This window comes from Roseibium aggregatum (genome assembly GCF_014692675.1).
Lineage (GTDB): Bacteria > Pseudomonadota > Alphaproteobacteria > Rhizobiales > Stappiaceae > Roseibium > Roseibium aggregatum_C.
Map to the genome: position 1 here is coordinate 54,112 of NZ_JABFCZ010000006.1, position 55,603 is coordinate 109,714.

56 protein-coding genes and 1 pseudogene (1 of these 57 cut by a window edge) are annotated in these 55,603 nt (G+C 61.0%); 36 read left to right on the forward strand and 21 right to left on the reverse strand.

The window, feature by feature from the left end; translation table 11 throughout:
• Window positions 1-505 precede the first annotated feature (505 nt).
• Together HK439_RS27335 and HK439_RS27225 are read left to right on the forward strand one after the other, a co-directional pair.
• Window positions 506-898: pseudogene (locus tag HK439_RS27335) on the forward strand (nitrate- and nitrite sensing domain-containing protein); the annotation flags it as partial.
• 74 nt (window positions 899-972) lie between these two features.
• A complete protein-coding gene (locus HK439_RS27225; RefSeq protein WP_328804117.1) occupies window positions 973-2,502 on the forward strand; it encodes a methyl-accepting chemotaxis protein in 1,530 nt (509 codons plus the stop codon).
• A 73-nt stretch (window positions 2,503-2,575) separates the two neighbouring features.
• Here HK439_RS27225 and HK439_RS06335 read toward each other — a convergent pair whose 3' ends face one another.
• Window positions 2,576-3,466 carry a LysR family transcriptional regulator gene (locus tag HK439_RS06335; protein WP_209011601.1) on the reverse strand — a complete coding sequence of 297 codons (891 nt, stop codon included), beginning with the start codon at window positions 3,464-3,466 and terminating at the stop codon, window positions 2,576-2,578.
• Window positions 3,467-3,603: 137 nt separating this feature from the next.
• Between HK439_RS06335 and HK439_RS06340 the strand changes: the two genes are divergently transcribed.
• The 4 genes from HK439_RS06340 (at window position 3,604) to mgtE (ending at window position 7,456) form a co-directional block, all read left to right on the forward strand.
• Window positions 3,604-4,845, forward strand: a complete 1,242-nt coding sequence (locus tag HK439_RS06340; RefSeq protein WP_190290549.1) for an MFS transporter — start codon at window positions 3,604-3,606, stop codon at window positions 4,843-4,845.
• Window positions 4,846-4,984: 139 nt separating this feature from the next.
• Window positions 4,985-5,314: a hypothetical protein gene (locus tag HK439_RS06345; protein ID WP_190290550.1), complete on the forward strand. Its 330-nt coding sequence runs from the start codon at window positions 4,985-4,987 to the stop codon at window positions 5,312-5,314.
• A 6-nt stretch (window positions 5,315-5,320) separates the two neighbouring features.
• On the forward strand, window positions 5,321-5,899 hold the full coding sequence (locus HK439_RS06350) for a hypothetical protein (protein ID WP_190290551.1): 579 nt from the start codon (window positions 5,321-5,323) through the stop codon (window positions 5,897-5,899).
• A gap of 138 nt (window positions 5,900-6,037) precedes the next feature.
• Window positions 6,038-7,456 (forward strand): magnesium transporter, encoded by a 1,419-nt coding sequence (gene mgtE / locus HK439_RS06355; RefSeq protein WP_190290552.1) that lies wholly within the window; start codon window positions 6,038-6,040, stop codon window positions 7,454-7,456.
• Between the two features lie 13 nt (window positions 7,457-7,469).
• Here the strand turns inward: mgtE and HK439_RS06360 are convergent, their stop codons facing one another.
• Window positions 7,470-7,946, reverse strand: a complete 477-nt coding sequence (locus HK439_RS06360; protein ID WP_190290553.1) for a MarR family winged helix-turn-helix transcriptional regulator — start codon at window positions 7,944-7,946, stop codon at window positions 7,470-7,472.
• A 166-nt stretch (window positions 7,947-8,112) separates the two neighbouring features.
• On the opposite strand from HK439_RS06360, the gene HK439_RS06365 reads away from it, so the two are divergent.
• The 13 genes from HK439_RS06365 to HK439_RS06425 all read left to right on the forward strand — a co-directional run bounded on the left by HK439_RS06365 (window position 8,113) and on the right by HK439_RS06425 (window position 17,518).
• A complete protein-coding gene (locus tag HK439_RS06365; RefSeq protein WP_190290554.1) occupies window positions 8,113-8,538 on the forward strand; it encodes an organic hydroperoxide resistance protein in 426 nt (141 codons plus the stop codon).
• Between the two features lie 101 nt (window positions 8,539-8,639).
• Window positions 8,640-9,071, forward strand: a complete 432-nt coding sequence (locus tag HK439_RS06370) for a VOC family protein (RefSeq protein WP_190290555.1) — start codon at window positions 8,640-8,642, stop codon at window positions 9,069-9,071.
• A gap of 45 nt (window positions 9,072-9,116) precedes the next feature.
• Window positions 9,117-9,827: a GH25 family lysozyme gene (locus HK439_RS06375; RefSeq protein WP_190290556.1), complete on the forward strand. Its 711-nt coding sequence runs from the start codon at window positions 9,117-9,119 to the stop codon at window positions 9,825-9,827.
• A gap of 91 nt (window positions 9,828-9,918) precedes the next feature.
• Window positions 9,919-10,356 carry a MerR family transcriptional regulator gene (locus HK439_RS06380; protein WP_190290557.1) on the forward strand — a complete coding sequence of 146 codons (438 nt, stop codon included), beginning with the start codon at window positions 9,919-9,921 and terminating at the stop codon, window positions 10,354-10,356.
• Window positions 10,353-10,793, forward strand: a complete 441-nt coding sequence (locus HK439_RS06385) for an acyl-CoA thioesterase (RefSeq protein ID WP_190290558.1) — start codon at window positions 10,353-10,355, stop codon at window positions 10,791-10,793. The genes HK439_RS06380 and HK439_RS06385 overlap by 4 nt, the downstream gene beginning before the upstream one ends.
• Complete coding sequence (locus HK439_RS06390) at window positions 10,790-11,233, forward strand: PaaI family thioesterase (RefSeq protein ID WP_190290559.1); 444 nt, start codon at window positions 10,790-10,792, stop codon at window positions 11,231-11,233. The genes HK439_RS06385 and HK439_RS06390 overlap by 4 nt, the downstream gene beginning before the upstream one ends.
• Before the next feature lie 17 nt (window positions 11,234-11,250).
• Window positions 11,251-11,688 (forward strand): GNAT family N-acetyltransferase, encoded by a 438-nt coding sequence (locus HK439_RS06395; RefSeq protein WP_190290560.1) that lies wholly within the window; start codon window positions 11,251-11,253, stop codon window positions 11,686-11,688.
• Between the two features lie 37 nt (window positions 11,689-11,725).
• A complete protein-coding gene (locus tag HK439_RS06400) occupies window positions 11,726-12,898 on the forward strand; it encodes an isovaleryl-CoA dehydrogenase (RefSeq protein ID WP_190290561.1) in 1,173 nt (390 codons plus the stop codon).
• A gap of 114 nt (window positions 12,899-13,012) precedes the next feature.
• On the forward strand, window positions 13,013-13,894 hold the full coding sequence (locus HK439_RS06405) for a hypothetical protein (protein WP_190290562.1): 882 nt from the start codon (window positions 13,013-13,015) through the stop codon (window positions 13,892-13,894).
• Window positions 13,895-14,004: 110 nt separating this feature from the next.
• Window positions 14,005-14,430: an ACT domain-containing protein gene (locus HK439_RS06410; RefSeq protein ID WP_190290563.1), complete on the forward strand. Its 426-nt coding sequence runs from the start codon at window positions 14,005-14,007 to the stop codon at window positions 14,428-14,430.
• Window positions 14,431-14,537: 107 nt separating this feature from the next.
• The gene (locus tag HK439_RS06415) at window positions 14,538-15,764 is read left to right on the forward strand and encodes a GGDEF domain-containing protein (RefSeq protein WP_190290564.1); all 1,227 of its coding nucleotides are present in this window, start codon (window positions 14,538-14,540) and stop codon (window positions 15,762-15,764) included.
• 114 nt (window positions 15,765-15,878) lie between these two features.
• Window positions 15,879-16,748: an adenylate/guanylate cyclase domain-containing protein gene (locus HK439_RS06420; protein ID WP_190290565.1), complete on the forward strand. Its 870-nt coding sequence runs from the start codon at window positions 15,879-15,881 to the stop codon at window positions 16,746-16,748.
• A gap of 155 nt (window positions 16,749-16,903) precedes the next feature.
• A complete protein-coding gene (locus HK439_RS06425) occupies window positions 16,904-17,518 on the forward strand; it encodes an ATP-dependent Clp protease proteolytic subunit (protein ID WP_190290566.1) in 615 nt (204 codons plus the stop codon).
• Window positions 17,519-17,596: 78 nt separating this feature from the next.
• On the opposite strand, the gene HK439_RS06430 is transcribed toward HK439_RS06425, so the two are convergent.
• Window positions 17,597-17,998, reverse strand: coding sequence for a Clp protease ClpP (locus tag HK439_RS06430; protein WP_190290567.1), 402 nt, complete (start codon window positions 17,996-17,998; stop codon window positions 17,597-17,599).
• A gap of 188 nt (window positions 17,999-18,186) precedes the next feature.
• Window positions 18,187-18,798: a thiamine phosphate synthase gene (locus HK439_RS06435; RefSeq protein ID WP_209011602.1), complete on the reverse strand. Its 612-nt coding sequence runs from the start codon at window positions 18,796-18,798 to the stop codon at window positions 18,187-18,189.
• Between the two features lie 250 nt (window positions 18,799-19,048).
• Between HK439_RS06435 and HK439_RS06440 the strand changes: the two genes are divergently transcribed.
• Window positions 19,049-20,293, forward strand: coding sequence for an adenylate/guanylate cyclase domain-containing protein (locus HK439_RS06440; RefSeq protein WP_190290568.1), 1,245 nt, complete (start codon window positions 19,049-19,051; stop codon window positions 20,291-20,293).
• On the opposite strand, the gene HK439_RS06445 is transcribed toward HK439_RS06440, so the two are convergent.
• The gene (locus HK439_RS06445) at window positions 20,179-20,937 is read right to left on the reverse strand and encodes a DUF599 domain-containing protein (protein ID WP_209011603.1); all 759 of its coding nucleotides are present in this window, start codon (window positions 20,935-20,937) and stop codon (window positions 20,179-20,181) included. The two genes, HK439_RS06440 and HK439_RS06445, sit on opposite strands and share 115 nt — an antisense overlap.
• A 296-nt stretch (window positions 20,938-21,233) precedes the next feature.
• On the opposite strand from HK439_RS06445, the gene HK439_RS27085 reads away from it, so the two are divergent.
• From HK439_RS27085 to HK439_RS06465, 5 genes are all read left to right on the forward strand, one after another.
• Window positions 21,234-21,356 carry a hypothetical protein gene (locus HK439_RS27085; protein WP_268956872.1) on the forward strand — a complete coding sequence of 41 codons (123 nt, stop codon included), beginning with the start codon at window positions 21,234-21,236 and terminating at the stop codon, window positions 21,354-21,356.
• Window positions 21,357-21,542: 186 nt separating this feature from the next.
• Complete coding sequence (locus HK439_RS06450) at window positions 21,543-21,977, forward strand: DUF1489 family protein (RefSeq protein ID WP_190290569.1); 435 nt, start codon at window positions 21,543-21,545, stop codon at window positions 21,975-21,977.
• Between the two features lie 123 nt (window positions 21,978-22,100).
• Entirely contained in the window at window positions 22,101-23,390 is a 1,290-nt protein-coding gene (locus HK439_RS06455) for an MFS transporter (protein WP_190290570.1), read from the forward strand.
• Window positions 23,391-23,482: 92 nt separating this feature from the next.
• Entirely contained in the window at window positions 23,483-24,232 is a 750-nt protein-coding gene (locus HK439_RS06460) for a VWA domain-containing protein (RefSeq protein ID WP_190290571.1), read from the forward strand.
• 5 nt (window positions 24,233-24,237) lie between these two features.
• Window positions 24,238-24,945: a DnaJ domain-containing protein gene (locus HK439_RS06465; RefSeq protein WP_190290572.1), complete on the forward strand. Its 708-nt coding sequence runs from the start codon at window positions 24,238-24,240 to the stop codon at window positions 24,943-24,945.
• A 17-nt stretch (window positions 24,946-24,962) separates the two neighbouring features.
• Here the strand turns inward: HK439_RS06465 and HK439_RS06470 are convergent, their stop codons facing one another.
• Window positions 24,963-26,387, reverse strand: a complete 1,425-nt coding sequence (locus tag HK439_RS06470) for a D-alanyl-D-alanine carboxypeptidase (RefSeq protein ID WP_235987645.1) — start codon at window positions 26,385-26,387, stop codon at window positions 24,963-24,965.
• A 581-nt stretch (window positions 26,388-26,968) separates the two neighbouring features.
• Here HK439_RS06470 and HK439_RS06475 point away from each other — a divergent pair.
• From HK439_RS06475 to HK439_RS06495, 5 genes are all read left to right on the forward strand, one after another.
• Complete coding sequence (locus HK439_RS06475; RefSeq protein ID WP_190290573.1) at window positions 26,969-27,301, forward strand: phasin family protein; 333 nt, start codon at window positions 26,969-26,971, stop codon at window positions 27,299-27,301.
• Between the two features lie 553 nt (window positions 27,302-27,854).
• Window positions 27,855-28,187: an ATP-dependent Clp protease adapter ClpS gene (clpS, locus tag HK439_RS06480; RefSeq protein ID WP_190290574.1), complete on the forward strand. Its 333-nt coding sequence runs from the start codon at window positions 27,855-27,857 to the stop codon at window positions 28,185-28,187.
• A 12-nt stretch (window positions 28,188-28,199) separates the two neighbouring features.
• Window positions 28,200-30,644, forward strand: a complete 2,445-nt coding sequence (gene clpA, locus HK439_RS06485) for an ATP-dependent Clp protease ATP-binding subunit ClpA (protein WP_190290575.1) — start codon at window positions 28,200-28,202, stop codon at window positions 30,642-30,644.
• A gap of 187 nt (window positions 30,645-30,831) precedes the next feature.
• Window positions 30,832-31,590 (forward strand): AzlC family ABC transporter permease, encoded by a 759-nt coding sequence (locus tag HK439_RS06490; RefSeq protein WP_190290576.1) that lies wholly within the window; start codon window positions 30,832-30,834, stop codon window positions 31,588-31,590.
• Complete coding sequence (locus tag HK439_RS06495; RefSeq protein ID WP_190290577.1) at window positions 31,587-31,940, forward strand: AzlD domain-containing protein; 354 nt, start codon at window positions 31,587-31,589, stop codon at window positions 31,938-31,940. The genes HK439_RS06490 and HK439_RS06495 overlap by 4 nt, the downstream gene beginning before the upstream one ends.
• A gap of 133 nt (window positions 31,941-32,073) precedes the next feature.
• Here HK439_RS06495 and HK439_RS06500 read toward each other — a convergent pair whose 3' ends face one another.
• Window positions 32,074-33,120 carry a helix-turn-helix transcriptional regulator gene (locus HK439_RS06500; RefSeq protein ID WP_190290578.1) on the reverse strand — a complete coding sequence of 349 codons (1,047 nt, stop codon included), beginning with the start codon at window positions 33,118-33,120 and terminating at the stop codon, window positions 32,074-32,076.
• A gap of 101 nt (window positions 33,121-33,221) precedes the next feature.
• Here HK439_RS06500 and HK439_RS06505 point away from each other — a divergent pair, with 101 nt between their 5' ends.
• Window positions 33,222-33,866, forward strand: coding sequence for a glutathione S-transferase family protein (locus HK439_RS06505; protein WP_190290579.1), 645 nt, complete (start codon window positions 33,222-33,224; stop codon window positions 33,864-33,866).
• 169 nt (window positions 33,867-34,035) lie between these two features.
• On the opposite strand, the gene HK439_RS06510 is transcribed toward HK439_RS06505, so the two are convergent.
• The 5 genes from HK439_RS06510 to HK439_RS06530 form a co-directional block, all read right to left on the reverse strand.
• Window positions 34,036-34,464 (reverse strand): HIT family protein, encoded by a 429-nt coding sequence (locus HK439_RS06510; protein WP_190290580.1) that lies wholly within the window; start codon window positions 34,462-34,464, stop codon window positions 34,036-34,038.
• Between the two features lie 302 nt (window positions 34,465-34,766).
• Entirely contained in the window at window positions 34,767-36,281 is a 1,515-nt protein-coding gene (locus HK439_RS06515; RefSeq protein WP_190290581.1) for a S1 family peptidase, read from the reverse strand.
• Window positions 36,282-36,421: 140 nt separating this feature from the next.
• Entirely contained in the window at window positions 36,422-37,708 is a 1,287-nt protein-coding gene (locus HK439_RS06520; RefSeq protein ID WP_190290582.1) for a GNAT family N-acetyltransferase, read from the reverse strand.
• A gap of 125 nt (window positions 37,709-37,833) precedes the next feature.
• A complete protein-coding gene (locus HK439_RS06525; protein ID WP_190290583.1) occupies window positions 37,834-38,595 on the reverse strand; it encodes a glycerophosphodiester phosphodiesterase family protein in 762 nt (253 codons plus the stop codon).
• Window positions 38,596-38,617: 22 nt separating this feature from the next.
• The gene (locus HK439_RS06530; RefSeq protein ID WP_190290584.1) at window positions 38,618-39,082 is read right to left on the reverse strand and encodes a RidA family protein; all 465 of its coding nucleotides are present in this window, start codon (window positions 39,080-39,082) and stop codon (window positions 38,618-38,620) included.
• Between the two features lie 273 nt (window positions 39,083-39,355).
• Here HK439_RS06530 and HK439_RS06535 point away from each other — a divergent pair, with 273 nt between their 5' ends.
• The gene (locus HK439_RS06535; RefSeq protein ID WP_190290585.1) at window positions 39,356-40,210 is read left to right on the forward strand and encodes a cell envelope integrity EipB family protein; all 855 of its coding nucleotides are present in this window, start codon (window positions 39,356-39,358) and stop codon (window positions 40,208-40,210) included.
• A gap of 23 nt (window positions 40,211-40,233) precedes the next feature.
• Here HK439_RS06535 and HK439_RS06540 read toward each other — a convergent pair whose 3' ends face one another.
• Genes HK439_RS06540 through HK439_RS06550 form a run of 3 tightly spaced genes read right to left on the reverse strand, consistent with a single transcriptional unit; the run spans window position 40,234 to window position 42,553 of the window.
• A complete protein-coding gene (locus tag HK439_RS06540) occupies window positions 40,234-41,589 on the reverse strand; it encodes a DNA polymerase IV (protein WP_190290586.1) in 1,356 nt (451 codons plus the stop codon).
• Between the two features lie 24 nt (window positions 41,590-41,613).
• Complete coding sequence (locus HK439_RS06545) at window positions 41,614-42,285, reverse strand: hypothetical protein (RefSeq protein ID WP_190290587.1); 672 nt, start codon at window positions 42,283-42,285, stop codon at window positions 41,614-41,616.
• On the reverse strand, window positions 42,278-42,553 hold the full coding sequence (locus tag HK439_RS06550) for a DUF3572 domain-containing protein (protein ID WP_209011604.1): 276 nt from the start codon (window positions 42,551-42,553) through the stop codon (window positions 42,278-42,280). The genes HK439_RS06545 and HK439_RS06550 overlap by 8 nt, the downstream gene beginning before the upstream one ends.
• Before the next feature lie 174 nt (window positions 42,554-42,727).
• On the opposite strand from HK439_RS06550, the gene HK439_RS06555 reads away from it, so the two are divergent.
• From HK439_RS06555 to HK439_RS06565, 3 genes are all read left to right on the forward strand, one after another.
• Window positions 42,728-43,099 (forward strand): response regulator, encoded by a 372-nt coding sequence (locus HK439_RS06555; RefSeq protein ID WP_190290589.1) that lies wholly within the window; start codon window positions 42,728-42,730, stop codon window positions 43,097-43,099.
• A 614-nt stretch (window positions 43,100-43,713) separates the two neighbouring features.
• Window positions 43,714-45,429: a methyl-accepting chemotaxis protein gene (locus HK439_RS06560; protein WP_190290590.1), complete on the forward strand. Its 1,716-nt coding sequence runs from the start codon at window positions 43,714-43,716 to the stop codon at window positions 45,427-45,429.
• Window positions 45,430-45,710: 281 nt separating this feature from the next.
• Window positions 45,711-46,160, forward strand: a complete 450-nt coding sequence (locus tag HK439_RS06565) for a hypothetical protein (protein ID WP_190290591.1) — start codon at window positions 45,711-45,713, stop codon at window positions 46,158-46,160.
• Window positions 46,161-46,643: 483 nt separating this feature from the next.
• Here HK439_RS06565 and HK439_RS06570 read toward each other — a convergent pair whose 3' ends face one another.
• Window positions 46,644-47,426, reverse strand: coding sequence for a hypothetical protein (locus HK439_RS06570; protein ID WP_190290592.1), 783 nt, complete (start codon window positions 47,424-47,426; stop codon window positions 46,644-46,646).
• A 364-nt stretch (window positions 47,427-47,790) separates the two neighbouring features.
• On the opposite strand from HK439_RS06570, the gene HK439_RS06575 reads away from it, so the two are divergent.
• Window positions 47,791-49,083: an Hsp70 family protein gene (locus tag HK439_RS06575; RefSeq protein WP_190290593.1), complete on the forward strand. Its 1,293-nt coding sequence runs from the start codon at window positions 47,791-47,793 to the stop codon at window positions 49,081-49,083.
• 92 nt (window positions 49,084-49,175) lie between these two features.
• On the opposite strand, the gene rpmG is transcribed toward HK439_RS06575, so the two are convergent.
• From rpmG to topA, 5 genes are all read right to left on the reverse strand, one after another.
• Complete coding sequence (rpmG, locus tag HK439_RS06580; RefSeq protein WP_190290594.1) at window positions 49,176-49,343, reverse strand: 50S ribosomal protein L33; 168 nt, start codon at window positions 49,341-49,343, stop codon at window positions 49,176-49,178.
• A gap of 191 nt (window positions 49,344-49,534) precedes the next feature.
• On the reverse strand, window positions 49,535-50,293 hold the full coding sequence (locus tag HK439_RS06585) for an NUDIX hydrolase (RefSeq protein ID WP_190290595.1): 759 nt from the start codon (window positions 50,291-50,293) through the stop codon (window positions 49,535-49,537).
• The gene (locus HK439_RS06590; protein ID WP_190290596.1) at window positions 50,290-50,754 is read right to left on the reverse strand and encodes a DUF983 domain-containing protein; all 465 of its coding nucleotides are present in this window, start codon (window positions 50,752-50,754) and stop codon (window positions 50,290-50,292) included. Before HK439_RS06590 ends, HK439_RS06585 begins: the two co-directional genes overlap by 4 nt.
• On the reverse strand, window positions 50,751-53,006 hold the full coding sequence (gene rnr, locus HK439_RS06595) for a ribonuclease R (RefSeq protein ID WP_190290597.1): 2,256 nt from the start codon (window positions 53,004-53,006) through the stop codon (window positions 50,751-50,753). The genes HK439_RS06590 and rnr overlap by 4 nt, the downstream gene beginning before the upstream one ends.
• Before the next feature lie 62 nt (window positions 53,007-53,068).
• Window positions 53,069-55,603 carry the 3' portion of a type I DNA topoisomerase gene (gene topA / locus HK439_RS06600; RefSeq protein WP_190290598.1) on the reverse strand. 129 nt of this gene lie beyond the right edge of the window, so 2,535 of the gene's 2,664 nt are visible here — the last part of the coding sequence; the start codon falls outside the window, past its right edge; the stop codon is at window positions 53,069-53,071.

Sequence of the window (55,603 nt, forward strand, 5' to 3'; positions counted from 1 at the left end):
GGATCTTCCGGTGAAGCTCCCGCAAGGGCTTTTTGATTCCAGGCAGCCGGATTCGCGATCGCCACGCAATTGACCGGAATCATGCCTTGCCGGCACGGGCTTATGCCCCGAAGCCTGCCGCGTTTGATACGCGCGCGAATTCGCGAGTTGGGTCCTAAATCTTCCGCTAAGTAATTTTTCGCGGCAATGTTACTTTGAAAATCAAATATATCTTTGCGCCAAGCCAAGGCTCTTCGCGCCTGCAGCAATTGTTTTTCCCATATTTCAATATCAATTCTGCCTAAATAACGGGCGTAAACATATATATTGATTATATTAAATAATTTTTAAGTATAAAATACGCTTACTAATTAGGCAAAGTTACCAATTATTAGGCAATAGTAAGGGTATTTACGTATATCGCTCGATCCGAGCCGATCTTCAGAACCTTCCCGAGGCCGACATGCGGACTTTCTTGCTTAACCTTAAAATTCGAACCAGGATTGCACTCGTTTCTCTCCTGCCAATGCTCGGGCTTGCCTATTTCGCGGCGGCCAATCTTGTTGACCGGTATACGACCGCCTCCGAAGCCGAAGCCATTGCGGAGCTGTCCCGGACGGCGCCGGTGATCAGCGGGCTCGTCCATGAACTCCAGAAGGAGCGCGGCGCTTCGGCAGGCTTCATCGGATCCCATGGCGGAACAAACTTCGTGTCTGTCCTGAATGAGCAGAAGAAGCTGACCGATCAGGTGCGGCAACGCTATGAGTCGGTGGCGCTCATCAAGGAGTTGATCGGGGAAGGGGGGCTTTTCGGCGAGCACGCATCCGCGGCCCGCGACCGGCTGGCCAGGCTGGATGCTATCCGGTCGGACGTCCAAGGGCTGAAGCTTAATTCTTCGCAGATGGCCGCCTTTTATACCGACCTCATAACCGATCTCCTGAGCATGATCGAATCCATGAACGGAATTGCTGACGATGCCGGATCGTTCGCCAGATCGTCGCCTATTCCAGTTTGCTTCAAGGTAAGGAACGGGCCGGCATCGAACGCGCTGTCGGCGCCGGCGGCTTCTCGTCCGGTGCCTTCAACGCCGAGAGCTACCAGAAGTTCGTGCGCCTCGGCGCCATGCAGAATGTCTATTTTGCCGTTTTTGACCGCTACGCCGCCGAGGAAGAGAAGCAACTGCTCGACAATACGCTTGCCGGCGATGCGGCAAAGGCGGTCGGCAATTCCCGAAAGGTTGCCTATGGGAGCGCTTTCGGCGGATCTCTGGAAACCGTGTCCGGAGCCGACTGGTTCTCACAGGCGACCGCCAGGATCAACGCTCTCAAACAGGTCGAAGACCAGGTTGCGGCCAAGCTGACCGATCTTGCCGATTCGATTGCCGCCTCGGCCAATGGCAGCTTCTACTTTTCCCTGTCCGTTGCCCTTGCCGTCTTTGCCGTGGTCGTGGCGCTTGCCATCATGATCATCGGGTCCATCACCGGTCCGATCGCACGGATTGTCTCCACCATGAGCCGGCTTGCGGAGGGGCGGACCGACATCGACCTCAGCGGCGCTGAAAACAGAAGTGAAATCGGCGATATGGTCCGCGCGGTCATGGTGTTCAAGGATAACAAGATCAAGGCAGACGAGTTGGCCGTCCGGGAGGCCGAGGAAACCAAAAAGCGCGAAGAGCGCGCACGGTATATCGAGCAACTGACCAGGGACTTCGACGCCGACATTTCCGAATTGCTCAATGCCGTGGCGGGCGCCTCGACGGAAATGGAAAGCACCGCGCAATCGATGTCGAATATCGCAGACGACACCAACCATCGGGCAACGACGGTGGCTGGCGCGGCCGAAGAGGCTTCCGCCAATGTCCAGACCGTGGCGACGGCGACGGAGGAATTGTCCAGTTCCATTCAGGAAATCTCCCGGCAGGTCGCCCAGTCCTCGGATATTGCCGGTCGTGCCGTCGACCAGGCTACGAACACCGATCAACAGATCCAGGGGCTTTCGATAGCGTCGCAGCGGATCGGCGAAGTCATCAGCCTGATTTCCGATATTGCCGAACAGACCAATCTGCTCGCCCTGAATGCGACCATCGAGGCCGCGCGGGCGGGGGATGCCGGAAAGGGATTTGCCGTGGTCGCGGCCGAGGTCAAGGAATTGGCCAGCCAGACCGCCAAGGCCACGGAAGATATCAGTCAGCAGATCGGCAACATCCAGAACGAGACCGAGGGCGCGGTAACGGCGATCCAGTCGATCGGTACGACAATCTCGGAAATCAACGAGATTGCCTCCAGTATCGCTTCCGCGGTGGAAGAGCAGACGGCCGCTACACAGGAGATCGCCCGAAACGTGGAGCAGGCTGCCTCCGGTACGGATCAGGTGACAGCCAACATCCTGGAAGTTACGCGGGCTGCAAGCGAGACCGGAGCCGCGGCAACCCAGGTGACCGCAACGGCCGGTGAACTCAGCACCAAGTCCGAACTGCTCAAGGCCCAGGTGGAAAAATTCCTGACCGAGGTCAGGGCAGCGTAACCCGGCAACAAGAAGCAGCGCGCGCCGCCATGCGCTCTGCACCACATGGCATGGCAGCGCCAATCGTGATCGGCTAAGGGGCGGTGGCGCCAGACACGCCGCCGACCCGGGCGAGCGTTTCCTGCCGCAGGACCTTGCTCAGGTCATGGGCGAGGGGCGAGGCATTCGGCGCCAGCAAGAGCCGCACCTCGATCGCAGGCAGAACAGGAAGCTTCAGCGATCTGCCGACACAAGCGATGTCCTGCGGTCTGCCGTGGTCCGTGCGCACGCCGACGCCCAGGCCGGAGCGCAGGGCGGCCCAGATGCCCGGCAGGCTGGGGGTTGTCAGGGCAGCCCGCCAGCGCATTTCTCCCTGTTCGAGCGCAGAAAGGGCTGCCTGGCGGAACAGGCAGGGGTGGTTGAACAGCACCAGGGGGACAGGGCTTCCGGTCAACGTCTCCAGGAAGGCTTCGCAGGCGAGCCACTGCATGGGCATGTCGCAGAGAAGCTCGCCCTCGTCAGGGGCTCCGGACTTGAAGAAGGCGATGGCGACATCGAGACGGCCGGCGCGCACTTCTTCTGCAAGATTGTGGTTCTCGCCGGCACGGACTTCCACGTGGACATTCTCATGCGCACCGGCAAACGCCTTCAGTGTCGCCGGCATCACGTCGTCGAAGAAATCCTGCGGCAAGCCTAGGCGCACGGCTGCCGTCGTGGTGGTCGAGCCCAGGGCAAGCGCCGCCTCGTCGTTGAGGGCGACGATCCGTCGGGCATAGGCGACGAAGGCTTCGCCGGCTTCTGTCGGCACCAGTCCGCGGCCCTTGCGGACGAAGAGTGGGGTTCCCGCCTGCTGCTCCAGCTTCTTGAGCTGCATGCTGATGGCCGATTGCGAGCGGCCCAGCTGGATTGCCGCGCGGGCGAAGCTGCCTAGGTCGGTGCCGGCTACGACCGCGCGCAAGGCATCGATATCGAAGGTTGGGTTCACTTCAAGAATCCGGAAATCAAACTTCAAAATTATTCGATATTTTTAAGTATTACGCGCTGCTACCGTTCGGATCAAGCCGGGGCGGCCGTCTTCACGGGGAACCCGGGCCCTGAATGAAACCACCGGACAGGCGGAAAATGACAGCAGGAACAACAGCAGCGGAGAAAGTGAGCCGCGATACGGTCATCATCGTTACGGCCGGGGGGATTGTGCTTGCCCTGGCCTTCGGAGTAAGGGCGGTCTTCGGCGGCGTGGTGCAGCCATTGTCGGACGATCTGTTCGGCGGCCGGATCGAGATCTTTTCCCTGTCGATCGCGATCCAGAATCTGGTCTGGGGGCTCGCGCAACCGGGCTTCGGGATGATCGCGGACAGATACGGCGACCGGCCGGCCTTGTGGCTGGGCTTCGTCTGTTACGCCGCGGGCATGGGCGTCTGTGTTCTGGGAACCACGCCGCTCGCACAGCATCTTGGGGCGGGGGTGTTGGTCGGCATGGGCATTTCAGGCACGGCCTTTGGAACCGTGCTGGCGGTGGTCGGGCGTGTTGCCCCGCCGGACAAGCGCAGTTTTTATCTCGGCGTCGCATCGGCCATGGGATCGGCCGGCCAGGCGCTGCTGCCATTGCTGGTGTCCTGGCTGATTGCATGGTTCGACTGGCGGATGACGCTCGTCATCGTGACCGGGCTGCTCGCGCCGATGGCGCTGTGCATTCCCTTTCTGCGGACGGGCGGTCACGGCGTAAGCGAAGACGATCCGGTCGACCTTGGGCAGACCGTACGCCGGGCCTTCGGCCATACCAGCTTCACCTTGCTCAGCGCCGGGTTCTTCGTCTGCGGCTTCCATCTGGCTTTCATCACCGCGCATCTGCCGAATTTCGTGCAGAACTTCTGCACGGGCACCAACCTGTCGCCGGAGGAACTGCGCGGGCTGGGACTTCGTGCCCTTGCGCTGGCGGGCTTCGCCAATATTTTCGGGACGCTCTTTGCTTCGCGGCTCGGAGGACGGTTTCCCAAGCCCTATGTCCTTGCGGCGATCTATGCGCTTCGGGCGCTGGTCATCCTCGGCTTCATCTCCTTTCCCGTTACGCCGGCGTCGGTTCTGGTGTTCGGGTTCGTGATGGGCGGGCTCTGGCTTTCGACCGTTCCGTTGACCAGCGCGCTTGTGCTCGTGATGTTCGGTCCGCGCGCCATGGGTACGCTGTTCGGCTTCGTCTTTCTAAGCCACCAGCTCGGCAGTTTCGCAGGCGCCTGGCTGGGCGGCGTCTGGTTCGACCGCACCGGGAGCTACGACATGGTCTGGTACGTGGCCATCGTTCTGGGCATTGCCTCCGCCGTCATCCATCTCCTGGTTCAGGAACGCCCGGCGCCCGTGCCGGCGTGAGCGGTGTCCTGAGCGGCGGTTGGCCCTTTTTCCGGAAAATAGCCACCGGGACTTGCTCCTGACGGAAAGGCTTTGCAGGATCGTGCCCGCGTAACGCGCAAGGGCAATTGATTCACAAGCCGAGAGCAGGGAGCCGGCAATGCCATCCAGGCGTCCGACCAGGAAACCGCAACTCGCCGCCGCTGCTCTCGCCTTCCTTACCCTGACCGCGTTCATTTCCCCCGAGCAGGCGCGGAACATGCAGCGCAACCCGTCGACCTTCGGCACCATGCTGTGCCGCCAGTTCTGGTATCTGGAAAACAAGATCCTCGCGGAGGGCCGGGTGTGCCTGAAGTCGGACCGGGCGCGGCGGGCGTTCAAGAACGCAAAGCCTTGTATTTCCGGCGACGAAAACATTCTGCCTCGGCGGGTGCGCGACTATCTGGCGGAACTGCGCAAGGCGGCGGCGAAGAAGGGGTGTTTCCGGTGAGGGGAGGTGGAGATAGCCGCATTTGGGAGGGCAAACCTCGATTTGAAAAGCTTCGGAAGATTGCCACATGACCCGCCCCCTTCTTGGAAAATAAGTGGCATCGGGGATCTGATCGGTGCGCTTTGCGCGCTGGCCGACAGCGGGTATTGGAGCAAGTCCGATATCGCGTCCTGGGCCGACAGGATCATTGCAGCGATTGAAACGCCTCGATACTGGCTCGTCGATTTGAGTCTGCGTGCTTCCTCCGATGTGCCTGACAGCGATGTGGTGAAATTCGATCAAGTGGACTGGTTTGAAGCGAATTTTCCTGACGACCTCAACGATATGACCGCCGGACTTGTCCTGCTCAATTTTGATTGCGGCCGCCTATCGGAAGAAGAAAACAGGCACAAGGTTGGGGAACTCGCCGACGGGGGTTATGTGACCGGGATCGAAATCGAGGAAATGTGGGACATTCCGCTGGATGACGCGAGGCTGAACCTGCTCCGGCTCCTTGGTCGGGAGGTGCTGGCCTCCGTGGACGTGGACAGGGTGTCCTCCTGCCATAGTGAATTGGTCTCTCCGACCCGTCTTCAGCCTTTTTAAGAAGAATTTTCCGAAGCTTGTGGAGTTCCACCGGTTTTCCGGTGGCAAAGCTGCGCCGGCAAGGCTACTCCTGTGGCGAGGGCGGGCCTTTGACGGGACGGGTGCGCCGATGGCGCGGATTGGAGCGAGGAGGGAGCGATGACACAGGCCGATATGCTTGACGACCCGACTCCCCCCGAGGCGGAAGACCTCACTGTCCGCGACGAGGAAGGCCGTCTTCATCCGGACTTCATCGCCGCCGTGGAAGCGGCGATCGAGGCAGGTGACGGGCCGTCCCTGATCGAACTTGCCGGCAATCTGCACGAGGCGGATACAGGCGACCTGCTGGAAGCGCTGAACGAGGAAGAGCGTTTCGCCTATGTCCGGCTCCTGGGCGACGCCTTCGATTATACGGCGCTGACGGAAACGGACGAGGCAATCCGGCGCCAGCTGCTGGAAGTGCTGCCGCACCAGCAAATCGCCGAAGGCCTGGGCGATCTTGATTCCGATGACGCGGTCTACATCCTTGAGGATCTGGACGAGGAAGACCAGGCAGCGATCCTGGGCGAGCTTCCCTATGCGGACCGGGCGCAGCTGCAGAAGTCGCTGGACTATCCGGAAGAATCCGCCGGGCGGCGGATGCAGACCGAGTTCATCGCGGTCGCGCCCTTCTGGACCGTCGGCCAGACCATCGACTACATGCGCGAGGCGCGCGACCTGCCCGACAGCTTCTACGAGATCTATGTGGTCGATCCGGCGTTCCGTCTGCTGGGCGCCGTGGCGCTCGACAAGGTGCTGCGCACCGGGCGGGACGAGAAAGTCACCTCGATCATGACCGAAACCCGGCACTGGGTACTTGCGACGGACGACCAGGAAGAGGTCGCCCGCATGTTCGAGCGCTATAACCTGGTCTCCTGCGCCGTCGTCGACGACGCCGACCGGCTGGTGGGCGTGATGATGGTCGACGATATCGTCGACGTCATCCAGGAAGAGGCGGAAGAGGACCTGCGCGCCCTTGCCGGTGTGGGGGACGAAGAGATCTCCGACAGCGTGGTCACCATCGCCCGGTCGCGACTGACCTGGCTGGTGGTCAATCTGGCCACCGCAGTGCTTGCCTCCGTCGTGATTGCGCTGTTCGAGGATACGATCCACGCCATGGTCGCACTCGCCGTGCTGATGCCGATCGTCGCGTCCATGGGCGGCAATGCCGGCACCCAGACCATGACGGTCGCCGTTCGCGGTATCGCCACCCAGGAACTGAGTGCGCGCAACCTGTTGCGCGTGCTCAACCGTGAAGTGCTGGTGAGTTTCGTGAACGGGATTGCGCTGGCGGTGCTGATCGGCTTCACCGCCTATCTCTGGTTTTCCAGTCCCGGGCTCGGCATCGTCATCGGCGGCGCGATCGTCATCAACATGCTGTTTGCCGGCCTGTCCGGGCTGCTGATCCCGATTGCGCTCGACAAGATGAACGTGGACCCGGCGATTGCCTCCAGCGTGTTCGTGACCACCGTGACCGACGTGGTCGGCTTCTTCGCCTTCCTCGGGATTGCCGCCCTGTGGTTCAATCTGCCGCTGTAGGGGACGTTCGAATTCAGGCTGCCGCTTGCAGCAGGTTGTCGCGCAGGGCCGCGATCCGGGCCTGAAGATCCCTCAGCTCGTCCAGCGAGATGCCGGAGGCGGCAAGGATGCAGCTGGCGAAATCCGTTGTTTCCCGTTTCAGCTCCTTGCCCGAGCCGGTCAGCCGGATGCGCACCTGGCGCTCGTCCTTGTCGTCGCGCACACGGGTGACGAAACCAAGGCTTTCCAGGCGTTTCAGGAGCGGCGTTAGCGTGTTGGATTCCAGATGCAGCCGGGCGCCGATCTCGCCGACGAGCCGGCCGTCCTGTTCCCACAGGGCGACCATGGCGAGATATTGCGGATAGGTCAGGCCCAGCTTCTGCAAGAGCGGCTTGTAGACCCGGTGCATGGCGTGATTGGCCGAATACAGCGAAAAGCACAGGAACTGGCTCAAGGGGATGTCGCTGGTTTCGAGCCGCTGCGCCGGATCCTTGGAATGTGTGTCAGTCATTGAAAAGGGTTCCTTGTCGACTGCCTTTAAAATAATTCGCACGCGATATAATCGCAACCGCTTGATTTCTGAATTCGGTTGTCTATATAAATCGTATACGATATAATCGTGTGCGATATTAAACGAGCCTGCCGGCCAGCAGTGCAGGTCAGAAGGAGACGGGAAAATGACAGTGGACGTTAAATACACCGCCAAGGCCAAGGCAACGGGCGGACGCGACGGTGCGGCGGAAACCCTTGACGGCAGCTTCGCCGTCAAGCTGGCAACGCCCAAGGAACTGGGCGGCGCAGGCGGTCCGGGCAACAATCCGGAGCAGCTCTTTGCCGCAGGCTATTCTGCCTGTTTCATCGGTGCGCTCAAATTCGTCGCCGGTCAGGAAAAGCTCGCCATTCCGGCGGAGACCTACATTGTTTCCGAGGTCGGTATCGGTCCGCGGTCGGAAGGCGGGTTCGGCCTGACGGTTTCGCTCGGGATCTCCCTTCCGGGTCTGGACAGGGCGCAGGCGGAGGCCCTGGTCGCCAAGGCGCATCAGGTCTGCCCCTATTCCAACGCGACCCGCAACAACATCGACGTCAAGCTGAGCGTGATCTGAAGACGCAGCTGCAGGCGGCCTTCCGCAAGGGGCGTGCTTGATTGCATGCCCCTTTCGCTTTTAGGGTTCAGGCTCCAACACCATTACAAGGCCCGGACCCAATGACCGGCACACCACCCCGACTGGACGGCATCCTGGAGACGTCCGTTTATGTGGATGACATGGAGACCGCCCACGCGTTTTATTCCGGCGTGCTCGGCCTGAAGCGGATGGTCTCCGGAGATCGCCTTTATGCCTATGACGCCGGTCCGGCGCAGACGCTGCTCGTCTTCCACCGGGGGCACACGGGCGAGGATGTTCAGACGCCGGGCGGTGTCGTTCCCGGACACGATACCACCGGTCCGTCCCACTTCGCGTTCCGCACGAGCCGCGAGGCCCTGGACGACTGGCGGGCGTATCTTGGAACCTCCGACGTTGAGATCATCAGCGAGGTCAATTGGCCCGCCGGCGGACAAAGCCTTTACTTTCGCGATCCGGACGGCAATGTTCTGGAAATCGCGGCGCCGCCGCTTTGGCCGAATTTCGAGGCGTGATTTTCAGAACGTGATTAGGGCAAGGCATTGCCTTGCGGGGGCAGTATGAAATTCTTGCAGGCGGTATTGCGGGTGCTGTTCTACATCGCCGTGGGCGGTGTCATTTCAATCGCGGGAGCGGCGTTCTTCTTCATGCATTGGGAACCGAACCGGGAAAAACATCCGCTGCGCGGCATCGACGTGTCCCATCACCAGGGCGAGATCGACTGGCAGCAGGTGGCCGGCGACGATGTGGCCTTCGCCTATATCAAGGCAAGCGAAGGCGGGGATTTCCAGGACAAGGCCTTCGAGGCGAACTACAGGGGCGCGACCGGCGCCGGACTGCCCTGGGGCGCCTATCATTTCTTCAGCCTGTGCAAGACCGGCGCGGCCCAGGCGGCCAATTTCCTCAACACCCTGCCGGGCGACCTGCCGATGCTGGCGCCGGTGCTCGATCTGGAGTTCGAGGGAAACTGCGCCGATCGTCCGCCGCAGAAGGATGTGGTGCGCGAGATATCGCATTTCGTGACGCTGGTCGAACAGGCGACCGGGCAGTCGGTCATCCTCTATGTCCCCAAGCCTTTCTACGAAACCTATATGAAGGGCGAGGGCGTCAACCGGCGCCTCTGGGCGCGCTCGATCTGGCATTCTCCCGGCTATGTGAAGAAATGGAGCCTGTGGCAGTACCACAAGCGCGGCAAGGTCGCCGGCATTTCGGGCGATGTGGACCTGAATGTCCTGGCAAGTGACCTGCCGTTGGGCGGTTTGAAAAAATAGCCCGTAAGCTATTTATATTCTTAACATAATTACTACGTGTTGACTTTAACGTAAAAAGAGCTGAGTGTCCTTGGCGAAGCAGTGAGGACTCATGCAACGGCTCTATACGATTACGCAGCTTACCCAGGAATTCGAGGTGACGACCCGCACCTTGCGGTTCTATGAGGCGCAGGGTCTGCTCTCGCCGCAAAGACGCGGACGCCAGAGACTATATACGCCCGCCGACCGGACCCGGCTCAAGCTGATCCTGCGCGGCAAGCGGCTGGGCTTCTCTCTCGCCGAAATCAGCGAAATCATCCAGATGTACGGCAAGGCGCCGGGCGAGGCCGGCCAGCTTCGGGTGATGATGCAGAAGATCGAGGCCCGCCGCACGGAACTTCAGGAAAAGCGTCAGGATATCGAGCTCACCCTGAAGGAACTGGATGATGTGGAGGCCGGCTGCCGACAGCGGATGAGCGAACTCGGCATGAGCGAGGCCGATGTCCTGGCCGGGGAGACGGCAAGGGAAAAAACCGGGGTGAAGGCATGAGCAGTTCAACCGTAACCTACAAGGGCGTGGTCTATCCCCAGCATTGCGATCACATGGGCCACATGAACGTGGCCTGGTACGTTTCAAAATTCGACGAGGCCACCTGGAACTTCTTTGCCATGCTCGGGCTGACGCCTTCCTTCCTGAGGCAGTCCGGCCGCGGTATGGCCGCGGTCGAACAGCAGATTTCCTACAAGAGCGAGATGATGCCCGGCGACCTGATCGAGGTGCGCAGCCGGCTCATTGAACTGAAGAGCAAGGCCGTGCGTTTTGCCCATGACATGTTCAATGCCGAAACCGGGACGCTCACCGCCTCGACCGAACTGACGGCGGTGCATCTGGATACGCAGTTGCGCAAGGCCGTTGCCTTTACGCCCGAAATCGCCGCCTGCGCGGAAGCGGCGTTCGCAATCGGCGGGGAAGGGGCGGTCCAATGATCCTGGAACCGAGAGATCCGGAGTGGGAAGCGCGAGTCCGTTCAAGCTTTGCCAGGCAGCCGTTCATGTCCTATCTCGGCGCCGAGCTTGCCCATGTGTCGCCCGGTGCGGTGGATATCGAACTGGCCTTCAAACCGGAACTGACCCAGCAGCATGGGTTTTTCCACGCCGGCAGCACCTCGACCATTGCCGACAGCGCCGCCGGCTATGCCGCGTTGTCGCTCTATCCGGCGGGCACCGGCGTGCTCACGACTGAGTTCAAGGTCAACCTGCTCAATCCGGCGCGCCAGGAAAAGCTGGTGGCCCGGGGGCGGGTGCTGAAACCGGGAAAGACGCTGACCATCTGCCGGGCGGATGTCTACGGGCTCGACGATAGCGAGCAGGTGCACGTGGCGACCGGGCTCTTTTCCATGATCTGCCTGCAGGGCATGGATGATTAGGGACGGCTAGAGGCAAAATGAGCGAGATCCTGATCCGGCCGCTGAAGGCGGGAGACAGACCAGAATGGGACCGGCTGTGGCAGGCTTACCTGACGTTCTACGAACAGGAGCTTGCGCCGGAGGTGACCGAGACGCTGTTCCGGCGCCTCCTGGGAGAAGGCCGGCATTTCGGTCTGGTCGCGGAACAGGACGGCCGGCTTGTCGGGCTGGTCCACGCTTTGCCCCATGACAGCACCTGGGCGGTCGAGCCCACCTGTTATCTGGAAGACCTTTTCGTCGATGGCGCATGCCGTGGGAGTGGGATCGGCCGCAAGCTGATCGAGGCGGTCTACGCCGAAGCCGACAGGCTCGGCTGCTCTAAGGTCTACTGGCACACCCACGACCATAACGCCACCGCGCGCCAGCTTTACGACCGCATCGGTCATCTCACCCCTTTCGTCAAATATGTCCGCTGACCGGACTTGAGAAATCGGCTCCAGGGAGGAACCAGCCATGATCCGCAACGACTTTCCGTCCTTCAACTTCAACCTCGGCGAAACCGCAGACATGCTGCGCGACAGTGTGCGCTCCTATTCCCAGGACCGGATCGCGCCGCTCGCAGACCGAATCGACCGGGAGGACTGGTTCCCGAAGGAACTGTGGCCGGAAATGGGGGAACTCGGCCTGCACGGCATCACCGTGGAAGAGGAGTGGGGCGGCTCGGGCCTTGGCTACTTGGAACACTGTATCGCCATGGAGGAGGTCAGCCGGGCATCCGCATCCATCGGCCTTTCCTACGGCGCCCATTCCAACCTGTGCGTCAACCAGATGCGCCGCTGGGGCAATGACGACCAGAAGACCCGCTATCTGGGCAAGCTGATTTCCGGCGAGCACCTGGGCGCGCTCGCCATGTCCGAACCGGGCGCGGGCTCCGACGTGGTCTCCATGAAGCTCAAGGCGGAAAAGAAGGGCGACCGGTATGTCCTCAACGGCTCGAAAATGTGGATCACCAACGGCCCGCAGGCCGACACGCTGATCATTTATGCCAAGACCGATCCGGACGCGGGCCCGAAGGGCATCACCGCGTTCCTGGTCGAAAAGGGGTTCAAGGGCTTCTCCGTGGCCCAGAAGCTCGACAAGCTCGGCATGCGCGGTTCGGAAACCGGGGAACTGGTGTTCCAGGACTGCGAGGTGCCGGAGGAAAACGTGCTCGGCGAGGTCAGCCGGGGCGTCAACGTGCTCATGTCCGGGCTCGACTACGAGCGCACGGTGCTGGCGGCCGGTTCCATCGGCATCATGCAGGCGGCCATGGACGTGGTCATTCCTTACGTGCACGAGCGCCAGCAGTTCGGCCAACCGATTGGCACTTTCCAGCTCGTCCAGGGCAAGGTCGCCGACATGTATGTCACGATGAACGCCACCAAGGCCTACGTCTACGCAGTCGCCCAGGCCTGCGACCGGGGCGAGACCACCCGCGAGGACGCCGCCGGCGCGATCCTCTATGCGGCGGAAAATGCGACGAAAATCGCACTGGACGCGATCCAGCTTCTCGGCGGCAACGGCTATATCAACGAATATCCGACCGGCCGCCTGTTGCGCGACGCCAAGCTCTACGAGATCGGCGCCGGCACCAGCGAAATCCGCCGCATGCTGATCGGTCGGGAGATCTTCAACAAGACGGCGTGAGGCTTCACGGCGTTCGTCCTGGCTCGAGGCCGTTGATCAGGAGGTTTCTACCCTGATTAACGGCTGTGTAATTATTCGTGCATAGGTTGCTTTCCGGTTACAGGAGGGCAATCTGTGGAACGCGTATTACGCTATGTTTTATCTCTTTTCGTTGGCCTGATCGGACTCATTGCCGGAGGCCTTCTCATCTGGATGGCGATTGCCAATTCCGTTTTGCTCTGGGGCGTCTACAAATACGCTACGGCGGAGTCCGGACTTGCCCATGAATTGAGAGTGGCCGAGGAAAAGCTGAAAGGGGTCAAGTTCGACCTTGATAAGTTGATCCAGCCAGCGCTTCTGGCGGTTCTTGCTCTAAGCGCAGGGGTTTTTCTGCTGATCATTGGCGGCAGGAGCCTCTTTCGTCGATTGATGGCCGGCCTGCCGGAGGAAAACGAGGGAAGGGCCGAGACGGCCGTCGGCCGCTGGGGGCACATTGCCATCTATCTTTTCGGCATCCTGCTCGCCGGAAAGGGACTGGTGTTCGGTATTCTTTATGTTCCAACCGATGTTCCCCTGACCTTTACCAGCGTGCATGGAGAAGCAACGGCAGAGAAACACTGGTCGGTCCCTTCCGAACGCGAAGGCGCCAGGCCGTCTTATTATGCTGTGTTTCGCTACACCACGGCGGATGGCCAGTCCTACCGCAAGGAAATGCAGGTCGATTCGATCGTCGCTGCAGGATTGAAGCGGGATCCGGATATTCGGATTGCCTATGTTCCCAACGACCCGCAGAACATGACCATTGCGCGCTGGGTGCGCAGTCCGCTTGGATACCTCTGGTTTTTCATGTGGCGCATCGTGTTCGTGACCATCGGCGTTCGTGGAATAGCAAGAGAGCTGAGGCCGCCCGACGGCGGTTCGAAGGTGAACGTTCAGCCGCTGAGTGTTTCGGTGGGCGCTCCGCCGGCTGAAAGTCGAACAGGGCTTCGCCGTAAGCAGTTTGGCCGTCGTACCTGAAGCCTGACCGGGAAAGCCGTGCGACCCGGGAAGGAGACAGTTTCAACCGCATCGCTTGACACTCCGGCTGCTTTGGCAATCTCCTGATGTCGGCGACAGGAGGATTGCCCATGACCGGCGAAACCGATCTCGATCACCTCATTTCCCACATGCGTCCGATGCTCGATCCGGAGCCTTACGTGTTCTGCACCTTCGCGGAGAAGACCGCGGCGGATCTGGCGGCCTACGAACCGGTGGGGCTGTTTGCCGAAACCGAGGGCATGAGCGCGATCCTGCCGGCGGAAAAGGCGCGGGCGCTCGGACTTGCGGAAGCCGAATGGTTCCGCCGGATCACGCTGATGGTCCATTCCAGCCTGGCGGCGGTCGGCCTGACCGCTGCCGTTTCAGCCACCCTTGCCCGTGCCGGGATCCCGGCCAATGTGGTAGCTGCCTATTTCCATGACCATGTATTCGTGCCGGCCCCGCAGGCGGAAGAAGCCCTGAGGCTTTTGACGTGTCTCGCCGAAGAAGGCGGCGTCGAAATCAGCGAAATGTGATGAACAACGTTTTTGATTTAACGAAGTCCGCATAACTTCATGGCATGGTCGGAAGTTGCAGGCAGGTTGTGGTAACCAGTCCTTGAATCGGAATTGGGCCCCGTTTCATGTACTTGGACGTTTATACGCTTTTCTTTTTGCTCGGCACCGTGATGTTCCTCGTCGGGATCGCGCTCCTTGCCGTATGGTGGCCGAGCCGTTCCGAGCCGGGTCTGCTCTACTGGGCCGTCAGCTTCTTCGTCCGCCTTCCGGCGATCCCGCTTTTGATGGCGCGCGGACAGATCGCCGATCGGCTGTCTATCGATCTGGCCAACGGGTTCCTGCTCGCCGGCCTCGGTCTGGGCTGGGTCGGAACCCGGATGTTCGCTCGGCGCAGAGTGAATATAGTCGTCGCCGTCGCGCCAATGGCGATCTGGTTCGCTGCCTGTCAGGTGCCGTCCATCTACGATGAGATCGGCTATCGGCTTTTCGTCTACTCCGCGCTGACCGCCGCATATAGTTTCGCAATTGCTTTCGAGTTTTGGCGCGATGCAGTCCTGTCGGGCCATCGGCTGAAGAAATGGCTGGCAGCCCTTTTCGTCGTCAACGGCTCGGTCCATTTGCTGCGGGCCGTCTACGGCCTCGTGACTTACGATTCCGCGGGGCTTCTTCAGCGACACGGATATCTGTCCATGTCCGTCTTCGTGCCGCTGGTGCTGGTCGTGATCGGCACCATGATCGCCATGGCCATGTACCGGGAAGAGCATCTGGATACGCTGAAACACGATGCGGCGCACGATCCCCTGACCAATGTCCTCAACCGCAGGGCCTTCTTAGCCCGTGCCGAAAACGTGTTGCGGGAAGGCCTTCAGGACGGCGTGACCGTGGCGCTGCTGATGCTCGACCTCGATCATTTCAAGAAAGTCAACGATTCCCACGGCCATCTGGCAGGCGACCAGGTTCTCAAGCAGGTGTGCGCCCGGGTGACCGGCATGATCCGCCGGACCGATCTGTTCGGACGCATGGGCGGCGAGGAGTTTGCCGCTCTGCTCAAGGTCGTCGCGCCGGACGACGCGATGTTGGTGGCGGAGAAGATCCGCAAGGCCGTCCGTTCGATGGCGATTGCCACGGACGAGGGCGATCTTTCCGTCACGGTGAGTATCGGCGTGGCGGAACAGATGGACGATTTGTACGGATTCGACGAGATGATGCGGCGGGCGGATGCGGCCCTTTACGCCGCAAAGCTGGGCGGTCGCGACAGGGTCTGTGACTACAGCGAGGGGCAGGGCCACCCGGTGCCGGGAAATACCGGGCCGGTTCCGGCCGTCGAAATGGTCTCCTCGCCCGACAGGTAGACGATCGCCGAATTGCTGCAATTTGGCGACATGGCGACCGTTCAATTCGGTTTGACGGTTGCAATTTTGCTCCCGCACTCCCATTCCTAAGAGGACTTGAGCAGGGGAAGTGCCATGCGGGCCAAACGCCGACTGGCCGCCGTAATGTGTGCCGATGTCGCCCATTACGCGCGGTTGATGGAAGTGGATGAGGACGGGACGCTGGACCGGCTGAAATCCTACCGCGAAATCATGTCGCAACTGGCGGAACGGCACAACGGGCGGATCGTCAATACCTGGGGCGATGCGGTCATCATCGAATTCTCCAGTGTGGTGGAAGCCGTGCAGTGCGCGGTCGAGATCCAGACCGAATTATCCTTGCGCAACGCGGATCTGCCGGATGCGCGCAAGATGGAATTCCGGATCGGCCTGAACCTCGGCGACCTCATGGTCGAGGGTGACGATATCTACGGCGACGGCGTCAACGTGGCCGCCCGGCTGCAGGAACTGGCGCCGCGCGGTGGCATTCTCTTGTCCCAGTCCGTCTACGATCAGGTGCGCAGCAAGATGGCCCTGGGGTTCGAACCTCTGGGGCTGCAACAGGTCAAAAACGTCAGCGAACCGGTGGAAACCTACGCCGTCCGTCTCGGCGGGCGCAACGCGCCGGAAGAGGATGGGACACGGGCGGACCAGGAGGAGCGTCATTCCGAATCCGGATCGACGCATAACGGCGATGGAGCCGGTCATCGGGCCGGCGACCGGGATGTGGCCGCCTTCGCCAACGGGTTCGAGCAGGCGCGCGCCTGGCTGATGCGCCAGCCGCGGGTGGTCCGCCGCTGCGTTTTCATGATCGGCTTCTTCTTCCTGCTCAATCTCCTGACGACCGGGCTGTCTCCGCTCTGGTTCGTCTGGCCGTCTCTGCCGTTTTTCGTTGCCGTGATGTGGCATCTCTTTAGCGGAAAGGGCGACCGAAAATTCCGTGGCGGATCGCATCAACCCGATTGATCCTCGCTGAAAACCCCTTATGTTTCGGTTCTGATAACTCTTTCAGGATATGCCTCGCCTGAGGATTTGCGAGCTGCTCCCGGTTCGCATACACATTGAGACACCGAACGTCCGGCGCCTGAGCCGGCAAAACGCCAACGGAGCCCATCCCGCGCATGAAAAACTATTCGACAACGGTGCCCGCCCGTCTCGATGACGAGGAAGAGGAAAAGGCCAAAAGCCAACCGTCCATCCAGGTCGACAAGCATCTGTTCGAAGCCCGTACCGTTCTGATCACGGGACCGGTCAACCAGGAGATGGCCCGGGATGTCTGCGCACGCCTTCTGGCGCTCGCGCAGGTGTCCAACGATCCGATCACCGTGATCGTGTCGTCTCCCGGCGGCCATGTGGAATCCGGCGACATGATCCACGACACGATCAAGTTCATCTCGCCGGAAGTGCGAATTCTCGGCATGGGCTGGGTGGCGAGCGCCGGGGCGCTGATCTATGTGTCGGTGCCGAAGGACAAGCGTTTCTGCACGCCGAACACCCGCTTCCTCTTGCACCAACCGTCCGGCGGCGCCGGCGGCATGGCCACCGACATCGAGATCCAGGCACGCGAAATCATCAAGATGCGCGACCGTCTCAACAAGATCTTCGCCGATGCCACGGGACAGCCGCTGGAGCGCATCGAAAAGGACACGGACCGCGACTACTGGATGGGCCCGGAAGAGGGGATCGAGTACGGTCTGGTCGGAAAGGTCGTAACCTCGGTCAGCGAACTCAGCTGATCCGGTTCCGGTAACAGGTCACAAAAAAAGCGCCGGCAGGGAAACCTGCCGGCGCTTTTTCGTCGTGGACGCTCCCGATCAGGCGACGATGCCGACCGGGTCCTGAGGCGCGGGACCCGGACGGCTTGCCGGGACGCTCACGACGTGGGGACGGATGTGTTCCATGACGACGCGCATCTGGGTTTCGTCACGGACCGAAGAACGACGGCCCCCCAATGACCTGACGACATGGTCGACAAAGCGGTCGTAGCGGTCGTCGTCGAGACGAAGCGGTCTCAAGACCTGTCCGATCGGCATGCCGTCGTAAAAGGGCGCGCCCCCGAACAGAAAGATCAGGAATTCACAAAGCTCGTCGGCGTGCCGCAGCACGGGACCGTCTTGCGGCAGCCTGAACGCGCTGTCCTGATACAGCTTGCTTGCCAGCGTTTCGATGGCTTCCTGGAAAGCCGGACGTCCACCGAGTTTCAGATACAAAGTCATCTTCTTTGCCCTTGATTGCACCGTTGATCCGATGACAACAAAATGCACCAGGGCTGCGTTTGTGCCTGTGACATCTGTCACGGTTTGCGCCTTTGGCCTCGTGAATTGTCGCGAGGAGAAAAACTGCAGGGAAATTCAAGGGGTCTTGGCAGAAAAACAATCGCCCGCCCGGATGAGCGGACACGATCTCAAGGCTTTTTGCCGGCTTCGGTCAGCCAGTTCCGGCATCTTTGTTCGGGATCTGCAGCCTTCAACACATCCGTGATGACGCAGATGCTGTCGGCGCCGGCGGCATAGACTTCGGCGGCCTGTTCAACGCGAATGCCGCCAATGGCGACCAGCGGGCAGGGGATGCGGGCTTTCCATTCCCTGATCCGGTCAAGGCCCTGGGGGGCGTGATCGACGGTCTTGCCGCGCGGTTCGAAGATCGGTCCGAGCGCGACGTAATCGGGCTCCAGCGCAAGCGCACGCTCCAGTTCGGCCGGGGTATGGGTCGAAATACCGATCCGGATTCCGGCGCGTTTCAACGCAGGGACGTCCGCGGTGTCGAGGTCTTCCTGACCGAGATGGACCCAGTCCGCGCCCGCATCGATGGCCTGTTGCCAATAGTCGTTGACCACCAGAATGCAGTCGTATCTGCGCGCGATCTCCAGTCCGCGCCGGATCGCTTCGCTAATGTCCGGCAGGCTTTTGTCCTTGATCCGGAGCTGGGCGAACTTCAGGCCGACAGGACACAGGCGGGCGAGCCAGGACGGATCGTCCACGATCAAGTAGAAGGGAGGCAGCATCTTTGATGTCATCTGGATTCGTTCGAATGAGGCGGAAACCTAGCCCAAATACCTGCTCCGCGAAACGTGCATGGCCGTTGAAGCCATATCTCTGCTATGGTGATTCCAGATCGTAACCCAAGGGCACTTTGGGGTATTTTGACGGATTGAAACAATCCGTTCAGCCAGACCGCCCTTTGCGAAAAAGGGACGGGGCCCCATATAGGAGCCGATTACCCCCTGAACGGGCGGGACCGTCGTCAATCTTGAAGGAAGTGGGCCCATGGTCCTTGAAGCGCCGCTGCTTGCCGCGAACGTCGTTCAATGGCTCTATTCGGAAGCCGTCGGGCGGCAGGACAGTCTGGAACTGGTGGAGGACCTGGCTTCGCATCTGCGCGAGGGCGGACTTCCCGTCGACCGCATCACCACCGCCATCTTGCTGCTGCACCCGAATGTGCGAGCCGAGGGAGCTGTGTGGGAAAGCAGCGGGACGCGCGAGCTGCGCCGTTATCTCGCCACCGAAGAGGTCAACGAGGCTTACCAAAACAGCCCCTTGAAGGTCGTTTACACCGAGCAACGACCGGTACGCTGCAGGATCGGCGCGGAGGCGGAGCCGGGAGAGTTCACCGTCATTCCGGACCTGAGGGCCGAAGGCTATACCGATTATATTGCCCTGCCGATGCCGTTTTCGGACGGGTCGACCAAGGCGGTGACCTTCGCGACCAAGGCCCCGGCCGGCTTTACGGGCGCGCAGATCGGCGTGCTGGAATCGATCATCCGGCCGCTTGCGATCGTCTGCGAACTTGCGACCCTGAGGCGGACGGCGGAAACGCTGCTCGATACCTATGTGGGCGTGCGTGCCGGCAGCAAGGTGCTCAACGGTACGGTCAAGCGCGGCGACGGCGAATGGATTTCCGCCGTGGTCAGCTTCGCGGACCTGAGGGGTTTCACCCGCATTTCAAACAAGCTGCCGGCGGACAAGCTGATCAAGTTCCTTAATCAGTATTTCGGCGCCATGACGGCGGCCGTGGAGGCCCATGGCGGCGAGGTGCTCAAATACATCGGCGACGAGATCATGGCGATCTTTCCCTATTCCAACGAGGACGAGGCGAAGGATGCGGCCAAGCGCGCGCTGCTTGCGGCCCGGCAGACGATCCACAGCATCGAGGAGATCAACCAGGCCAACATCTGCCTTGAGACGCCGGACCTGAGCGTCGGCATCGCGCTTCACGCCGGGGACGTCTTCTTCGGGAATGTGGGCAGCGAAACCCGACTCGACTTCACCGTGATCGGACCGGTGGTCAACATGGCCGCCCGGATCGCCGAACTCGCCAAGGACATGGACGTGGAAGTCCTCGTTTCCGACGGGATTGCCGACATCATGGGCTGCCGGTCGGGCCTGTTCGGCGAATATCAGGTGAAGGGGTTCGATGATCCGGTGCGTGTGTATTCGCCGGCATCGGCGCTGCGTGACAATGCCAACTTGTGCCCGGACAGCACCGCCATGCGCGCCTTGGAGGCAAACTGACGGCGCAACAGGACCACCAGAACCGCCAGCGTCATGACGGCGAAGGCGATGGGTCCGCCGAACCATCCCATAAAGCCGATGGAGAAGAAAAACGCCCGCTGGCCGCTGTTGAAATGGCGGCCGGCGAGAACGTTGAGTTCGGCGGCGGTGCCTGCCAGTCCCCGAATGGTCTCCGTTTCCGGTGAATCGGCCTCCGGCACAGAGCCTAGAACGATGCTGGAATAGTTGAACAGCCGGTAGGCCCAGCCGAACTTGAAGAAGCCGTAGGCAAAGATCAGCATCAGCCCGAGAACCTTGATTTCCCAAAGCGCCCGGCTGCTTTCAACAGGCAGCGACAGGTCCTGCGCCACCTGAAGAATGATGTCGGTGGAGTTCAGGAGCGCAAAGCCGCCGCCGATGGCGAGCAGCGAGGTGGAGGCGAAAAAGGCCGTGCCTTGCTGCAGGCCCGACGTGATCGCCGTGTCCATGATGCGTACCGGGCGCCGGGTCATGGAGATCATCCAGGCACGGCGGTAGTTGTCCATGGCGTGGGACAGGGTCTTGTGGCGCAAGGGGCTGATGTCGATCAGCAGGTTGAAGCCGAACCAGGCGATGAGGAACCATCCGGCGGCGATCAGATCGGTAAGCGAAAGAACATTCATCATGGCGGGTCTCGACGATTCCGATCAGGGTCCGGTTGAGGGACGGGCCTCCCAAAGGCGCTTTTCCAAGGTTTAGCGCAGCTTTTTTTCGCTGGCTACTTTCACTTAAGATTTTGAATCAAAAGATAAAATATGAGACCAGCAGCAAATGCATTCCTGATGCTTGTTTTTTGCACTTGCGAAGTCGTTAGCGATCCCTTAACTCCTCGCCCAAATAAGGCCACATTTCGCCACGGCGGCACCTCCCGCCACCGGGGCAGTGGGCAGAAAAGGTCTAAAGGGTTTTCATGGACGAAAACGTGCAAAAGTCCTGCTGGGGCGTCACTGTCTGGACAGTACTCGCTCTGGGAGGCGCGCTGGCGTTGTTCATGCTTTTTCACGACCCGGACGCCGCCCAGCAGGCGGTCGCCGTCGTAAACTGACAAGCAACCAGCATATGAAAAGGGCGCGGATTTCCGCGCCCTTTTTGTTTGGGGAAAACGGAAGGCGGGGAAAGCCCGGCCAGGCCTCAGAACAGTCCCCGGGACAGGCCCGCGGACCTGTGCAAAAGACCGGCCCAGCCGTGCGGGCGCTTGACCTTGGGCGGTTTGCTGGTACCTCATCGGGATATGACCCTGCATCTGGTAAAATTGTGTGTTGGCGCGGACAGCGTGGAAAGCCTGCAGGCGTGGCTCGACTTCCGAATGGAGCAGAAGCGCCTGGCGGGGGAGCCTCTGGAGCAGACCCATACCACGCGCATGGTGCCGACCCGCAGGGATGAGCTTCTGGACGGCGGCTCGCTCTACTGGGTGATAAAGGGCCGGATCCAGGTGCGCCAGCATCTGGTCGACATCCGTCCGTTCACCGACAAGTCCGGGGTCAAGCGCTGCGACCTGGTGCTCGAACCGCGGCTGATCCTGACCCAGTATCAGCCGAAGCGGCCGTTCCAGGGGTGGCGCTACCTGAAACCGGAAGACGCGCCTGCCGATATCCGCTCCGCCGCCGAGGCGGCCGCCATGCCGGAGGAAATGCGCCGGGATCTTTCCGAACTTTGCCTGATTTAGGCGGGGAAATGCCGCGGTTCTGGAAATTTAACCTCTATAGCGCCTATTCAATTCCGGGATTGTGAGGTTCCATGGAACGTCTGCGAAGCAGAAGATCGCAGGCCCTTCTGGATACTCGAACGGATGGCAGGCTTGTTGACAGACAGTCGCTGGAATTTGCGGGTCCTGTTGGCGCACGGGCTGTTCACTTCGGTCGGGCACCGGCTGGCGCCGCCAAGGGTAATCATCCCCTACATCTATATCGCGGCCGGCGCGCCGACCTTTTTCGCAGCCATCCTCGTTCCCATCCTTTACGGGATTTCCCAGCTTTCCCAGACGCTCTCCGCGCCCCTGATCGCTTCAGCGAAATTGCGCAAAACCTATCTGGTGATGGGCAAAATCATCATGCTGGCCGGGATGGTCCTTGCGGCGGTCTCCATCCAGTTTGACTGGATCTTGGCCGTGACCGTGATTTTCCTGCTGGCGGCGGCGGTGGTCGGCGCCGGCCAGGGCGTCGGCAGTCTGGCCTACAGTACGCTCGTGCCGGAATTGCTCGACAAGGATCGCCGAAGTCTGCTGTTCAGTCTCGCTGGCGGGATAAGCGCTTGTGCTGCGATTGGGCTCGCGCTGGCGACCCACTGGTACTTTCAGGGCGGGGAGCCGCTGATAAGTCACATTACCCTCGTCTGGCTGTCCGTTTCGTGCGGGATAATCGGGATCGTCATGGTCCTGTTCGTGCGGGAACAGACGAAATCCGCCGGTACTGAGCAAAGAACAGAGGAGACGGGCAGTCGCGGCGTGCTAGGGCATTGGGAGCAGATCAAGAGCGGCTGGGCCTTCAGCCTGGAACATGTCTGGTTCCGGCATTACATCATCGCGCAGATCCTGCTGTTGTCGATTACACAGGTCGTGCCGTTCTACGCCATTCATGCGGCATCGCTGCATGGAAATGTACCCGGCTCCCTGAGTTCCATCATAGTCGCAATGTCGGTAGGCGCGATACTGAGCGGTCCGGCGCTGGTGCTGATGGCAAGGCGGTCGATCCATACCAAACTGATTGTGGGTATCTGCGCTGCTGCCCTGTCTGCAGTCCTGGCTCTTCTGATCGACGGAAACCCGGGCTATCAGCATTACCTCTACTACACGCCGATTTTCGTCCTTCTCAGTTTTTCGATGCAGGCCGTGAGCATCAACATCAGGGTATATCTCGGCGAAATGGCTCCCAGAGACGGTGGTGAATATTTCTTTTCCGCCAGCAAGATGTTTGCCGGAACCATCGGCCTGATCGTTGCCGCCGTGTTGGGCTTCCTGGCGCATTACAAGCACGAGGCTTATCCGATTGCGATCATCCTTTGTATTAACGTGATTGCGATGTTCCATGTCATTTTCTATCTGCCGCGGCTGGTCATGCCTGCTGCGGAGCAGGCGACCTGATTGCAGCTGCGGATTTGGACCACCGGCTTGTTTTGACCTGTATCTGGCCCAATTATTAAGGCTGGCTGCTGATATCGACCTGAAGGCTGACTATGGATCCTCGAAAACCGGTTGAAAAAAAGACACCTTCGACAAGCGACCCGCGGGCGCAGTCGCAGGATGTCCAAAGCCGATCGTCATCCGCAGACATTCAGGCCTTTCTGGACAGGGCGTCGGAACTTTCCGTGCCGCCGGAGGCGCGCGGGCGGCTGGTGTTCGGCCTCGACGCGACCATGAGCCGCCAGCCGACCTGGGATCAGGCCTGCCAGATCCAGGCGGAAATGTTCAAGGAAGCGGGAAAGATCTCCGGTCTGGAGATCAAGCTGGTCTATTTTCGCGGCTTCGACGAATGCCGGGCCTCACGCTGGTTTTCCGGCAGCGGCGACCTGGCGACCGCCATGTCGCGCATTGACTGCAGGGGCGGGCGGACGCAGATCCGCAAGGTCCTGTCCGCGGCCCTGACGGCGGCCCGGGAAGACAAGATTGCCGGCCTCGTCTATGTGGGCGACTGCATGGAGGAAAATGTCGACGACCTGTGCGCCCGCGCCGGGGAACTCAGCCTTCTGGGGGTACCGGTGTTCCTGTTCCAGGAAGGCAGGGATCCGGTGGCCGAACAGGCCTTCCGCGAGATTGCGCGGCTCACCCGCGGGGCCTATTGTTCCTTCGATGCGGGCTCCGCGCGCCAGCTTTCGGAGCTGCTGAAGGCCGTTGCCGTCTATGCGGCGGGCGGTCATGGCGCGCTGAAAGAGCTTGAGGCGACCGGGGGACGGGGTGCCCGGCTTCTGCTTGAACAAATGAAATAGGCGGAATGTTCTATCTTCTTCTCGGTATCCTGCTGCTGATCATGCTGCTTTACGCAGCGCAGCACTTCGTCCAGGCCAATCCTGCCGATCTGGCGAAAACACTCAGGCAAGGGGCCGGGATTGCCCTTCTGGCCATCGCGGGGATCTTTGCGGTGGGAGGCCGGTTCGCCTTTGCCGTCCCCCTGGCGGGCGTCGGCCTGTCCCTGCTCGGCTGGAAGAGGCTCGGCGGGGTATTCGGCAGTGGAAGCGGTCAGGCGACCCCGGGACAGACCTCCCGGGTGCGGACGGCCATGGTCGAAATGGAACTGGACCACGATAGCGGAGACATGAGCGGAACCGTTCTTGCCGGACGGTTCACGGGCCAGTCGCTGGGAGACCTCAGCGACGCCGATCTGAAGGCCCTTTGGGAAGAGACTGCGACGGATGCGCAGAGCCGGGCCCTAGTCGAAGCTTATCTCGACCGCAGGCTTTCCGGCTGGCGTGAACACTTCAAGGCGGATGGAGCAGAGCGGCAGGGCGGCCCTGCGAGCGCGGGCGCCATGACAGATGAGGAGGCCTACCAGATCCTGGGGCTTTCGCCCGGCGCCGGGGACGCGGAAATCCGAGCGGCGCACCGACGGCTGATGCAGAGACTGCATCCCGACCATGGCGGAACCACCTTCCTGGCGGCGAAACTCAACGAGGCTAAAGACACTCTTCTCAGAAGACATTGACGGCATCCGTTACGCAATTACTGATAGATGGCATAGCAGGCGAATTTCGCCCGTTTCAGGGTCTTGCAGGCGCTTAAGGCGGCAGTTTTCGTTTCAAAGCCGACAAAGCGCGCGCGGTAGAGGGTCTGGCCGTTGGCTTCGACCGGTTCGGTATAGGGCACGCGGCGGTGCAGGCCGGCGGCCGCCGTCGCCCGTTTCAGCATCTCGACCGCGTCGCTCTCGGTCTCGGTTGCGGCGATCTGGACCTGCCAGCCCGGCTCCTGGTCCTTGGTGTCGCTGGTGGCCACTGTCACGGTGGTCTGTTCGGGACGCTCGGGCGCTGCCGGCGGCACCGGCGGCAAACCGGCGGCCTCGAAAGCATTCGTCATGCGCTCTCTGACGACCTTAGGCGGGACCGGGATTGCTCCGGTGACGATCAAGGGGGTTTCGCGTTCCGCCTTGGTCGGCGGGGCGGCCAGGGCAAGCAGGTTCGACGGGGCCTGCGTCTCCTGTCCCGGTTTCCGGGCCGGCTTGGGAACCTCGCCCAGCTTGGCGGCGACGAAGGTCGGTGTGCGTCCGACGGACGCGATGACCTGGTCGGTCACGGGACCCTTGCTGGCGCGCGGCAGATATTCGTTGATCAGCTTCACCATCTGGGCATTGCGGGAGCGGCCGGTCTTGCCGCCCATGACAACGGCGACGATGTGACGGCCGTCGCGCCTGACGGAGGTGACCAGGTTGAAGCCGGAAGCCCGGGTATAGCCGGTCTTGATGCCGTCAATGCCCTTCACCCGGCCGAGCAGGCGGTTGTGGTTGCCGTAGCGGCGGCCATGATAGGTATAGACGCGGGTCTTGAAGTAGCCGTAATACTTCGGAAACCGCTCCTGGAGGGCGCGCCCGAGCGTCGCCATGTCCCGGGCGGTGGTGTACTGGCTGGAGTCCGGCAGGCCGTGCGGATTGCGGAAAACCGTCCGCTTCATGCCCAACTGATGGGCGGTTCGGGTCATGCGCGCGGCGAACTTGGCCTCGGAACCGCCGATGTTTTCGGCAACAGTGGAGGCGACGTCGTTGGCCGACTTGGTCACCAGCGCCAGGATGGCATCCTTGACCTTGATCGTGGAACCCGGTTTCAGCCCGAGCTTCGAGGGCGGCCGGCCTGAGGCATATTTGGAGACCTTCAGCTCGGAGTTGAGCGACAGCCGCCCGGCTTCGAGTTCCTCGAAGACGATATAAAGGGTCATCATCTTGGTGAGGGAGGCGGGGTAGCGGCGAGCGTCGGCGGACGAGGCATAAAGCGTCTTGCCGGTCTTGGCGTCGACGACGATACCCGCGTATTTGGAGTTTGCCGACGCCGGCAGGGGCGCGGACAGGACAACTGCCGCAGCAACGCCGATACGTACGACCCAACCCAGATTTCGTGCACTGCGATACAAACGCATACCAAACACAATGACAGTTCCCATTCTGGGTCACGTACTCCGATTGCTGCCCCAAACCTAACCAGTCCGGATGCCGGCTGCAATCAAGCCGTTTCCCGTATTCTTCGCGATTCATTTGATGGAATCGCGGTTACGAATGAGTAAATATAAAAGCGAGAATGCGGAAAAAATTTTAGATCAAAATTAGTATTAATAGCTCCTTAATTTTTCCTAATTCGCCTTTAATGAGTAAGGCAAGTTCTTTTTTGGGTATATTCCGAAATTTTATTATTATTATAAGTAAATTTCTCTCTATTTTGAATATTTTCGGGATTTTGGGTGAGGTTTGTTAGAGCAGGGCCTCTGGATTTCTGAATATGGTGTGTTCTGCTTGTGTGGACCTTGCCGCGAGTCTTTCCCTCGCGGCCTTGCCGACGCCGCAAAGCGGAGCGGGAATGTGCCGGGACAGTGCGTATTCCCGGTTGATGTTGCAGCGCAAAATAATCCTTGACAGAATTTGTGCGATGCATAATATAGTGTCGTAGGGTAAACAATCGCCTGTCGAGGTGGCGCGAAGGCGTGTGACGCCCGATTGCGCTATAGCTCCAGGAACAAGGGTTGAAAGAATGCTGAATAATTTCGAGGAAGTGCAGAAGCTGGGCAAGGACAACATGGACATGGCCATGGAGTCGCTCAACACCATGACCAAGGCCATGCAGGCGATCGCCGCCGAGATGGCTGACTACCAGAAGAAGTCTTTCGAGGAAGGCTCCGCAGCGGTCGAGAAGGTCGTATCCTGCAAGTCGCTCGACAAGGCTTTTGAAGCACAGTCCGATTATTTCAAGACGGCCTATGAAGGCTTCGTCGGCGAAATGACCAAGCTCGGTGAAATGTACTCCGACCTGTCCAAGGAAGCCTACAAGCCTTACGAAGGCATGCTCGGCAAGATGGGCAAGTAAGCCCGGGCCATTCGCCTATCGGCTTATCGCACCCGAACCGGGTCCCGGGCATTCCCCGGAACACCTGCCGGTTCAAGGGAATTTGAACCCGGTTCGCAAGAGCCGGGTTTTTGCGTTTCCGCCCTCCCTGAAACCGGTCGCGGGTCTTGCAATTCCCTGGTTCTGCTCCCGTCGAAATCCTTGGCCGGTTTATCGGGTGCGGCAAATGGCGGCTATCCCCAACCTTCGGCTTTCCGTCGCTTTTCGCCGGTTCCCGCCGTCTGGTTCCGGCTTTGCAACTGATCTTTTAAAAGTTTTTTCCTATCCTACATACACTGTGAAAGGCGGTGCCGGTTCAGGTCGGCAATAAACCGCAGCGCCTCGATCAAATCGACCATTGCGCAGGCGCGACTTGCGCGGCAGGATTGGTCAGGCAAGGTGGGCGAACCGGGAACGGACACGGCGGCACGGGAGACCGGGCCGCTTAAGGGTCACACAAGATTGAGGGCCTTTACTCCGGGTTTGCTGCTGATAGACTCGAGGGGTCATCGTTTGAAGGGCAGTAGGCTTAAGCATGGCAGGCGGGGCTGACTTTGAAGATGGTGACGGCGACGCCGGAACTGTTGTTGTCACCAGGACCAGAACACATACCAAGCGCCCGAATCTTTATCGGGTGCTGCTGCTGAACGACGATTACACCCCAATGGAGTTCGTGATTCACGTGGTGGAGAATTTCTTCCAGAAGAACCGGGAAGAGGCCACCCGCATCATGCTCCATGTTCATCATCACGGCGTCGGGGAATGCGGGATCTTTTCCTATGAAGTCGCCGAGACAAAAGTGACGCAGGTCATGGATTTTGCCCGGAAACACCAGCACCCATTGCAGTGCGTCATGGAGAAAAAGTGAAGGATATCACACGTGCCGTCATTCTCTCGTAGTCTCGAAAAGGCGCTCCACCAGGCTTTGGCTTTTGCCAACGAGCGCCAGCAGGAGTACGCGACGCTGGAGCATCTGCTGCTTGCGCTCCTGGACGACCAGGACGCGGCCGCGGTCATGCGTGCCTGCAACGTCGACCTGGAACTGATCCGGCGAAACCTGCTCGACTATATCGAGACGGAGCTGGACAATCTGGTGACCGACAGCGACGAGGATTCCAAGCCGACCGCCGGGTTCCAGAGGGTGATCCAGCGCGCGGTGATCCATGTCCAGTCGTCGGGAAGGGAAGAGGTGACCGGGGCCAATGTCCTGGTGGCCATTTTCGCCGAGCGGGAAAGCCATGCAGCCTATTTCCTGCAGGACCAGGACATGACCCGCTACGACGCGGTCAATTACATTTCCCACGGCATCGCCAAGCGGCCGGGCATGGCCGAAGCCCGCCCCGTCGAAGGGGCGGAAGAGGACGAAGCCCTGTCCGGCAGCACCAACGAGAAGGCGCCGAAGGCCAAGACCGATGCGCTTGAAGCCTATTGCGTCAACCTCAACGAGAAGGCGGAGAAGGGCAAGATCGATCCGCTGATCGGCCGTGACGACGAGATTTCCCGGACCATCCAGATCCTGTGCCGGCGCTCGAAGAACAATCCGCTGTTCGTCGGCGACCCGGGCGTGGGCAAGACGGCGATTGCCGAGGGCCTGGCGCGCCGGATCGTCAACGGCGATGTGCCGGACGTCCTGAAGGACGCCACCATTTTCGCGCTCGACATGGGCGCGCTTCTGGCCGGCACCCGCTACCGCGGCGATTTCGAGGAACGCCTGAAGCAGGTGGTCAAGGAAATCGAGGACTATCCGGGCGCGGTGATGTTCATCGACGAGATCCACACGGTGATCGGCGCAGGCGCGACCTCGGGCGGGGCGATGGATGCCTCCAACCTGTTGAAGCCGGCGCTCGCCTCCGGTGCGATCCGCTGCATCGGCTCGACCACCTACAAGGAATACCGGCAGTTCTTCGAAAAGGACCGGGCGCTCGTGCGCCGGTTCCAGAAGATCGACGTGAACGAGCCGACCATTCCGGACGCCATCGACATCCTGAAAGGCCTGAAGCCCTATTTCGAGGATTTCCACAAGGTCCGCTACACCAATGACGCCATCAAGGCGGCGGTGGAACTGTCGGCGAAATACATCTCCGATCGCAAGCTGCCGGACAAGGCCATCGACGTGCTCGACGAGACCGGGGCGTCGCAGATGCTGGTGCCCGAATCCCGCCGGCGCAAGACCATCAGCGTCAAGGATATCGAGAACACCATTGCCACCATGGCGCGGATTCCGCCGAAGTCGGTGTCCAAGGACGACGCGGAAATCCTGTCCAATCTGGGCACGGACCTGAAGCGGGTCGTCTACGGCCAGGACGCGGCGATCGAGACGCTTGCCTCGGCCATCAAGCTGGCCCGCGCCGGCCTGCGCGAACCGGACAAGCCGATCGGCAGCTACCTGTTCTCCGGCCCGACCGGCGTCGGCAAGACGGAAGTGGCGCGCCAGCTGGCATCCTCGCTCGGCGTGGAGCTGATCCGCTTCGACATGTCGGAATACATGGAGCGGCACACGGTCTCGCGCCTGATCGGCGCGCCTCCGGGCTACGTGGGCTTCGACCAGGGCGGTCTTCTGACCGACGGCGTCGACCAGCATCCGCACTGCGTGCTGCTGCTCGACGAGATCGAGAAGGCCCATCCGGACCTGTTCAACATCCTGTTGCAGGTGATGGACCACGGCAAGCTGACCGATCACAACGGCAAGCAGGTCGATTTCCGCAATGTCATCCTGATCATGACCACCAACGCCGGGGCCTCCGACATGGCCAAGGAGCCGGTGGGCTTCAACCGGTCGAAGCGGGAAGGCGACGACGCGGAAGCGATCAACAAGCTGTTCACGCCGGAATTCCGCAACCGCCTGGACGCCGTCATTCCCTTCGGCAACCTGCCGATGGAAGTGGTCTACAAGGTGGTCGAGAAGTTCGTCATGCAGCTTGAAGTCCAGCTCGCCGATCGCGGCGTGACCTTCGAGCTCACCGAGGATGCGGTCAAGTGGCTCGCCGACAAGGGCTACGACAGCCAGATGGGCGCCCGCCCGCTCGGCCGGATCATCCAGGAGCACATCAAGCGGCCGCTGGCCGACGAGGTGCTGTTCGGCAAGCTGAAGAAGGGCGGCATGGTCAAGGTCTCCGTCTCCGAGGACCGCGCCGGGCTGCTTCTGGAATCGATTGAGGAACGGGCGACGCCGCCGTCAAAGCCCAAGGCAGCGGCCGGTTCCAAGCCGAAGCCGAAGCGCCGGAAGAAGCCGGCCGCCAAGGCCACGGCCAAGCCGTCGAAGCCGGAAAACGGCAAGGGCGGGGCAAAGAAGAGCCTGGTGCCGAAGGTGCCTCTGGCCGACTGAGGCCCAAATCCGGAACAAGACAAAGGCCGGGATGCGGATGCGTCCCGGCCTTCGTTTTGGGTGTGCATGTTTCTCAACACGGGTCGTTCCGGACAGAACCCCGAATTGACAAATTGTCGCAATCCGTTTTTATAAGGGAACCTTCCTATTCTCCGTTTCCAGATCCTGTTTTCCAGATCCGGCAGTGATGGCTTCCAGCAACGAAATCGATCCGCCCGGCGGACCCGGTAACACCCTTCCTTCCCGTGTCTGGGCGCTCAGAGGCGCGCGGGCGGCCATGTCCATTCCGGCGCTGATCCTGACGGCTGCCTTTGTCGGCTATGCGGGACTGGCGCGCGAGACCGGTCTGTCGCTGACAGAGACCCTGGCCATGACAGGCCTGATCTGGGCGCTGCCGTCAATCGTGGTTCTGACCGGGGCGCTCAGCTCCGGGATGGGGCTCGTTCCGGCAGCGATCGCCGTCGCGCTTGCCTCCGTTCGGCTGATGCCCATGACCATGGCGCTGATGCCGATGGTCAAGGTGGAGGGGAAGACCAAGCGCTGGCAGCTTCTGATCGCCTCCCATTTCGTGGCCGTGACCGCCTGGGTCTATGCCATGCGCAACCTGCCGGACATGCCCCGGGAAGCCCGGCTGCCGTTCTTTCTCGGCTTCGGCTTTGCGATTACCAGTTTCGTCTTCTGCGCGACCGGGGTCGCCTATCTGCTGGTTGAGCGTCTGCCGCCTATCCTGGCCGGCAGCCTGTTCCTGCTGACGCCGGTCTATTTCCTCTGTTCGCTCTGGGGTGCATCCCGGCTCATGGCCGACAAGCTCGCCATGGCCATCGGGCTGGCGCTTGGGCCGGTGTTCTTTCTCTACGTCCCCGGGCTCGATCTGCTTTGGACCGGTCTTGGCGGCGGCACGGCGGCCTATCTGATCCACCGGGTTGTGCGCAGGGGGCTGTCATGAGCGATGTCGCCTGGTGGTGGCCCTATGTGATGATCGTGGTGGCCGGCTGGCTCGCCACGGACATGTGGCGCTGGCTCGGCGTGCTCGCCGGCGGGCGCCTGCGCGAGGACAGCGAGCTGTTCGTCTGGGTGCGCTGCGTGGCAACGGCACTGGTCGCAGGCGTGATCTCCAAGCTGATTCTGTTTCCCAACGGCATCCTGGCGGACTCGCCCATGTGGCTGCGCCTCGTGGCGGCAGGTGCCGGCTTTGCCGCGTTTCTGGCCGTCCGCCAGATGGTGATCGTCGGCGTTCTCGCCGGCGAGGCCGTCCTCATCGGCGGCTGGCTGCTTCTGGGCGGTGTGCCGGGGTAGGGCGATTGGTTGGTGCACTTCGTCATTCCAGACAAACGCAGCAATGCTGCGTGCTGATTGGAATCCAGATATCAGTTGCGCCGTAAGCGCGTCCAAATCAGATTAAAAGCGGTGCTCGCTGTCGCTCGCGCTATCAGCAGGATTCCAGATCTCGCGATGACGGCTTCGCGTCACGCGGTCTGGACTGACGGGAGGGGGCATCGTTTCCTACCCTTTCTTGCCTATAAATTTCCCCCAGTCCCTCTGCTATTTCCGCCATGGCCGCACGCAGGTCGGACGGGGCTAGGACTTCCGCCTCCGCGCCGAAGCGCAACAGGTCGGTACAGGAATGGCGGATGGAGCCAACCGGCAGGGTGACTGTGGTCCAGCCGGTGTCATCGGGTTGGTCGTCGAAGGCCGCATGGGCGCAGACGTAGGGTGGCAGGAAGGCCTCGAACATCTTTCGTCCCCACGGCGACAGGCGCAGCGTGGCGCGGTTCGGGTGGAGTTCTTCCTCAAGGCGGCGGGTGCTCTCGCGCCAGTAGGCGGCAAGATCGAAATCCGCCGGGCGCTCGAAATGCGTGTCGCTTAAGGAGAACTCCAGGATCCGGGAAATGCGGTAGGTGCGCGGGCTGCCGTCGACGGCGCCCGCCAGGTACCAGGACCCGCTTTTCAGCACGATGCCGAGCGGGGCGACGCGGCGCCGCTTCTCCGCTTTCCAGGCCCGGTAGCGGATGTCGATGAAGCGTTGGTCCCAGACGGCCCTGGCGACCTCCGGCAGGTAGTCCGGCTGTTCGGCCTGGGCAAACCAGGCAGGAGCATCGAGAAGAAACCGGTTCTGCATCTGCTCCGCGCCTCTGCGCAGGCCTTCGGGCAGGGCGGTCAGCAGCTTGGTTTTCGCGCCCGCCATGACGGCCCCCAGACCCAGATCGGCGGCGGGGCCCGGCAGGCCGGTCAGGAACAGCGCGTCGGCTTCCTGCGCCGACAGACCGTTAAGGCGGGTGCGGTAGCCGTCGAGAAGCCGGTAGCCACCCTCCGATCCCCGTTCGCTGTAGACTGGAATACCGGCTTCGCTCAGGGAATCGATGTCCCGGTAGATGGTGCGTTCAGAGACCTCGAACTCGTCGGCAAGCGTCCGGGCAGTCACCCGGCCCCTGGCCTGCAAGGTGAGGAGGATGGAAAGAAGGCGGCTGGCTCGCATGAAATTATTCTAATCCAACCTGACAAAAGTTGACAGGTATGCCGTTGTAGCTTGCCGCCAGTGCCGGTTTCGGCGGCCCCGGATTTGGAGAAAAGGACACCATGCCCGACAGGATCACCTTCTATTATGCACCGCAGACCCGTGCCCGCAGCGTCATGGTTCTGCTGGATGAACTGAACGCGCCGCACGACCTGCACATCCTGAACATGAAGGCCGGCGAGCAGAGGCAGCCGGAGTTTTTAGGGGTCAATCCGCTCGGCAAGGTGCCGACGATCCGGCACGGTGAGGCGGTCATCACCGAGCAGGTCGCCATTCACATCTACCTCGGCGACCTCTTTCCGGAAGCCGGGATGACCCCGGCGATCGGGGATCCGCGGCGCGGGCCCTATCTGCGCTGGTTGGTCTATTACGCGGCCTGTTTCGAGCCGGCAGTGGTGGATAGGTTCCTGAAGCGCGAGCCCGCGCCGGAGAGCCAGTCGCCCTATGGCACCTATGACCAGGTGATGGACCTGCTCCGGGATCAACTCGCCAAGGGGCCCTACATGCTCGGCGACAGGTTTACGGTGGCGGACGTTTTATGGGGAACGGCGCTCTACTGGACGCTGCAGTTCGGCATCGTCCCGGAGTACCCGGAGTTCAAGGACTACGCCGCCCGTATGAGCGAACGGCCGGCCTTCCAGCGCGCCATGGAGCGGGATGTGGCAATTGCGGCGGAGCATGAGGCCGCCGTGGCCGGGGTAGGGTGAGGCGATTGGCAAAGCCAAGTCGCCGCAAACTCTGTTGTCATCCCCGCGAAGGCGGGGATCCAATACGCCGTGTCGTTGCGGTCCAAACAACCAACCTCACGGATTACTGGATCCCGGCTCTCCGCTATCGCTTCGGCCGGGATGACAACTGAAATATGACGCGGCGCCCCTAGCCCAGGACCGCCCGGATCTTTTCCGCGTTGGCGGCGAGCACCTCGTTGTCGGCCATCTCGCCGGTATGCGGGCGCAGCTTGACGCCGTCGAAGCGGGGGATCACGTGGACGTGGGTGTGGAACACCACCTGGCCGCCTGCCGGTTCGGAAAACTGCTGGATGGTGGTGCCGTCCGCATTGAAGGCTTTCATCACGGCAGCGGCCATCTTCTTCACCGTCGTCATGACGGCGAACAGGTCCTCTTCGGCGATATCGAAGATGTTGCGCGAGGGCGCCTTCGGGATCACCAGGACATGGCCGTCGCCGCGGGGCATGATGTCCATGATCACGACGGTCTTGTCGTCCTCGTAGATCTTGTGGCTCGGCAGCTCGCCGCGCAGGATTTTCGCAAATACGTTCTGGTCGTCGTAAGCCGGTGCAGACATTTCCGTCCCCAAAATAGAAAGCTTTGGAGCGGAGACTATCGACTGGGGCGGCTCTCCTGCAAGAGCCAAGTGCCGCGGAGTCAGGACGCTCACATATTGATTCAAGGGGAACTACGAAATCGATTCAACGCCGGCTTCAGAAACTGATTCAACTTCGGGCCTGCCGGTTCAAGTATCGATTCAGGCGTTGGTGAAAACTCGAGTCAAAAGAATCGTTTGGGCGTATTCGTTGAAGGGGAGATTCATTCGTCGTCCGACTGATCCCGTTTCTCAATCTCTTCAGTGCGGTGTGGGTTTCAGGCTTAATGGCACTCAATGAAATGGGTGATGGCACTCAGGCGGTTTGCGATGGCTTCGGGGGAGAGCGTACCGCCCGGCGGCGCGGTTCTGGGGCTGATACCGTTTTGGTAAAGGAACAGCTTGGCCATGGATCCGCGAACGGCGAAGTTCACGTTCTGGGGGATGTCGCCGATCGCGTCGGCGACCAGCTTCGCATCCAGTTTGGCGACCACAACGCCGACGACCTGGCCCTGGGCGTTCATGGCCGGCCCTCCGGAATTGCCTGGTTGCACCGGCGCGGAAATCTGCATCCGGGTGCTGTCGCCGCCGATACCCTTCATGGCGGTGACCGAACCACGGGTGACGTTCAGCCCGCTTAGAAGGCCCGTCAGCGGGAAGCCGGCCACGGTGATGTCGGAATTGAGGGGCGCGGGGTTTTCGGAAAACGTGGCGAATTCCGTATTGCGGAGGGCAGGGACATGGACCAGCGCGAGGTCGAAGGTCTTATCCGTCGCCTTCAGGGCCGCTTCATGACCGTCGACCGTCAGCCGGCTGCAATCGCCGGCCACATGATTGTTGGTCAAAACGTCACCGCCTGCTGATACGGTGAAGCCGCTTCCGGAAGAGACTGTTTCCGTGTCTGAATATTCAGCCGAAGCCGGGGCTTTTGCTTCAGGCGTTGAATCGCTTCCCTCGGCGGGCGGGCGGGAGCTCAGCGCAGCGGAACCTTCTGCAGCTGCTTTTCTGCGTTCCTCTTCCTTGGCGACCTGTTTGACGGCGTCTACTCCTCGGCGCAGAACACCGCTGTCGAGACGTAACTGGCGCGTCTGCCCTGGTATGATGCTTCCTGCGACGGCTGCAAGGAAGCCTGCATCTGAATCCAGCGCCGAAACAATTGTAGTCGTCCAGGAGCCGCCGATAAAATCAGACCGAACGTAAAACGTTACACCCTTTTGATTTCTTGCTGATGTAATCCACAAATTTCTCTTTCGTATTCTGTAGGGTTCTGTCCCCTTTTTTCGTGCTTCTAATAGTAATTCGTGAAGTAAATCTTTTGATCTTTCGTTTCCTCTAGTTAGTCTATATCTTAAAGTTGATTTCTTATCGTTGAGCTCATAGAAATTCTTCTTGTATCCATCAATTTTAATATCTTTTTCAGGTATCAGGACGGCAATTTCATACGTATCCAGATACTCATAGGTCCAGAGTTTCTTTGAAAGGGTGGTTTCCGTTATCCCTGCAAGCCAGATGGCGGCCAGGGCAAGGATTTTGTTTCTTGGTGTCTTTTTAAAATTCAGTTTTTCCGAATAGCGTTCGAGGGCTTTCTGGCTGCTGCGCCCCCAAACGCCGTCAATCTGAGCCTCGTATAACCCTTCAAAGGCAAGGCCGACTTGCAAGAACTTCTTTTCAAGTATCGTGAGTCTATCGGGGTCGAATTCGTCATACACCCCGGCTGCTCTCATTTCGTTCTCGTCATAGGCCAATGCCGGACGGAAGAGGCACAGCATGAGAACGGGAAGAAGCAAGAGCAGACGCATGGCAGGACCGGGAGGTAAATCTAGCTGGGTCTACTCTATTGTTATATCGCTGCTTTTGCCAAGTTTCGTGCGCCGGTTTTGTTCTGGGGAAATGCAACTTTTCCTCTGGGAAGGTAAACGTGCGGCGGCGGCTCCGTCCCCTAATCCCCCTTGCGAAACGGTCCGTGCTCGGTGAGGGCCTCGTTTTCCCGTTCCACGGCTTCGCGCTCGTGTTCCAGATAGTCTTCTACTGCGTCGCGCAGGCCCGGGTGGACGATCCAGTGGGCGGAGCGGGTGGTGACGGGCAGGTAGCCGCGGGCGAGCTTGTGCGCGCCCTGCGCACCGGCCTCGACTCGTTTCAGGCCGTTCACGATGGCGAAGTCGATGGCCTGGTAGTAGCAGAGCTCGAAATGCAGGAACGGGTGGTGTTCCGTACAGCCCCAGTTGCGGCCGAACAGGGTGTCGGAGCCGATGAAGTTGAGTGCGCCGGCGATGTATCGCCCTTCGCGCCTGGCCATGACCAGCAGGATGCGTTCCGCCAGCCGCTCGCTGACCAGGGAGAAGAACGCCCGGTTAAGATAGGGGCGGCCCCATTTGCGCGAACCGGTATCCTGGTAGAACCGGTAGAAGGCGTCCCAGTGGGCTTCCGTCAGGCCGGCGCCGGTGACCCATTCGATCTCGATCCCGGCGCTGACCGCCTCGCGCCGTTCCTTCTTGATTGCCTTGCGCTTGCGGGAGGCGAGGTCTGCCAGGAAATCGTCGAAGCTTCCGTAATCCCGGTTCTCCCAGTGGAACTGCTGGTCGGTGCGCTGCAGGTAGCCCATGTCGCCCAGGGCGTCCCATTCCCGCTTCGTCAGGAAGGTGATGTGGGCGGAGGAGGCGCCGCTGCGCTGGCATATCTGGACGAGCCCGGAGGCGAGCGCCTGCATGCCGGTCTGCCAGTCGATCCGGGACGAAACGAAAAGCCGTCTGCCGGTCGCAGGCGTAAAGGGGACGGATACCTGGAGCTTGGGATAATACTCTCCGCCCGCCCGGTAAAACGCGTCCGCCCAGCCGTGGTCGAAGACATATTCGCCTTGGGAATGGTTTTTCAGATAGGCAGGTGCTGCGCCCCAGATGTCTCCTGTTGGGGATTGGAGAAGCAGGTGGCGGGGCAGCCATCCGGTCTCTCCTGTGGCGCAGCCGGTCTCTTCGAGGCTTGAGAGAAACTCGTGTGAAATGAAGGGGTTGAAAGAGGTCTCTTCAGAAACTGATTCTTGCGGCTCAGAGAGTGATTCAAGCAGTTGACAGTCTGATTCAAATTGAGGGTCGCGCGTGAGGCGACCTCCCGGCCCCAGCTGCCAGCCCGGATTGGCGACGCTGTTCCAGTCGTCCGCCGATACGTCTTCCATGCCGGAGAGAATGCGCAGCGTCGCGGCCTGTTCGTCCGTGTTTTCCTGTTCGGACATGACCTCAACCCTGCCTGAAGAGAATGCTCATGGCCTTAAGTGTAGGATCTCGATGCTGCACTGCAAGGGGTTTTGCACGGTGGGGTCTCTAGACGGCCACATATTCGTTGCGCGCCAAAGCCGGCTCAGCCAGCGTCCGGGTCGAAGCCTTCGAAGACGATCTGGTCGGCGTAGCGGGCGGCGCGGTCGCGTTGGTCCCTGGTGCGCACGGTCCAGGTCATCACCGGCAGGCCCAGCACCTTGCGGCAGAAGGAGGGAGCCGCTGCGGGAAGGCTGCGGATGCCGTAGGAAATGAAATGGGGCCGGGTTCTGGGCAGGTGCAGCATTTTGCTCAGGATGAAGCGCTCCATCCGTGTCATGCGCATGTATTCGCCTTCGGGCCGCATGGCCTCGGACACGATGCCGCGCAGGACGTGGGGTCGATGCGCCTTCGCAATGGAAAGCATATCCGGATCGAAGGACTTGATCGCGGCAGGCCCCTTGTAGGCCGCGACCCGGTCGACGACGTTGCGGACGAAATCCGCCTGGGCGCCCGGACGCATCAGCGATTTGATCTCGATGACGAGCGGCACCCTGCCGTCCACGAGGTCGAACAGATCCTGAAGCAACCAGAGCCTGTCGCCGCCTTCCTTCATGGCGATGCCGGTCAGCGAGGCGGTCGGCCGTTCGATGACCCGGCCGTCCGCTTCCGTCAGCCGGTCGAGGGTGTAATCGTGAAAGACCAGCGCGTCGCCGTCCGCAGTCTCCTGAACGTCGACCTCGATGGCGAAGGTCTTTTCGACGGCGGCCGCAATCGCCGTAGGCGTGTTCTCGATGACGCCGGCGTCAATGTTGTGATAGCCGCGATGGGCGATCGGGCGCGTCATGATCTGGCCGACGTCGGTCATGGTCGGGGTCTTTCCAACGGATTCAGGCGATCTCGAAGACGGCTTCGATTTCCACCGCAGCGCCAAAGGGCAGGGACGCGGCGCTGACCGCGGAGCGGGCGTGGCGGCCCTTGTCGCCCATGGCTTCGACCATGAAGTCCGATGCGCCGTTGATGACCTGCGGCTGCTGGGTGAAGTCTGCGGTGGAGTTGACGAAGCCGACGAGCTTCACGAGGCGCGCGATCTTTTCCAGGTCTCCGGTGGCGGCCTTCGCCTGGGCCAGCAGGTTGATGGCGCAGAGCTTCGCCGCCGCCTTGCCTTCGCCCACGGAAATCTCGTCACCGAGTTTGCCCACATGCTGCAGGCCGTCGGCGCCCATGGGCAGCTGGCCGGAGATAAAGAGCTGGTTCCCTGAAAGGACATAAGGCACGTAGTTGGCGGCCGGTGCGGCAGGCGAGGGCAGTTCGACACCGAGTTTGGCGAGGCGGGCTTCAACGGTTTCAGACATGCGGACGAAACTCCATGTTCGAATAGCCGGGATCGGACAGGTGGCGTTTTTCTGAAACAAATCCCCGCCGCCTGCAAGGGCTAATGGCCGAAAGGCGCAATTGCCTGGCGCGGCGAGGCCGGAACCATCGGTTGAGTGTGGCTTGCGTGAATTTACCAGGAAAAGGAATTTGTGGCGGGAACAGTCTAGCGGAGCTGTCTGGAAGCGCATAATGTTCGGGCTGGTAGTCAGGGCAGGCAGTGTGGCCTGGCGGATTTGCAAGGGGAAATAGAGATGCAGCGCGTGACAGGAACCATCCTGGCGAAAAGCGCCGTCTTGTTCGCAGCAGGCCTCGTCTCTCTTGTTTCGGTCGGGCAGGTTCTGGCAGCCGGTCTTGTGCCCCACCGGGCGGTCTATGACATGGAGCTGGACAAGGCGGAAGACGGAACGGGGATCTCCGCGCTCAGCGGTCGTATGGTCTATGAATTCAGCGGCAGTGCCTGTGAAGGCTACAGCGTGTCCTTCCGCTTCGTGACCGAGTTTCAGGATGTCTCCGGCGCCTCCCAGGTGACGGACCTGCGCTCCTCGACCTATGAGAATCCGAAGGAAACATCGTTCCAGTTCTTCAGCAAGACCTATGTCGATCAGAAGCTGGTGGAAAAGACCCGGGGAATCGCGCGTCAGGACGATGGCGAGAAAACCATCGAGCTGCAGGAGCCGGGGCAGCGCACGCTGACGATTTCCGGGAGAACCCTTTTTCCGACCGAGCATCTGAACAAGATCATTGAGGCGGCGCGCGCAGGTCAGAGCTTCGTCAGCGCCGATGTCTATGATGGTTCGGAAACGGGCGACAAGGTCTATGCCACGACCGCCGTGATCGGCGCGCCGACGACGGAGGACGTCCCGCTCAGCGACGAACCGTCGGCCGCAGCCTCCCGCCTCAAGCAGGCCCAGGCCTGGCCGGTGACCATTGCCTATTTCGATCCGACCCAGGAACAGGAGGGTGAGGAGACGCCGGTCTATCAGATGACGTTCCTGCTTTATGACAACGGCATCAGCCGGCAGCTCAAGATGGATTACGGCAAATTCAGCCTTCGCGGTAAGCTGCGGCAGCTCGAACTGCACGAGGAAACCGGCTGCACCAATTAGCGCAGGCTCCCAGGGGCAGACTCCTAGCTCTGCCCGCCGCTCTTGTTTCCTTTTTCCGGCGAACGCTTTTCCCGCTTGGCCGCGTGCACCAGGCCGAGTTCCACGGTGCTGCGGCCGAATTTTTCCCGGATCGTGTCCATGGCGAGTTCCGCCTTCTTCCGGCGGCCGGCGCCCTCGTCGAGCAGATCCTGCGGGTCCGCCTGGCGCGGGTCGGAGAAGTCGCTGATACCGATGCCGATCAGGCGGAACCTGCGGCCGTCGGTTTCCTTCTTCAAAAGATCCTCGCCGGCGCGGTAGATGCGGTCGGCAAGCTGGGTCGGGTCGGAGAGCTGGCGCGCCCGGGTAATGATCTTGAAATCCGCCGTCTTCAGTTTCAGCGACACGGTGCGTCCGGCGAGCTCCGCCTTCTTCAACCGGCGTGACACCTTTTCAGCGAGGTCCCGCAGGATCGGGCGCAGGGTGTCGAGGTTAGCGATGTCCGTGTTGAATGTGGTTTCCGCGCTGACGCTTTTTGCGCCCCGGTGGGGCGTGACCCTGCGATCGTCCTCGCCCTGGCAGAGCTGGGCAAGCCGCAGGCCCATGGCGCCGTAGCGGCGGGCGAGATCCGCCGGCTCCATCAGTTGAAGCTGGCCGATGGTCCTGATCCCCTCGGAAGCCAGTTTCTGCTGAAACACCTTGCCGACGCCCCAGATCATGCTGACCGGCTTCTCCGCCAGGAAGGATTTCGCCTCCGCCCGGCCGACGACGGAAAATCCCCGGGGCTTTTCCAGGTCGGAGGATAGCTTTGCCAGAAACTTGTTCGGTGCCAGACCGACGGAAGCGGTGATGCCGATGTCCTCCTCCAGGGCGCGGACGAAGGCGGCAAGCGTTTCAGCAGCGCTTGCGTGGTGCAGGCGTTCGGTGCCGGTCAGATCCAGGAAAGCCTCGTCGATGGAAATCGGCTCGACCAGCGGCGTCAGCGCGCGCATGCGCTCGCGGATTTCGCGGCCGACGGCCTCGTATTTGCGCATATTGGGCTTGATCACCACCGCATCCGGGCAGGCTTCAAGGGCCTTGAACATGGGCATGGCGGAGCGCACGCCGTAGATGCGGGCGATGTAGCAGCAGGTGGAGACCACGCCCCGCTGGCCGCCCCCGACAATGACCGGCAGGTCGCGCAGTTCCGGATTGTCGCGTTTTTCGACGGACGCATAGAAGGCATCGCAGTCGATGTGGGCAATCGTCAGTGTGTCGAGTTCCGGATGGGCAACCAGGCGCGGGCTGCCGCAGCGGGGGCAGCGGTTGCGGCCGACGGGCATGCGAGCGCCACAGTCCCGGCAGAGCGCGCGCAGCGGCTCCGACCGGGCGGCAGTCTCCGATGAGGTCGGCCCTTCAACCATGGATGCCTGGCCCGCAACTGGTTTCTAAACTTTGCTCAGAATACCGCCGATGAAGTCTCTTGTCCGGGTCCAATCGCCGGTCAGGAGATCAATGTGAACCGAAGGCTTCACGGCGGCGCGAAAGTCCTTGTCGGCAACGAACTGGATCTGGACCGCGGACGGCAGGCTGGCGTTGACGGAGACGTGGTTCATCGGACTGTCGTCGATGAAGACCAGAGGAACGGGTCTGCCCGCGGCGAGAGCGGCGACGGCGCCTCCCTTGGCTCCGGAATTGGTCAGGAGCGGGTAGGGAACGCCGAAGTCCTGAAGAAGCTTTTCCCGTACCGGCTTGTTATGGGGCCCGGGCATATTGGTCAGGAGGACGATGTCCCAGTCCGAGTGAAGGTCCTTCAAGGCCGTGTCTGCCCCTTCGACCAGCTTCTGGCGATGGCTTTCCTCGTCGAAAAAGCTGTCGACGAGTTGTCGCACAGCCTCCTGGCTGATCGGCGTGTTCGAACCGATCGGTGCGATATTGCCGGTGAACCTGTACCCGCCGGAGAGGAATGTCAGGTTCTTTGCCGCCAGAAACTCCGTGAAATGACCGGCCATGTGCAGGATGACCTCGTCCACGTCGCACACGATCAAAGGACGGTCCGACTTGGGCAGAGCGCTGATCTGGCAGAGGACCTGGGCGGAGGGGACGGTCGGCTCAGCCATAATCGGACGGATCTCCAACGAGCGCGAAGCGGGCTGCGGCGATCATGGTCGGGCGCAGACCGGCATTTTCGCAATAGGTCAGCAGCATGGCTTCATCGGCCATGTAGAACTCCAGGACACCGGCAAGGAAGCCCGGTTCCTCGGCCGCTTCGCGAATCGATTCCGGTCCGAGTCCGGAAACGGCCAGGAATCTGCCGATCTGTTCGGGATCCCGCGTCAGCTGCAGGAGGGCCTCGACAGCAATTTCCTGAGCAGATTCAAAGGTCATCTGTTTGCCGCGTTCGCCAAGCATTGTGTTTTTTTGCCTTTCCGAAACGATTCCACGCTAATACAGACCCTAATGCGAACCGTAGACGCGTTCCAGCAGCCATGGGCAGCGGGGACAACGGCGGGCACCGTCCGTCACACAGGGACCGGCAGAAGCCGGGAAAAGGGCCGAGACATGGCGAAGACCGTGCTGATTGTGGAAGACAACGAGCTGAACATGAAGCTCTTTCATGACCTGCTCGAGGCGCACGGTTACGACACCTTGCAGACCCGGACGGGTATAGAGGCGCTTGAGCTCGCCCGGACCCACCATCCGGACTTGATCCTGATGGACATTCAGTTGCCGGAAGTATCCGGCCTGGAAGTGACCAAATGGATCAAGGAAGACGAGGACCTGAGCGCGATTCCCGTGATCGCCGTGACCGCCTTCGCCATGAAGGGCGACGAGGAACGCATCCGCCAGGGCGGGTGCGAGGCCTATATTTCCAAGCCGATTTCCGTTGCGAAATTTCTGGACACCGTCCGCTCGTACCTGGGCGAAGCTTAAGCGGCTTTTCAAAGTTGCTTTGCCGCAGCGTGGCTTGACCAGGAAACATTACCGGCGTCCTGCACGTCCGTTAAGGTTACGAATTTACTAACTTCGCACGTCGATTGTGCAAAATCTTGCCCGAGTGTTGATTTCCGGCACCACTCTAGTAGTGTGACGCCACGAAAGAACGGTCTTCTTGAAAGATCTTTTACTGGTTTGTACGGCGTTTTTCTGCCGTGTGGTTTTACCACAAACCAGGGTTCCCTACGGAGTGCTCAGGTCCGCCGCATCTCCTGGGTCCGTGGGGCAGGCCGGCGAGAGAGTGGGGCGAAGAGTGGCCTCCTCGAACACCTGCTTTCCGCCGGCCACCTTTCTTCTGCAACCCGAATCGGAACGTTCAGCCTTGCCTCACTTGCGTGCGGCGGAGAGCGGAAATCGCAGAGCTATCTGACTGTACCCTTATTTCATAATTCCTGAAAATAGTATGTATTTTTGTCAATAATACAATAGATATCAATACTATGTGCTTGGTGTCTATTACCTCGATTGGTGGGGTGAGAACGTAAAGTTCATATTATTTTAAAACAAATTGAGCCTTCTTATCCCTACGGGACTTCTCGAGGGGAAGAGCTATGAAATTGAATATCAAGAAGATGAAGATCACCACATCCATGGCTCTTGCCAGTGCCGGGTTCCTGACCGTGGCGATGTTCGTGATCGGCTTCATCGTTTATGACGTATCGAGCGATCAGGCGAAAAGTCGTGCGGTCGCCAAGCAGGACACCAACCTCCGCGTGGCGGCGACCCTTTTCCAGGAGCGCGTCGACGGTGCAAAGGTGACCTGGGGAGCCGACGGCAACGTGAAGCGCATTGAGCTGGCTTCGATCCCGGAATTCACATCCCATGACCTGATCGACACGATCGGGCGGATGACCGGAGAAACGGCAACCGTTTTCGCCTGGGATCCGGAGACAAAGGATTTCTGGCGCAAGACCACCAATATCATCAAGCCGGACGGGAAACGGGCGGTCGGCACACCGCTCGGCCAGAAGGGCGCCGTCTATCCGGTGGTGACCGCCGGCAAGACCTTCCACGGCCAGGCAACGATCCTGGGCAAGGATTACTACACGATCTATCAGCCGATCTTCACGCCCGCGAACGACATCATCGGCATTCTTTATGCCGGGGTCGAAAAGGCGGAAGTGCAGGCGAACGTCTCTGAAATGATGACCAGCTTCAGTCTGCTGGCGGCGCCTGTGGTGATCGTGGCCGTCCTGCTGACCATGTTCATGGTCGCCCGTCTGCTGCGGCCGTTTTCCGAGCTGGCCCAGATTACCGGACGGATCGCGGAGGACGACCTGGCTGTCGATATTCCCTTCACCGACCGGTCGGACCAGATCGGCCAGATGGCCCAGGCGGTGGAAACCCTCAAGCGCCGCTCCATGGAACGGTTGGAGCTGGCGGAAAACCAGCATGTGAACGAGCGGGAAACCGCCGACAGGCAGACCCGGGTCCAGGAATTGATCGCCTCGTTCCGGACCAGCGCCTCCGACCTTCTGGCGTCGGTTGCCGAAACGGCGACCAGCATGGACCAGACCGCGGGCAGAATGACCGACATCGCCCAGGAAAGCGCAAACCACGCCAGCGATACGCTCAACGCCTCGGACGAGGCGACAAGCAACGTGCAGACGGTCGCCAGCGCGGCGGAGGAGCTGTCCGCTTCCATCGGGGAGATTTCCCGCCAGGTCGCGCAAACAACCGAGGTTGTCGCGCGGGCCACTGAAGGCACGCGGATGACCAATGAAAAGGTCGAGGGCCTGGCGGAATCCGCCGGCCGGATCGGCGAGGTTGTGACCCTGATCCAGGCGATTGCCGAACAGACCAACCTTCTGGCGCTGAATGCCACCATCGAGGCGGCCAGGGCTGGAGAAGCCGGCAAGGGCTTTGCGGTGGTTGCGGCGGAAGTCAAGGAACTGGCCACCCAGACGTCCAAGGCCACGGAAGAGATCGGCGCGCAGATCGCCGCCATCCAGGGAGCGACCAAGGAATCGGTCCAGGCGATCGGCGAGATCACCGAGATCATGGAAGAGGTCAATTCCTACACTTCCACCATTGCCGCGGCCGTCGAGGAACAGGGGGCAGCCACCAACGAGATCTCCCAGAACGTCGCGCGCGCTTCGGAAGGCACAATGTCGGTGTCGTCCAACATGTCCAAGCTGTCGGAAACGGTCGACCAGACCTCGTCTTCCGCCAAGGATGTTCTTGCCGCGTCGGGAGACCTTTCCGCCAGGACCGAACAGCTCAAGGAAGAGGTCAACCGCTTCCTGGAAGGTGTCGCCGCGGCCTGACCGCCGGGACAATCGGCTTCGAAACCAAGCCCATCCGGGCGCCGGACGTACAGTCCTGCATCCGGGTGGGTTTTTTCGTTGAGAGACAAATCCTAAAGACTGGCGGGAACTCCACCACTTGTTGTCATCCCGGCCGAAGCGATAGCGCAGTGCCGGGATCCAGTAATCCGTGAGGCTAATTGGTTTGCCGGCCTTATGTATCAAACGCACCAAAGGCAAAGCTGAAAATTTGACGTCGGCAAGGCATGGTATGGACAATGTATCTAATGCGATGTCCATACATGAAGCCTTCCAAAACCAAGACCTATGAGCACGCTATCACCGGACTTCTGGGAGAGCGTGCCGATCTCTACAACGAGCTGATCCACCTGAGAGCCCGAATTGCCGAAATCGGCAACGACATGGCGACCGTGGACAAGACGCTCCGCATACTCGGATTTAAGGACAACCTTGACGACTTGATGCCGGAGTGGTCCGGCCCGTCGCTATTGCCTCACCGGCAGCTTTCACGGTCGATCTCGGAGATGTTGAGGGAAGCGACGGAACCGCTCACCAGTCGCCAGATAGCTCTCAAGATCGTTCAGGCACGGTGCGAGAACCCAAATGACCGCACATACATGAACAAGCTCACGAACAGCGTATGGCGAACGTTCGGGAACCTGCGCAAGCAAGGGCGCGTTGTGTCAGAAGGGAATGGGAAGGGATTGCAGTTGTGGCGGCTGGAACGATGACCCGCCGCCAGATTTTTCAGACAGCTTGTGCCGGTTCGCAATCGGCGAGTTTTTCCATTTCTGTCCGCGCTTTACGCAACAAAATCCCGACTGCATCAGGGTTATTATCAATGAGCATCAAATATGCTCGTGAACCGTCGAGTGGTCGAGAGCGGTTTTGTTCCCAATCGCGAATTTGGGTCACGCTGAAACCAAATTCGGATGTGAATTCCTCTTGAGTGAGACGGAGCTTTATCCTTATCGCCTTCACGTCGATTTCAGTGGGTACGTATAATTCTGCAGGCGCGATCTCGTTGCGCGCAATTTGTCGCGCTTGACGAGCCGCCTTGATTCACTTCTCTCCCGCTTTACTCATGAGCCTGTCTCCGCTAGCCGAAAAACCTTTTATCTTACGCCGGCGCTATAATCGTCGGCGATACCTCCCAAGATCTCTTTAAATTCATTTCTCCGGTATTGTGGCATTTGCGCCAAAATACCGAGCGACTAGCCTTTGTGGATGTCGGGGCGTTCACACACCATCCGCATTATCTGATGATAGTGATCGCGCGCATCCCCAATCGAGCGAACTAAGAAATCCTCAATATGCTGGCGTTGGACAATGGTGATTTGATACGCTTTATATTTGTACGGATCTGCTCCTTTCGGAGTGTCGCTAGCTTTGACCTCATGCCCTTGCTCTATCGACATATTGATGCGTCGAAAGTCTCCATGCCATCGTGTTCCGGACAGGCGTATTTCAAGTTTCCTTAGGTACTCAGATATTTCCTGAGTGGCCGCGTGCATTGTCTCGTCGTCTTTTGCGTCCGTGACTAGTTGTGGCAACTTTCCCAACTCGTCTTCAAGCATTTCGATCTGCCATATTGCTTTGGCATTTTCTGCTAACAAAAAGCATGTCCGATCGATATTACGAAGTGTGTCGGCTAAGGCGGCTTCCTTTTTTACGGTAAATCGTTCTGATCCGGCCTGTTTTATTTTGCCCGTAATAAACAACCCGGTCATGACTGGGATCACAAGGACAAACCAAACTAGCAACACGGTATTGGTGTGTTCGCCGCCTAGAAAATTAGATGCCCATTCTCCAACGGATGGAGAGATCCTTTCGATTCCGCTTTTGATGCTGGTCCAAGCTACACCCAGCACGCCACAGACCAGTGCCGCTAAAACGAATACGATACGACGCCACCCCTCAGAAGTCATTGCCGCCGCCCCCAAGGCAATTGCCGATGGGATGAATACGGAGAACATGAGGGTGAATTCGGTTTCCATTCCAGCCTCCTTGCCAGCGATGGAGCCAAGATAGAACTACTTCGCGTTGGCCGGTCAAGCCGGTGGCGTTTGCGCCATAATACAGTGGTTTGCCCGGGAGGACACGGAGTACCGGGGCCCGCGTCGCACTGCGTTCGCCCGGGATGACAGCCTTGGTGTTGGGTAAGGAGTGCTTCTTTCAGATACTTTCAGGCCGCGACAGGGCTCCGTAGCCCCCTAACGCCTTGCATCTTCCGCCGATAGGACGTATGTCCGCACGCCCGATCCAATCCTTTTGAACACTCAAGCCCCGCCTCTTTTGACCCAGGCCGCGCGTTTTCGCGTGCCGTGGCGGGGGCGATGCTTTTGACCCGGAGTGCCTTGCATGACGAAGACCATCGGCCTTGATTTCGGTACCTCCAACACGGTCTTCGTCGAAGCGGATGGCGGAAACGTCACCCGGACTGTTGAGTTCGGCGCCGGCACTGAAACGGTTGCCTCGCTCGCGACGGTTCTCAGTTTCCTCGATCGTGGCGCGGCGCGGCCGCCGCATCCGGAAGTCGGTCCTTGGGCGATTCGTCAGTTCCTGGAAAGTATGGGGGACGTGCGCTTCATCCAGTCGCTGAAGTCCTTCGTCGCCAGCCCGACCTTCAAGGGAACCGGTATCTACGGCAACCCCTACGACTTCGAGGATCTGATGGTGACGTTCCTGACCTGCGCGCTGGAGCGGTCCGCCGAGCCCGTCGTGCCGGAGGAAACCCGTCTTATCATCGGCCGGCCGGTGGCCTTTGCCGGCCATGCGCCGGACGAGGCCCTGGCAATGAGCCGCTACCGGGACGCGCTTGCGCGCGTCGGCTTCCAGGACATCCGCTTCGTCCTGGAACCGGTCGCTGCGGCCTTCTCGTTTGCGCAGGGCTTAAGCGACGACGCGACCATTCTGGTGGCCGATCTCGGCGGCGGCACCACCGACTATTCGCTGATGCGGTTCCGGCTCGGCGGGAACGGTATGACTGCAGAACCGCTCGGCCGGGGCGGGGTCGGGATCGCGGGCGATTCCTTCGACTATCGGATCATCGACAATGTCATCCTGCCGAGAATCGGCAAGGGCAGCAGCTACAAGAGCATGGGCAAGGTTTTGGAAATCCCGCCGAACCTGTTCTCCAATTTCGCACGCTGGCACATGCTGTCGGTATTCAAGACGTCCGACGACTACCGGGAAATGAAGAAGCTGCTGCGCTGGTGCCTCGAACCTGAAAAGATCGAGATGTTCATCGACCTGGTCGACGAGGATCAGGGCTATCCGCTTTACAAGGCGGTCTCCGAGACCAAGGCGCGGCTATCGGCAGCCACGGAAGCCGACCTGACCTTCGCGCCGCTGGGCGCCGATTTCAGCGCAACCGTCACCAGGGCCGAATTCGATAGCTGGATCGCGCCGGAACTGGAAAAGATCGACCGGGCGCTCGATGCGGCCATCGACAATGCCGGGATCACCGACCGCGACATCGACCGGGTGTTCATGACCGGCGGCACCTCGTTCGTTCCCGCCGTCCGCAGGCAGTTCGAGCAGCGCTTCGGCAAGGAGCGGCTTTCCGGCGGCAATGAGCTCACCTCGGTCGCCACCGGTCTTGCCCTGATCGGCGCCCGGGAGGATGCGGATCATTGGGCGGTTGCCGCCTGAAAGCCTGACAAAGATCCGGAAAACGAAAAGACCCGCCGGCGATACCGGCGGGTCTTTTCATTGAAGCATGAAACCGCTGTTGGCGGGGAAGCTTACTTGATCTTGGCTTCCTTGAATTCCACGTGCTTCTTGGCAATCGGGTCGTACTTCTTCATGACCATCTTTTCGGTCATGGTACGGGAGTTCTTCTTCGTGACATAGAAGAAGCCGGTGTCAGCCGTGGAGAGGAGCTTGATCTTGATGGTGGTCGCCTTGGCCATGGCCTTGGATCCTGTTTTGTTGGGTCGGGCAAACGGTACTCGTGGCCAGAGCGTCTGGCGTGCATCCTGCCCCTGTGTCTGAAATCAGCGCGCAAAGTACTCAAGACGGCGGCAAAGTCAAGCTTTGGCAAGCGCTCTGTTGCGGAAATTCGGTGAAGCAGGGGCAGCGGATGCTTGAAACAGCAAAGGCCCTAGATTTGCTCCCGCCTGAAACCGCCGCCGCGGTAGAAGTAGAAGGGGACCGGGGTCTCGGGTGCGAGCTTCGGATCGCCGACGAGGCGGTCTTCCAGATCGGCGAGGATCTGCTTGGTGATCGCAGGGATTTCCTTTTCCCGGGCCTCGTCCAGGGTCAGCCACTCCACGTCTTCCAGTTCGCCGGAGGGACCCATGCCGCTTTCCAGTTGTCCGGCAATGGCGTCACCCCAGACGGCCAGGAAACGGGCGTCGAAGCGCCGGGGGCGCTGGGGTGGGGTAATGGCGCGAGCGACCATGCGGAAAGGGGTCAGGTCGAGCTCGATGCCCCGTTCCTCGAAGGCCTCGAAGCCTTTGCCGATTCTGGGCCTGGGACCGTTTTCGGCGCCGTCCCGTTTCACGCCGATGAAGATGCCGGCTTCCTCGTAGGTTTCACGGACGGCGGCAAGGGCAAGCGCGCGAACGCGGGCCGCGCTCTTTGGGCCTTTCATCTGGGCCGACAGCTTTTCCTCGACGACAGGGTCGTAAGACGTTGCCACGTTTACGCGCGAATCTCCCGGATCGAGCCGGCCGCCGGGAAAGACGAACTTTCCGGGCATGAAGGCGTGACCCATGTGGCGCCGGCCCATCAACACGCGGAACGGGCCTGCAGCGGTCTTGTCGAGGATCAGGAGCGTGGATGCGTCGCGGGGGCGGATATAGGGGAATTTACCGGCCTGTTCATCCTTGGACAGATTGATCTTGGGCTTCGCGGTCATCGCATTCCTGCTGCTGGGTCTGGCTCCGGCAGGTCATCGCCTGCCTCGGGGTCGAACCCATGCATATAAAGGGCCCATTGCAGACCGACAAGCGCACCCTTGATCGGGCGTAACAGCCCGAGGGAGAGAATGAGGGTCAGCGGGATCCACAGCGACATGTGGATCCAGATCTCCGGATGATAGAGCACTTCCACCGTCAGCATGGCCGGAATGATGATATGGCCGACAATCGTGATGGTGAAATAGGGCGGCGCGTCGTCGGCCCGGTGATGGTGGATTTCCTCGCCGCAGCTGCTGCAGGTATGGACCGTGGTCAGAAACCCGGAAAACAGCTTTCCCTTGCCGCAGCAGGGGCAGCTGTTCATAAGACCGCGGATGATGGCCGGCAGGGCCTTGCGCGGGGCCTTGGCCGGCGTCCCGCTTTCCGGATGCGGCAGATCGGTCGTGTACTGAACGTTCATCGTTTTTTCTTTCCGCTTGTGCGTCTGGCGGAAGCCTTCGATGTCTTCGCGGCGGCGCGCTTGCGCGGGCTTCGGGGCTTTGCCCCCGTCTTGCGCCGGGAATTTTTCGCGACGCGTCCGCTGCTCAAGACCTCGAAACGCAGGGCGCCTGCAAAGGGCGCGGCTTCGGCCAGCCTGACTGTAACCTGGTCCCCAAGCTGATAGGTTTCGCCGGTCTTGTCACCGATCAAGGCGTGCGACCCTTCGTCATACCTGTAGTAGTCGAGGCCGATGGTGGAGGCGGGCACGAAGCCGTCGGCGCCGCTGTCCTCCAGACGGACGAACAGGCCGGATTTCACCACGCCGGCGATGCGGCCGGAAAATTCCGCGCCGACCTTGTCCGCCATCCACAGCGCGATCAGCCGATCGATGGTGTCGCGCTCGGCCAGCATGGCGCGCCGTTCGGCGCCGGAGATTTCCGCGCCGATGGCTTCCAGTTTCGTTTCGATGCCTTCCGGCAGACCGTCGTTGCCGAGGCCGAGCGCCCGGATCAGGCCACGGTGGACGATCAGGTCCGCATAACGGCGGATCGGCGAGGTGAAATGGGCGTAACGGCGCAGGTTCAGGCCGAAATGGCCGATGTTCTGCGGCGCGTATTCGGCCTGGGCCTGGCTGCGCAGCACCACCTCGTTGACCAGATGCGCCTCGGGCGTGTCCTTCACCTTTGCCAGAATGCCGTTGAAGACGGACGGTCTGAGGCCGCCGCTGGACGGCAGCTTCATGTTGATGGTGGACAGGAACTCTTTCAGGTTTTCCAGCTTTTCCGGCGTCGACGCATCGTGGATCCGGTAGAGCAGGGGCGTCTTTTTCTTTTCCAGCGTCTCGGCGGCCGAGACGTTGGCGAGGATCATGAATTCCTCGATCAGCTTGTGCGCTTCCAGCCGCTCGGGAACGAAAACGTGATCGACGGTGCCGTCGTCCTTGAGCTTGATCTTGCGTTCCGGCAGGTCGAGTTCCAGCGGCTCGCGGGCATCGCGCGCCTTCTTCAGGGCGTGGTAGCCGTCCCACAAGGGCTTCAGCACGCCGTCGAGCAGGGTCTCGGTCTTCTCGTCCGTCACCCCGTCAATCGCCTTTTGGGCCTGGATATAGGACAGGCGGGCGGCGGAGCGCATCATTACCCGGTGGAACGTGTGCGCGATCTTGCGGCCGTTTTGATCGATGACCATACGCACGGCAAGCGCCGGGCGGTCTTCCTTTTCGCGCAAGGAGCAGAGCACGTTGGAGATGCGCTCCGGCAGCATCGGGATCACCCGGTCGGGGAAATACACCGAATTGCCGCGCATATGGGCTTCCCGGTCCAGCGCGGAGCCGGGGCGGACGTAATGGGCGACGTCGGCGATGGCCACGTAAAGCACATGGCCGCCGTCGTTCTCGCCGCTGTCGTCGGGTTCGGCGAAGACGGCGTCGTCATGGTCCTTGGCGTCGGGGGGGTCGATGGTGACGAGCGGGATCTGGCGCCAGTCCTCGCGCTTGCCGAGCGTCGCGACCGGGGCAGCCTCTTCGGCTTCCTGTTCCACGGTAGCTGGAAAGACATGGCGGATGCCGTGGCTGTGCAGGGCGATCTCCGAGACCGCCTTTTCCGACTTCATGGAGCCGAAGCGTTCCACGATGCTGGCGCGCGGCGCGCCGTAGCGGCCGGTGCGGGTCACCTGGACGCTGACCAGGTCGCCGTCTTCGGCGCCCTTCAGGTCGCTCGGGTCGATGTCCAGCTCACGCTGCTTGCGGTCCACCGGCTCCAGATAGGGCGGATGGGTCCCGGAGCGGGCGCGCATGATGCCGAGGATCGCGTCCTGGCGCTTTTCCAGCACCTTGATGACCCGGCCTGTATAATCGGCCTCTCCCTCATCGGCGTCGGTCAGGCGGATGAGGGCGCGGTCGCCAATGCCGGGCTGCGGAGCCTTGCCGCGCGCGGTCAGCACCAGGATCTTCGGGGCAGGGCCGGTGTCGTCGTCCCAGTCGACGGGTTCGCCCAGGAGTTCTCCATCGCGGTCGCGCGCGACCAGGCTGACCACGAGCACGGGCGGCAGGTCGCCGGGGCGCAACAAGCGCTTCTGACGTCTTTCCAGGAGGCCTTCGTCGCTCAGTTCCCGCAGCATGCGCTTCAGTGGAATGCGGGCCGCGCCGATGATGCCGAAATGGCGGGCGATCTCGCGCTTGCCCGCCTTGCCCGGATTATCGGCGATGAAGGCGAGGATATCCTCGCGCGAAGGCATTTCGGCCGGTGCTTTCGCAGTCTTCCGGCGAGAGGGTTTGCGGGGTCCTATCCGCTTTGCGCTCAAGATGCGTCGTCCCACGGAACCTCTTCGGAAGAGGAGTCGACCTTTGCCTTGGCGGCGGTCTTTTTGGTCGTGGCCTTCTTGGCAGCGGGTTTCTTCGCAGCCGCCTTTTTCGGCGCGGCCTTCTTCTTGACCCCGCCCTTGGAAGCTTTGGCGGCAATCAGTTCCAGCGCCTGTTCCATGGTCACTGTCATGGGATCGGTGCCTTTCGGCAGGGTCGCATTGATCTTGCCATGGTTGACGTAGGGCCCGTAGCGACCGTCGCGCACGGTGATCGCCCCGCCTTCCTCCGGATGGTCGCCGAGTTCCTTCAGCGCTGCCGGCGTGCCGCGTCCGCGTCCGCCCTTGGCGCGCTTTTCGGCCAGGGCATCGACGGCGCGGTTGATGCCGACGGAAAAGACCTCGTCCGGAGAGGACAGGTTGGCGTAGGTGCCGTCATGGAGCACGAACGGGCCGTAGCGGCCGATGCCGGCGGAAATCATCTTGCCGTCTTCGGGATGCGGTCCGACCTCGCGCGGCAGGGACAGGAGTTGAAGCGCCTTTTCAAGGTCCATGTCCGGGGCCGACCAGCCCTTGGGCAGGGAGGCGCGCTTGGGCTTGGCTTCCTCGCCGAGCTGGACATAAGGCCCGAAGCGGCCGTTGCGCAGGGACACGTCGAGGCCGGTTTCGGGATCCTGGCCCAGGATCTTCGGCCCTTCCGCGGCCTCGTCCTCGCCGTCACCGGACTTGGCGAGCTGCCGGGTGTAGCTGCATTCCGGATAGTTGGAACAGCCGATGAAGGCGCCGAAGCGGCTGACCTTCAGGGACAGCCGTCCATCGGAACAGGACGGGCAGGCGCGCGGATCGGTGCCGTCGCCCTTGTCCGGGAAGATGTGCGGGGCCAGCAGATCGTTCAGGGCATCGATGACCTGGGCGACCCGCAGGTCCTTGATGTCGTCGACGGCGCCGGAAAAGTCCTTCCAGAAGGCGCGCAGGACGTCCAGCCAGGAGAGTTCTCCTGCGGAAATCTTGTCGAGCTGCTCTTCCAGGCTCGCGGTGAAATCATATTCGATGTAGCGGTCGAAGAAGCTTTCCAGGAAGGCGGTGACGATCCGGCCCTTGTCCTGGGGAACGAGCTGCTTCTTTTCCAGTTCCACATAGTCGCGGTCGCGCAGGGTCTGCAGGGTAGAGGCGTAGGTGGAGGGCCGGCCGATGCCCAGCTCTTCCATCTTCTTGACCAGGCTGGCTTCCGTGTAGCGCGGCGGCGGCGTGGTGAAGTGCTGGGCGGCCTCGATGGGTTCTGCCTTGCCATCGACCGACCCGAGCGTCAGCGAGGCACCGTCGTCGACGGCCGGCAGGCGCTTTGAATCCTCGTCCTCGTCGTCGTCGCGGCCTTCCTGATAAAGGGCGAAGAAGCCGTCGAAGCGGACGACGGAACCGGTCGCACGCAGGGCGGCTTTCTTGGCCGCTCCGGAGGCGGTGATGTCGATGGTGGTGCGCTCAAGGATGGCGGATTCCATCTGGCTCGCCATGGTGCGCTTCCAGATCAGCTCGTAGAGCTTGGCCTGATCGGGGTCGAGGAAACGGGCGACATCCTTCGGCCGTCGGAACAGGTCGGTCGGGCGGATGGCCTCGTGGGCCTCCTGGGCGTTCTTGGCCTTGGTGGAATAGAAGCGCGGCTTTTCGGGCACGTAATTGTCGCCGAAATCCTTGCCGATCACCTTGCGGGCGGCGGAAATCGCCTCGCCGGCGATCTGCACGCCGTCGGTACGCATATAGGTGATGAGACCGGAGGTCTCGCCGCCGATGGCAATGCCTTCATAGAGCCTTTGCGCCACCTGCATGGTGCGCGAGGCGGCAAAGCCGAGCTTGCGCGAGGCTTCCTGCTGCAGGGTGGAGGTGGTGAAGGGAGGCGCCGGATTGCGCTTGGTCGGCTTGGAGGCCACGCTGTCCACGGTGTAGCTGGCGGACGTCAGCATGGTCTTGATGGCGGTGGCTTCCGCTTCCGAACCGATGTCGAGGCGCCCGATCTTCTTGCCGTCGAAGCCGGTGACAGACGCCTGGAACGGGTCGCCCTTCGGCGTCTTCAGGTTGGCGAGGATCGACCAGTATTCCTGGGGCTTGAAGACCTCGATTTCCATTTCCCGGTCGCAGATCAGGCGCAGGGCGACGGACTGCACGCGGCCGGCGGAGCGGGCGCCGGGCAGCTTGCGCCACAGGACCGGCGACAGGGTGAAGCCCACCAGATAGTCGAGCGCGCGGCGTGCCAGGTAGGCGTCGACCAGCGGCGTGTCGAGTTCGCGCGGATTGGCCATCGCCTCCAGGATCGCCGACTTGGTGATGGCGTTGAAGACGACGCGCTGGACCTGCTTGTCTTTCAGGACGCGTTTCTTCTGTAGCACTTCCAGCACGTGCCAGGAAATCGCCTCGCCCTCGCGGTCGGGGTCGGTTGCGAGAATCAGGCGGTCGGCATCCTTGACGGCGTTGGCGATTTCCGAAAGCCGCTTCTGGGACTTGGAATCTACCTGCCAGCTCATGGCGAAGTCTTCGTCCGG

Bases quoted from the DNA above. Each gene is read 5' to 3' on its own strand.
- HK439_RS06505 (WP_190290579.1), top strand. From the start codon at position 33,222: ATGCCCGACAGGATCACCTTCTATTATGCACCGCAGACCCGTGCCCGC.
- HK439_RS06370 (WP_190290555.1), top strand. From the start codon at position 8,640: ATGACCGGCACACCACCCCGACTGGACGGCATCCTGGAGACGTCCGTT.
- HK439_RS06440 (WP_190290568.1), top strand. From the start codon at position 19,049: ATGGTCCTTGAAGCGCCGCTGCTTGCCGCGAACGTCGTTCAATGGCTC.
- HK439_RS06575 (WP_190290593.1), top strand. From the start codon at position 47,791: ATGACGAAGACCATCGGCCTTGATTTCGGTACCTCCAACACGGTCTTC.
- HK439_RS06585 (WP_190290595.1), bottom strand. From the start codon at position 50,293: ATGACCGCGAAGCCCAAGATCAATCTGTCCAAGGATGAACAGGCCGGT.
- HK439_RS06360 (WP_190290553.1), bottom strand. From the start codon at position 7,946: ATGACTGACACACATTCCAAGGATCCGGCGCAGCGGCTCGAAACCAGC.
- HK439_RS06515 (WP_190290581.1), bottom strand. From the start codon at position 36,281: ATGCGTCTGCTCTTGCTTCTTCCCGTTCTCATGCTGTGCCTCTTCCGT.
- HK439_RS06540 (WP_190290586.1), bottom strand. From the start codon at position 41,589: ATGGTTGAAGGGCCGACCTCATCGGAGACTGCCGCCCGGTCGGAGCCG.
- HK439_RS06420 (WP_190290565.1), top strand. From the start codon at position 15,879: ATGCGGGCCAAACGCCGACTGGCCGCCGTAATGTGTGCCGATGTCGCC.
- rpmG (WP_190290594.1), bottom strand. From the start codon at position 49,343: ATGGCCAAGGCGACCACCATCAAGATCAAGCTCCTCTCCACGGCTGAC.
- HK439_RS06365 (WP_190290554.1), top strand. From the start codon at position 8,113: ATGACAGTGGACGTTAAATACACCGCCAAGGCCAAGGCAACGGGCGGA.
- HK439_RS06395 (WP_190290560.1), top strand. From the start codon at position 11,251: ATGAGCGAGATCCTGATCCGGCCGCTGAAGGCGGGAGACAGACCAGAA.
- rnr (WP_190290597.1), bottom strand. From the start codon at position 53,006: ATGCCTTCGCGCGAGGATATCCTCGCCTTCATCGCCGATAATCCGGGC.
- HK439_RS06535 (WP_190290585.1), top strand. From the start codon at position 39,356: ATGCAGCGCGTGACAGGAACCATCCTGGCGAAAAGCGCCGTCTTGTTC.
- HK439_RS06500 (WP_190290578.1), bottom strand. From the start codon at position 33,120: ATGCGAGCCAGCCGCCTTCTTTCCATCCTCCTCACCTTGCAGGCCAGG.
- HK439_RS06490 (WP_190290576.1), top strand. From the start codon at position 30,832: ATGGCTTCCAGCAACGAAATCGATCCGCCCGGCGGACCCGGTAACACC.
- HK439_RS06430 (WP_190290567.1), bottom strand. From the start codon at position 17,998: ATGACTTTGTATCTGAAACTCGGTGGACGTCCGGCTTTCCAGGAAGCC.
- HK439_RS06550 (WP_209011604.1), bottom strand. From the start codon at position 42,553: ATGACCTTTGAATCTGCTCAGGAAATTGCTGTCGAGGCCCTCCTGCAG.
- HK439_RS06425 (WP_190290566.1), top strand. From the start codon at position 16,904: ATGAAAAACTATTCGACAACGGTGCCCGCCCGTCTCGATGACGAGGAA.
- HK439_RS06450 (WP_190290569.1), top strand. From the start codon at position 21,543: ATGACCCTGCATCTGGTAAAATTGTGTGTTGGCGCGGACAGCGTGGAA.
- HK439_RS06495 (WP_190290577.1), top strand. From the start codon at position 31,587: ATGAGCGATGTCGCCTGGTGGTGGCCCTATGTGATGATCGTGGTGGCC.
- HK439_RS06570 (WP_190290592.1), bottom strand. From the start codon at position 47,426: ATGGAAACCGAATTCACCCTCATGTTCTCCGTATTCATCCCATCGGCA.
- HK439_RS06435 (WP_209011602.1), bottom strand. From the start codon at position 18,798: ATGACATCAAAGATGCTGCCTCCCTTCTACTTGATCGTGGACGATCCG.
- HK439_RS06415 (WP_190290564.1), top strand. From the start codon at position 14,538: ATGTACTTGGACGTTTATACGCTTTTCTTTTTGCTCGGCACCGTGATG.
- HK439_RS06340 (WP_190290549.1), top strand. From the start codon at position 3,604: ATGACAGCAGGAACAACAGCAGCGGAGAAAGTGAGCCGCGATACGGTC.
- HK439_RS06555 (WP_190290589.1), top strand. From the start codon at position 42,728: ATGGCGAAGACCGTGCTGATTGTGGAAGACAACGAGCTGAACATGAAG.
- HK439_RS06510 (WP_190290580.1), bottom strand. From the start codon at position 34,464: ATGTCTGCACCGGCTTACGACGACCAGAACGTATTTGCGAAAATCCTG.
- HK439_RS06565 (WP_190290591.1), top strand. From the start codon at position 45,711: ATGAAGCCTTCCAAAACCAAGACCTATGAGCACGCTATCACCGGACTT.
- mgtE (WP_190290552.1), top strand. From the start codon at position 6,038: ATGACACAGGCCGATATGCTTGACGACCCGACTCCCCCCGAGGCGGAA.
- HK439_RS06345 (WP_190290550.1), top strand. From the start codon at position 4,985: ATGCCATCCAGGCGTCCGACCAGGAAACCGCAACTCGCCGCCGCTGCT.
- HK439_RS06445 (WP_209011603.1), bottom strand. From the start codon at position 20,937: ATGATGAATGTTCTTTCGCTTACCGATCTGATCGCCGCCGGATGGTTC.
- HK439_RS06390 (WP_190290559.1), top strand. From the start codon at position 10,790: ATGATCCTGGAACCGAGAGATCCGGAGTGGGAAGCGCGAGTCCGTTCA.
- HK439_RS06380 (WP_190290557.1), top strand. From the start codon at position 9,919: ATGCAACGGCTCTATACGATTACGCAGCTTACCCAGGAATTCGAGGTG.
- HK439_RS06465 (WP_190290572.1), top strand. From the start codon at position 24,238: ATGTTCTATCTTCTTCTCGGTATCCTGCTGCTGATCATGCTGCTTTAC.
- HK439_RS06460 (WP_190290571.1), top strand. From the start codon at position 23,483: ATGGATCCTCGAAAACCGGTTGAAAAAAAGACACCTTCGACAAGCGAC.
- HK439_RS06590 (WP_190290596.1), bottom strand. From the start codon at position 50,754: ATGAACGTTCAGTACACGACCGATCTGCCGCATCCGGAAAGCGGGACG.
- HK439_RS06530 (WP_190290584.1), bottom strand. From the start codon at position 39,082: ATGTCTGAAACCGTTGAAGCCCGCCTCGCCAAACTCGGTGTCGAACTG.
- HK439_RS06520 (WP_190290582.1), bottom strand. From the start codon at position 37,708: ATGTCCGAACAGGAAAACACGGACGAACAGGCCGCGACGCTGCGCATT.
- clpS (WP_190290574.1), top strand. From the start codon at position 27,855: ATGGCAGGCGGGGCTGACTTTGAAGATGGTGACGGCGACGCCGGAACT.
- HK439_RS06375 (WP_190290556.1), top strand. From the start codon at position 9,117: ATGAAATTCTTGCAGGCGGTATTGCGGGTGCTGTTCTACATCGCCGTG.
- HK439_RS06560 (WP_190290590.1), top strand. From the start codon at position 43,714: ATGAAATTGAATATCAAGAAGATGAAGATCACCACATCCATGGCTCTT.
- HK439_RS06525 (WP_190290583.1), bottom strand. From the start codon at position 38,595: ATGACCGACGTCGGCCAGATCATGACGCGCCCGATCGCCCATCGCGGC.
- HK439_RS06410 (WP_190290563.1), top strand. From the start codon at position 14,005: ATGACCGGCGAAACCGATCTCGATCACCTCATTTCCCACATGCGTCCG.
- HK439_RS06455 (WP_190290570.1), top strand. From the start codon at position 22,101: ATGGCAGGCTTGTTGACAGACAGTCGCTGGAATTTGCGGGTCCTGTTG.
- HK439_RS06475 (WP_190290573.1), top strand. From the start codon at position 26,969: ATGCTGAATAATTTCGAGGAAGTGCAGAAGCTGGGCAAGGACAACATG.
- HK439_RS06400 (WP_190290561.1), top strand. From the start codon at position 11,726: ATGATCCGCAACGACTTTCCGTCCTTCAACTTCAACCTCGGCGAAACC.
- HK439_RS06470 (WP_235987645.1), bottom strand. From the start codon at position 26,387: ATGGGAACTGTCATTGTGTTTGGTATGCGTTTGTATCGCAGTGCACGA.
- HK439_RS06545 (WP_190290587.1), bottom strand. From the start codon at position 42,285: ATGGCTGAGCCGACCGTCCCCTCCGCCCAGGTCCTCTGCCAGATCAGC.
- HK439_RS06385 (WP_190290558.1), top strand. From the start codon at position 10,353: ATGAGCAGTTCAACCGTAACCTACAAGGGCGTGGTCTATCCCCAGCAT.